The following is a 57671-nucleotide window of genomic DNA, read 5'->3' on the forward strand; positions in this document are numbered from 1 at the left end:
CCGGGCATCAGTACACCACCACCCTGTGGGTCGAGGACTGGGGCGTGCGCGATCCGGACGCTACAGATCAAAGCGACGGGGGCGGCTAGCCATGCTGAGCTACATCGTCCAGCGGCTGGTGCAGACCGCGCTCGTGCTGTTCGTCATGTCGTTCATCATCTACGCGATGATCGGTCTGATGCCGGGCGATCCGATCGACCTGATGGTGCAGGCCGATCCGGACCTGACGGCGGCGGACCAGCAGCGGCTGAAGGCGCTGTACGGCCTCGACCAGCCGTTGACCACGCGCTACTGGAACTGGCTGACCGCCGCGCTGCAAGGCGATTTCGGCTATTCCCGCCTGTTCGCGCAGCCGGTACTGGATGTCCTGTGGCCACGGCTGGGCAATACGATCGTCCTGATCGGCTGCGCCTTCCTGCTGTCGCTCGTGATCGCCCTGCCGGCCGGGATCGCCGCGGCGACACGCCCGCGCAGCCTGCTCGACAACGCGGTCAACCTGGGCGCCTTCGCCGGCATCTCGGTGCCGCCCTTCTGGCTCGCGATCCTGCTCATCATCCTGTTCGCGGTCACGCTGGAGTGGTTTCCCGCCGGCGGCATGACCGACCCCGGGGAAGGCGGCCTGCTGGACCAGTTGCACCACCTGGCGCTGCCGGTGATCGCGCTGACGCTGGCGCGCGTGGGCGGGATCATCCGCTACGTCCGCGCCGCGATGATGGAAGCGTTGCGGCAGGACTACATCCGCACCGCCCGGGCGAAGGGACTGAGCCGCCGGCGCGTGCTGATCTCCCACGCCCTGCGCAACGCGATGATCCCGGTGGTGACGATTCTGGCACTCGACATGGGCATGCTGGTCTCGGGCGCGCTGATCACCGAGACGATCTTCGGCTGGCTCGGCATGGGCAAGACGGTCTACGACGCCGTGCTTGGCAACGACTACAATCTGGCGCTGATGGGCCTGCTGTTCGCCACCGCACTCACCCTGCTCGCCAACCTGGCAGCCGACCTGGCCTACGCCTGGCTGGACCCGAGGATCAGCTATGACTGAGCGCGACCCGGCCATAACGCCGCCTGGCGAGCTGCGCGCCGGGGCGGCCCGGGCGCTGGAAGCCTCGGCCACGCCCACACAGCTGTTGTGGCGTCGCTTCAAGGGGCATCGCCTGGCACTTGGCAGCCTGCTGGTGCTGCTGCTGCTCGCGCTGCTGTCCTTCGCCGCGCCGCTGGTCGAGGCATGGAGCGGCCTGTCGGCTACCCGCGTCGACCTGATGGCGCGCAATGCCGCCCCCTCGCTCGGCAACCCGCTAGGCACCGACGAGCTGGGCCGCGACCTGCTGATCCGGCTGCTCTACGGCGGTCGGGTCTCGCTGACGGTCGGGCTGGCCGCGGCCGCGATCTCGGCGGTGATCGGCACGGTGGTCGGGATCGCCGCCGGCTACTACGGCGGCCGGTTCGACGCCGCGCTGATGCGCTTCACCGACGGCGTGATCTCCCTGCCGCTGCTGCCGCTCTTGATCGTGCTGGCGGCGGTCGACTTCACCAAGCTGGGCCTGCCCGAAGGGCTGATGACCTCCGAAAGCGCCAGCCTCTACCGCATGATCCTGCTGGTCTCTCTGGTCGGCTGGACGACCGTCGCGCGGCTGGTGCGCGGGGCGACACTGTCGCTGAAGAGCCGCGAGTTCGTGACCGCCGCCCAGGCGCTGGGCGCCAGCAATGCGCGGGTGATGTGGGTGCACCTGCTGCCCAACGTCGCCTCGCCGATCATCGTCTCGACCACCCTGTCGATCGGCAACATCATCCTGCTGGAAAGCGTACTGTCCTTCCTGGGTCTGGGGATCCAGCCGCCGATGGCGAGCTGGGGCAACATGCTGACCAACGCCCAGGAACTGATCTATTCCAACCCGATGCTGGCGGTCTGGCCGGGCCTGCTGATCTTCATCACCGTGATCGCCTTCAACTTCCTGGGCGACGGCCTGCAGGACGCGCTCGACCCGCGCAGCGGGCTGCAGCGGTAGGCCAGCCTTACAGGATCGCCCAGGTCGTGATCAGCACGCCCCACAGGACGATCCCGAACACATGTTGGAACAATGCAATATATCGCACGACGTTGTTCGCGGGATAAAAGCGATTGTAGGCATGGAGGTTGAAGATCGGAACGATCGCGTCCAGCGAGTACTGAAGGGCTAGCACCCGGGTTGGCCTCAGGTCTTTGTCCACACTGAGGAACCCCGGATAGTTCGACATGTCCTTGGGTTCGAAGTCGGCGTACCAGAAGCTGGAGCTTGACGGCTTTCCGGCGGTTTCTCCCCACCCATAGCGACGTTGGTACAATGAGGAATAGGCCGCATAGATAATGGCCCCAACGAGCCACAAAACAAGCAGGGAAAAGAGGGCCCGTTCCGGTTTGGCGCCATAGCCACCGAACCAAAGCACCGCCGCAAGGGTTTGTTTCGAGATAGAACCAAAGGCCCATGCCTGATAGTCGGCGTGCTTGGCCTCCTGAAGCTTGTCTCTCGACGCCGCATGATAGCCCTGCTCACGCAAGTAGCCGGCCAGAAAGGTGAGCGGGTCAACCAGCTCGCCGGTCGGCTGCTCCGCTTCGTCTTCGGCGTGCCACAACGCGTCGGCCCATTCTTCAACGTGCCGCATGCGCTCGCGAGGGTCTAATGGACCGCGACGATTCCGATCAGACCCAGATGAGTTCTCCGGATCATTATAGGCATCCCTAGGTTCCGGATCGAACAGCGCGTAGCGGAAGCCGCGCCCGTGCCAGCGCATGCTGCAGTCTTTCGCTTGTTTCCAGTTGATGACGCGGACTTGCGCGGCCGTAAAGTTGAACAAGACGGTTGAATCGTCGGATCTAAAGCGCCGCGCTGCGGTTGAATCAGGCGAGCACCGCGTTGATTCTTTGATAGGACTAAAACCGAACGGTGGACGCACCCGAAGCTCGCTCTCGGACTCGACACCGGTCAAATCCACGTCGCCATGCCAGATACCATATCCTGCGGTCTGCTTTGGGTCTTCATTTATTTTGACGTCAAGGTGCGGCACCTCGATCTCGCTTCGCATGGCAAAACGATTGTAACCGAATGTGAGACCATCGACGCCACGTGATGCAGAATTACCCACGAATGTGAACGGACCAAGGACCTTATTATTGTAGACAGTGACTTTTTTTGTATCGCCGTTGAACGCCGTATAACCAATCCAGAAACGGCCCTCAACCATATTAGAATTAAAAACTGGGTTCTGGCCAAATACTGCATCCCGAATCTGTATTCCTAAAAACTCATTGTCTACAATATATGTCCCATTATTAATTTCTGCTTCATAAATACCAAACACATCAGCGCGGGTACGCCAGATTTCTATTTCTCCTTCTATATGGGACCTCCGGATAGAAAATTCCTTAAATTGGCTTTTAAAGATCTGGATACGCCCCTCCAACCGAGTTCCGTTGGCGATTATCAGCGACTCATCGAACGTTGCCCCCTCTATCAAAAGCGAGACTGCCCCCGGCCCCTCCTCCCAAAACTTCTGGTTGCCCAGAGGTTTGCGACCGATAAAGTCTTGATAGACCGGCCCAGCGCGGATGCGTGTATCAGACAGCATCACCGGAGTGGCTACCCTGATATACTCAAGAACCAGGGGCTCTGGGATCTCCGCTCCGTGGATCACAAGCCCCCCATTTACGGTCGCAGGCAGGAGATTATCCGTATTCAGCAACGCCACCAACGCCCGTGCAGGTAGATGTCCACGGGACTGCTTGGCCGCGCCGTCACCCCCACTTCCGGCGTTCTGGCCGAGGTCGACGCGGAGATAGCGTAGTTTGCTTGCCTGCTGCCCTGGACAGCGATCGTCCCGCCGACACGTTTTTTCGGACGCGACGAATGGCTTTTGCCAAACATCTATAACCCGCTCGCAGAGGGTACGGACCGCCTGCAATTTATCGCCCTGTCCGGCAGAAGACGCCGTCAATCCTACCAATTGGGTGGCCTCATCCGACATACCAGCGGTCACGGTCAGGCAGTGTTCAACACTGTCGAACGGGCCTTGGTCTTCTTCAGAGGCTGCGCCCCCTGCCGCTGCATAGGCATCACCAATCACCAAAAACAAAAAGAGCACGACCGCCGCCAGCAGGCACTCCCACGCGCAGAGCGAACCGAAGGATCTGCGTTGGACATTCGTCCCGTTATCATGAGCCATGGTATCCCCCTTCCCCCTCGCTAGATATCAGCCGAGGCAGGCTTCTGCGCCGTTCGTGGCGAGAGGTGGCTTTATTTACGCAGCCTAACGGCTTGCGACCGCCTAGCAGCCGGAGCAGCGGTCGCTGGCTTGCGCATGCCCCACCGGGTTCACTCCTTCAAGCAGGCTGCTTCGGACAGTGTCAGAGCCAAACAATGCGGCTCCGCCGATCAGCACGACCAGGGTCAGGCACGCGATTAGGGTATAGTGCGCGGGTTTCATGGTTTTCTCCCTCACCAAGCACACATCCAAATGCGGAAACATTAATTTATTCGGTCGCCGACCAATCGCAAGCACACTTCAGAGTGGTCGACACCCACTTAAGGGAGCCGAATAAGCGAAAAGAACCTGAACGGAATTCGGTCACGCGCACGCATGAAACGCGAATTACCAATAAAACCGGTATGCGCGGAGAAACTTAACACGGCCCACAGGGCCCGGACCCCGCGTCCGGCCAGGACATATCCGGGCCGGACGCGGGTCTCAAGATCGACGGCCTAGTGGCTCATCAGCACCGGCACGGTCATGTGCTCGAGCATCGTCTCGGTGACGCCGCCCACCACCAGATCACGCAGGCGGGAGTGGGCGTAGCCGCCGATCACCAGCAGGTCGCACCCCTTGTCGGAGACGCGGGAGAGCAGCGTGTCGCCAGGCTCGATATCGCGGCTTTCCAGGTGCTGGACGTTCACTTTCACGCTGTGGCGCGAGAGATGCAGGCCGATATCCGCGCCCGGCTCGTCGCCGTGCTTGCCGACCTTCTTCGGATTGACTGAGACGACGTCGACCGACTTCGCCTGCTCCAGCAACGGCAACGCGTCGTTGACCGCGCGCGTCGCCTCGCGGCCGGCGTCCCAGCCGACCATGATGTTCTGCGCAACCGACAGCACGCCCTTGGTTTCCGGGGCGCCGACGTAAGGCACGACCAGCACCGGCCGGCCACAGGAGATCACCACATGCTCGACGATCCGATCGCCGCCGACCGGCGGGTCGTTGGGATCGACCTGGCCCAGGATCACCAAGTCGGCATAGCGCCCGTGGATCGCCACCACCTCCGGCAGATCGCTGATCCGGGCGCGGGCCTGGCGCGTTTCATAGTTAATGCCGGCGCGCTTGGCCTTTTTGCCAAACTCCTCCAGCCGGGCCTTGGCACGCTTCTCCTCGCGCTCCTTTTGTTCCTTCTCCAGGGTGGATGGCATGTCCGCCCAACCGGGCAGCTTGTACTCACCGATGCAGTAGACGGCCGACAAATGCGCATCGTGCAGGCGCGCCAACTCGATCGCATAGTCCATGCGCTTGGCGCAGGCCTTAGTATCGTCGATGTGCAGCAGCAGGTTCTTGAGCGCCATCGCCTGGGTCCCCCGATCTCTGATTATGGTGTCTGTGTTGTGGCCTGGCCGCGTCCGGCGCCCGGACGGCGCCGTAAACTCTTATCCCAGGTCACACGGCAGTCATTGATGGACGTCAAGCCGAAGACGTGTGCCGTCCCGGCAGCCCGCGTCAGGCTAGCAAACGGACCGCCGCGAAACCACGGGCTGACGCTGTCGGCACGCCACCTTTCGCCTCCAGGAAAACCGCCGGGGCTTTTCTCTCACTTGCCATGGGGCCATATGCCATTTAAACGTCCTAAGAGATGTAAATTATATAAATTACGGCACGGAGACGTAGAAATGAGCCTCGTACGCCGCTGGATCGCGCCGATCGCGACGGCTGCCGCGCTCGCAATCACTGCTGGCAGCGCGCAGGCCGCCGACGACGCACAGCCGCTGGTCGATGCCGCGTGGGTGCACGCACACAAGGACGACCCGAATGTGGTCGTGCTGGACGTGCGCAACGGCATCACCGGCGATAGCCGTGAGACCTTCGAGGATGGGCATATCCCCGGCGCCGTCTACTCGAACTACAGCACGGCCGGCTGGCGCACCACGCAGGACGGCGTCCCCGGCCAGTTGCCGGAAGTCGGCGAGCTCGAGCAGCTCATCGGCAGCCTTGGCATCGACAACGACGACCATGTCGTCGTCGTGGCCGCGGGAGAGAACGCGCTCGATATGGGCAGCGCCACCCGCGTCTACTGGACCTTCAAGGTGCTGGGGCACGACCAGGTCTCGGTCTTGAACGGCGGCCACGCGGCCTACGCCCAGCAATACGCGCTGGCCGAGGGCTGGACCGCGCCGGAGCCGGCCGAGTTCGCGGGCGAATTGCAACCGCAGTTGATCGCCGACCGCAAGCAGGTAGCAAGCGCCCTGCGCAGCGGCACCGGGCTGATGGACAACCGGCCGCCGGAGCAGTACCGCGGCGAAGCCAAGCACCCCGCCTCCGCCAAGCCGGGTACCCTGCCGGGCGCGCGCAACGTGCCGCAGAGCCGCCTGACCAATGGCGGCACCTTCGCCAGCAAGGAGCAGATCGCCGAGCTGCTGAAGGAAGCCGGCCTGGAGCGCGAGGGCGCGCAGATCACTTTCTGCAACACCGGCCACTGGGCCTCGCTCGGCTGGTTCGCAAGCCACGAGATCCTCGGCAACCAGCAGGCCCGGATGTACGACGGGTCGATGACCGACTGGACCCTGAACGAGGGCGAGGTCGAAGTCGGCGCCGGGCAACGGCAATAGCCCCGCAGCCCCAAACGCCCTCCAGCAACAAAAACCGATAGGAACAATCGTCGTGAGTGCCGTCGATACCACTCCAACCGCGCCCAGCCAGACCGGCCATGGCATCCCGCGGATCAACCGCACGGTCGTGCTCGCCGCGCTCGCCGCAATGACGGCGATCGGCGCGGTCGTGCTGGATACCGCCGGCGGGCGGATGGGCGTCCTGTTCGTGCTGGGCGTGCTGCTGGGCGTCAGCCTGTATCACGCCGCCTTCGGTTTCACGGGCAGTTGGCGCAACTTCCTGGCCGAGCGGCGCGGGGCCGGCCTGCGCGCGCAGATGGTGATGCTGGGCGTCGCAACCCTGATCTTCCTGCCCCTGCTGGCGAACGGGGAGGTGCTGGGACACGGGGTGTCCGGCGCGGTGCAACCGGCCGGCATCTCGGTCATCGTGGGTGCGTTCCTGTTCGGGGTCGGCATGCAGCTCGGCGGGGCCTGCGCCTCCGGCACGCTGTTCACGCTGGGCGGCGGGTCGACTCGCATGGTGGTGACGCTCGCCTTCTTCATTGTGGGCTCCCTCGCGGGGTCGCTGCACTTCCCCTGGTGGTCCGGCACGCCCGCCCTGGGGCGGATCTCGGTGTTGAGCGAGTTTGGCCTGATCGGCGCCATCGCGGTCCAGTTCGCCGTGTTCGCCGCGATCTTCTATGCCACCCGCCGACTGGAAATTGCCCGCCACGGCGAAGCCGCCTCGATCCTGCGCGCGAAGGAGACCGGCGGCATCCGCTGGCTGCAGGGCCCCTGGCCGTTGATCTGGGGCGGCGTGGCGCTCGCCGTGCTGAACGGGCTGGTGCTCGCGGTCGGCGGTTTCCCCTGGTCGATCAGCTTCGGCTTCGCGCTGTGGGGCGCGAAGATCGCCAGCGCCCTGGGCGCCGACCTGTCGCAGACCACCTTCTGGGGCTGGTCGTGGGCGCAGGACGCGCTCAACGCGAGCGTGTTCGCGGACACGATCAGCGTGATGAATTTCGGCATCGTCCTGGGCGCGCTGCTGGCCGCGGGACTGGCGGGCAAATTCGCACCGGCGCGCCGGATTCCCTGGAAGTCCGCGCTGGCGGCCGCGCTTGGCGGGCTGTTGATGGGCTATGGCGCACGCCTCGCCTACGGCTGCAACATCGGCGCCTACTTCTCCGGCATCGCCTCGGGCTCGCTGCACGGCTGGCTCTGGCTGGTCGCCGGCTTGGCCGGCAACGCGCTCGGCGTCAAGCTGCGCCCCATCTTCGCCATGGGCCGCTAGCGGGGAATTCCGGCGGCAGTCCTGGACGTGGACCGCCGCCGGTGCGATATGCGGGCGAAAGGTTCCGTCGCTCACGCTCCCGCGAAAGTCCGCCACCATGCACGACGACGACTATCTGACCCCCGAGCAGACGCCCCCCGAGCAGGAGATCGAACAGCCGCGCGTGCGCGCGCCGGAGATCGACCGGCCGACGTTGGAGTGGTTCAACGTCGACGGTCCGCTCAAGCTGGCCGACCTGCGCGGTAAGCTGGTGATCCTGGACTTCTGGGCGGCCTGCTGCATCAACTGCATGCACGTCCTCCCGGCGCTGCGGACGGTCGAGGCGGCCTATCCGGACGAGGTGGTGGTGATCGGCGTCCACTCGCCCAAGTTCGCCGCCGAACAGCGCCCGGAAAACGTCCGCAAGGCGATCCAGCGCTACGGCATCACCCATCCGGTCGCCAACGACGTCAACTTCGAGCTATGGCAGGAATACGCCGTGCGCGCCTGGCCCACGCTGGTGTTCATCGGCCCGGAAGGGCACGTGATGGGCCAGATGTCGGGCGAGCCGGACGCCGAACGACTGCTCACGGCCGTCTCCGAACTGGTCGAGCAGTGGGACACGCAGGAGCTGCTATCCCCCTCGCCCAGCCCGGGCGCTGAGCAGCCACGGCCGGAGGGCGCGTTCGCCTTTCCGGGCAAGCTGAAACCGATCCCCGACGGCGACCAGACCTGGGCCTTGGCCGATGCCGGGCATCACCAGATCGTTGTGCTGGACGACCAGGGCCATGAGCTGCGCCGTTTCGGGACCGGACAGCCCGGCTTTGCCGACGGCGACGCGAACCGGGCCGCCTTCAACCTGCCCCAGGGCCTGTGCGCCGACGCGCAGTTCATCTACGTCGCCGATACCGGCAACCATGCGATCCGCCGGATCGAACTGGAGAGCGGCAAAACGATTACCCTCGCCGGCACGGGCGAGCGGGGCATGGTGGTCGACGACGACGAGCCGTCACTAGCCGCCGCTCTGGCCTCGCCTTGGGACATCGAGGCCGATGGCGACATCCTCTACATCGCCAACGCCGGCACACATCAGCTGTTGCGCCTGGACGTCGAGGCACGCGTGCTACGGCCACTGGCTGGCAACGGCGGCGAGGACATCGTCGACGGCGACGCGCTGGACGCCCAACTCGCCCAGCCGAGCGGCCTCGCGCTCGACCGCCGGCAGCAGCTGCTCTACTTCGCGGATTCCGAGACCTCCAGCGTGCGCGTACTGGCACTCGGCAACCGCGAGGTCGTGACCCTGGTCGGCGAAGGACTGTTCGACTACGGCTGGGACAACGGCCCGTTCACGATGGCCAAGCTGCAGCACCCGATGGGCGTGGCGCTGGCGAGCGGCGAGGTACTGGTCGCCGATAGCTACAACCAGAAGGCGCGCGTCCTCGATCTCGCGGCCAAGCGGGTCACCGATCTGGACGACGGCTTTGACTGCGCCGACGACGCCTGCATCCCACCGGCCGAGCCCGCCGGCATCTGGGCCGATGGCCCGGACCGCGTGCTGCTGTCCGATACCAACAACCACCGCATCCTGGAATACCTGCGCACCGAACGCCTGTACCGAACCTGGGCGGGATGATCGGCCGGGATAACCGGGCGTAGCCCCGTACCAATCCCGGAACCGAGCTATCCCCAGGCGCGCGGGCATGCTATCGCGCGCGCCATGTTGAACGGGTTGATCGACTCCGCCTTCCCGATCGCCGCTGCGATGGCGATCGTCGCGGGCCTCGTGCGCGGTTTTGCCGGCTTCGGTTCGGCGATGCTGCTGGTGCCCTCGCTCTCGGCGCTGTACGGACCACAGGTGGCGATCCCGATGCTGGGGGTCATGGAACTGGCGGTCGGCGGGCAGTTGCTACCGAAAGCCGCCAAAAGCGCGGAGCCGCATACCGTCGGCTACCTGTCGGCTGGCGCGCTGCTGGGCATCCCGCTGGGCGCCGTGCTGCTGGTGCTGGTCCCGGCGGAACCGATGCGCTGGGCGATCTCCACGTTGATCCTGGTCGCGGTGGGGCTGCTGGTGTTCGGCGTCGGGCGCAAGGGGCCGGCGCGACGCAACGGCACCGTACTGACCGGCGGACTATCGGGCCTAACCGCCGGAGCGACTGGCATGGGTGGGCCGCCCGTGGTGATCTACTTCCTGGCCGGCACCGATGCCGCCGCGTCGATCCGGGCGACCCTGATCTGTTTCTTCCTGTTCACCACCGTCTGGCAAGGCACGGTCTATATCGCCAACGACCTGCTGACCTGGGAGATCGCGGCCAGGGGCGCCCTGCTCTATCCCGGCTTCGCGCTCGGCGCGGTGGCCGGATCGCGACTGTTCACCGGCTCCAAGGAACAGACCTACCGCCGGGTCGCCCTGGTCCTGGTCGCGGCAGTCGCCGTGGTCAGCGTGCTGGTCTAACGAGTCCCCCACAGGACGTGACACCCGGCCGACAGATCGGTTAGAGGGGCGAGCTTGCATCTCACCCGGTCCGTTAGCCAAAGGCATGCACAACAACCCTTACCTGTCCGTCGTAAGCGTCATCCTGGCCACCGCGCTGACCGCGCTTGGCAACGGCATGATGGCCACTTTCGTGCCGGTGCGCCTGAACGCCGAAGGCGTCGGCCAGGATCAGGTCGGCATGGTGGTGACGGCCTATGCCGTCGGCATGCTACTGGGCTGCGTCTATTCCGGCCGCTTCATCCGGCGGGTTGGGCACATCCGGGCGTTCACGGCGTTTGCCGCGATCGGCACGATCACCGCGCTGCTGATGCCGACCTACATTGGCGCGTTCAGTTGGACGCTGTTCCGCGTGGCCAGCGGCTTCTGCACCACCGCGATGTTTATGACCGCGCAGTCCTGGCTGAACGAGGTCACCTGGTCGGAGCGGCGCGGGCGGATCATGTCGCTGTTCTACCTCAGCTACACGGTCGCGCTCGGCCTGGGCGCGCTGATCATGAACCGGGTGGATGCCGGCTCCTCGGTGCCGCTGATGATCCTGGCCGGCCTGTACGCCGCCGCGGTGGTGCCGGTCGCGCTCACCCGGCTGGAGACGCCGCCCCCGCCCGAGCGGATCTCGGTCAAGCTGGTCGAGGTCTACCGCGTCTCCCCAGTCGGGCTGGTCGGCGCCTACGTCTCCGGCTCGCTTGGCATGACCATGCTGGGCGTGGGGCCGATGTACGGCAACGCGATCGGCTTGGACGGCCAGGACATCGCGCTCGCCATGGCGGCGCTGCAGCTCGGCAACCTCGCCATCCAATGGCCGCTCGGCTGGCTGTCCGACCGCACCGACCGGCGTCTGGTGATCGCCGGCGCCACGGCCGCGATCGTGCTGGTCTCCGCCGTGTTGCTGTCCGCGGGCTCGGCGGTGACGCTGCTCGCCCTGATCGGCCTGTTCGCCGTCTGGGGCGGTCTGGCGGAGAGCATCTACGCCGTCTCCACCGCCCACGCCAACGACCGCACGCAGGCCGGCGATTACGTCGTCGTCTCCTCGACCATCCTGGTGACCTGGGCGACCGGCAGCACCGTGGGGCCGATCGTGGCCACCGCGATGCTGCGTGCCTTCGGGCCGGACGGGCTGTGGCTGTTCTTCGTCGCGGTCGGCGCGGTGTTCGCCTTCTTCGTCGTCTGGCGCGCGCTTAAGCGCGAGCAGCCGGACGAGAGCCTGCAGGAAAGCTTCCACGCGCTGCCCGCCTCGCCGCGCCCGCCCGAGTGGTCGCCGAGCGAGCGGGCGGAGGTCGAAGCGGGTTCGGACGCCTACGACGTCATGGAAGGCGCGCAGGATCGAGGGTGAGCCGAAGGATTCACCACCAAGACACGAAGGCACCAAGACGACGTGCCGCCGGATGTCTCTGCGCCTCTGTGGTTCGCCCTTGTTTTGGCCCGCTTGGTGACTTGGTGTCTTGGTGGTGAGCTACCTCACGTCTTCCCGTAACCGCCACCCCCAGGCGTTTCGATCACGAACACGTCGCCTTCGGCCATTTCCACGCGGTCGGTGCCGGACAAGTCCTCGACCGCGCCGTCCTTGCGCTCGACCCAGTTGCGCCCCAGTGCGCCCGGTTCGCCGCCGTCCAGGCCGAAGGGGGCCACCTTGCGGTGGTTGGACAGGATCGCGGCCGTCATCGCCTCGCGGAACTGTAGCCGGCGGTGGGTGCCGTCGCCGCCCACGTGCTTGCCCTTGCCGCCGGAGCCACGGCGGATGTGGAAATCTTCCAGCAGCACCGGGAAGCGCCACTCCAGCACCTCCGGATCGGTCAGGCGGGAGTTGGTCATGTGGGTGTGCACCGCGCTGGTGCCGTCGAAGTCCGGACCGGCGCCGGAACCGCCGCAGATCGTCTCGTAGTACTGATAGCGATCGTTGCCGAAGGTGAAGTTGTTCATCGTCCCCTGTGCGGCCGCCATCACGCCGGTGGCGCCATAGAGCGTGTCGGTGATGGTCTGACTGACCTCGACGTTGCCGGCAACGACCGCCCCCGGGTACTTGGGATTCAGCATCGAGCCCTCGGGGATCACGATCTCCAGCGGCTTGAGGCACCCCTCGTTCATCGGGATGTCGTCGGCGACCAGCGTGCGGAAGACGTAGAGCACGGCCGCGCGCGCCACCGCCTTGGGCGCGTTGAAGTTGTCCGGCCGCTGTGCGCTGGTCCGCGAAAAGTCGATCTTGGCCGTTCGGGCTTTCTTATCGATCGTGACGTCGACCGAGACTTCGGAGCCGTTGTCGAGCGGATAGGTGAAGGACCCGTCCTTCAGCGCGTCCAGCACGCGGCGAACCTGCTCCTCGGCGTTGTCCTGCACATGGCCCATGTAGGCGTGCACGACTTCCAGGCCGAAGGTCTCGACCATCCGGCCAATCTCGCGCACGCCCTTCTCGTTGGCGGCGATCTGGGCCTGCAGGTCGCCGATATTCTGGGTGACGTTGCGCACGGGATAGTCGCCGCTTTCCAGCAGCTCACGCAGCGCCTGCTCCCGGAACTCGCCCTGGTCGACCAGCTTGAAGTTGTCGATCAGCACGCCCTCTTCCTCCACGCGGGTGGAGTTAGGCGGCATCGAGCCCGGCGTGATCCCGCCGACGTCGGCGTGGTGGCCGCGACTGGCGACGTAGAACAGGATCGTCTCGCCGGCCTGGTCGAACACCGGGGTGATCACCGTGATGTCCGGCAGGTGCGTGCCCCCGTTGTAGGGGTCGTTCAGCATGTAGACGTCGCCCTTGCGCAGCTTACCCGCGTTCTCGCGGATCACGGTGCGCACGCTCTCCCCCATCGAGCCGAGGTGGACCGGCATGTGCGGGGCATTGGCGACCAGGTTGCCCTCGGGATCGAACACCGCGCAGGAAAAGTCGAGGCGCTCCTTGATGTTCACCGAATAGGCGGTGTTCTCCAGCGTCGAGCCCATCTGCTCGGCAACCGACATGAAGAGGTTGTTGAACACCTCCAGCATTACGGGATCGACTTGCGTGCCCACCGCGTGCTCGCGGCTCTTGGCCTCCACCCGGTTGAGCACGAGGTGGTTGCGCTCGGTCAGTTCGGCGCGCCAGCCGGGCTCGATCGTGGTGGTCGAATTCGGCTCGATCACGATCGCGGGTCCATCGATCGTCTCGCCCGGCAGCAGGTCGGCGCGGTCATAGACCGGTGTGTCGTGCCACTGGCCATGGGTGTAGAGGCGGACCGTCTCGACAGGCGCCAGCGGCTCGACCGACTTGTCAGGCGTCACCACCGGGTCCTCGGCCTGATCGGTATGGCCGATCACTTCCGTCGAAACAGCCTCCACGATCAAAGGCTTGTCGGGCAGGACGAAGCCGAAGCGCTGCTTGTGCGCGGCCTCGAAGCGCGCGACCAGCTCGTCGTGACGGCCATAGTCGACCACCAGCGCGCTGTCGGTGCCGTCGTAGCGCAGATGCACCCGGCGCACCGTCTCGACCCGGTTCTCGGCCACGCCCTGGCGCTGCATTTCCTGCCGCCCGTCGGCGCCGATCTCCTCCAGCGTCGCCTCGACCTCCGGCAGCACGTCGGCGGAAAAGCCTTTCTCTACCGCCTGTTCGCGCATTACCCGCAGGTCCGCCAGGCCCATGCCATAGGCCGACAGCACGCCGGCAAAGGGGTGCAGGAAAATCCGCGTCATCCCCAGCGTGTCGGCGATATCGCAGGCATGCTGTCCGCCCGCGCCGCCGAAGCAGTTCAGGGTATAGCCGGTGACGTCGTGGCCCTGTTGAATCGAGATCTTCTTGATCGCGTTGGCCATGTTTTCCACCGCGATCCGCCGGAAGCCGTCGGCGACCTCCTCCGGCGCGCGCTTGTCGCCGGTTTCGCGCGAGATCCGTTCGGCCAGTTCCCGGAACTGCGTCTGCACCGCGTCGCCATCCAGCGGCTGGTCGGCGTTCGGGCCGAACACCTTGGGGAAGAAGGCCGGCTGGATGCGCCCCAGCATCAGATTGGCATCCGTCACCGTCAGTGGCCCGCCCCGGCGATAGCAGGCCGGGCCAGGGTTGGCGCCCGCGCTGTCCGGGCCAACGCGGTAGCGGGTGCCGTCGAACTGCAGGATCGAGCCGCCGCCGGCGGCCACCGTGTGGATCTGCATCATCGGCGCGCGCATACGCACGCCCGCGACCTGCGTCTCGAACGCGCGTTCGTAGGCACCGTCGTAGTGCGCCACGTCGGTCGAAGTGCCGCCCATGTCGAAGGAGATCAGCTTGTCGATCCCCGCCATCGCGGCGGTGCGCGCCGCGCCGACGATGCCGCCGGCCGGACCGGACAGGATCGCGTCCTTGCCCTGGAAGAAGTGCGCGTCGGTAAGGCCGCCGTTCGACTGCATGAACATCAGCTGCACGTCGCCCAGCTCGCCCGCGACCTTGTCGACGTAGCGGCGCAGGATCGGCGACAGGTAGGCGTCGACCACCGTGGTGTCGCCCCGGCTGACCAGCTTCATCAGCGGGCTCACCTGGTGGGAGGTCGACACCTGGGTAAAGCCGATCTCCCGGGCGATTTCGGCCACGGTGCGCTCGTGCTCGGGGTAGCGGTAGCCGTGCAGGCAGGCGACCGCGAGCGCCCGGATGCCTTTGTCATAGACCGCCTGCAGGTCGCGCCGGATCGCGTCCGAATCGGGCGCCTTCAGCTCCTCGCCTTCGGCGGTGACGCGCGCGTCAATCTCCACGACCTCGCCGTACAGCAGTTCCGGCAAGTCGATCCGCATGGTGAACAGCTGCGGGCGGTTCTGATAGGCGATCCGCAACTGATCGCGGAATCCCTTGGTGATCGCCAGCGCCGTCGCCTCGCCCTTGCGCTCCAAAAGCGCGTTGGTGGCGACGGTCGTGCCCATCTTGACCGCCTCGATCTGATCGGCGGGGATCGCCTCGCCGGCTTTGAGGCCGAGGAAGTCGCGCACGCCCTGTAGCGCGGCATCGTCGTACTGTTCCGGGTTGTCGGACAGCAGCTTGTGGGTCTTCAGATCGCCGGCGGGCGTGCGCGCCACCACATCGGTGAAGGTGCCGCCGCGATCGACCCAGAACTGCCAGCGGCCCCCGGCCGCACTGCGCTCACTCTCCTGCCCCGGCAGGGTGCCGGCACGCTCGCTGCGCGAGGCCATGCGCACGATCTCCCTGGAAAACGCCTGAAAAGGTGGCGCTTAAGGGAGCAAGCTTTGCCGGCGCGGTCAACGGCGACCGGCTCAGCCGGTGCCGATCGGGCGCGCATCGAGCGGGGTCCACTGGTCGAAGGCGGCCCCGAGAAAGCCGCCACCATGGATCGCGTGCTCCTGGGCCACGGACCAGGCGCTCGGATGCGGCAGGTCGATCGCCAGCTCGGTTTCCTGGCCGTGCGATAGCACGTAGCCGCCCAGCTTCCGGGCAATCCGCTGCATCGGCACGTTGTCGGCGACGCACATCACGATCACCTGACGCATGTGCCGGTTGGTGGCGATCGTGAACGCCCGACGGGTCAATTCGGTACCCAGGCCCTGGCCGCGCCACGACGGCTCGACGGACAAACCGAGTTCGCCGATCTTGCCGGAAGCCCCGGCGGGCACGACCTCCGCCACGCCGCGCACGGCGCCGCCATCGATCCGCCCGAGCAGGATCGTGTCGGCGAAATCCAAGTGCTCTGCGTGATCCGCAGCGGCCTCGGGCGTGATCGGGTAACCGAAGCGTCGACGCCGGGATTCCGGGTCGAGCCGGGCGAGGTGCGCACGGATCGCGGGCCGGTCAGCGGGGGTGAGTTTACGAATGTAGGGCATGGTTGAGACGATGCTTCCGTCAGGGTGTTTGCCGATCGCCGCGTGGCTTACGCGGCCGGCCGCCCCTCACGCACTCAGCGTCCCTCCCCAGGAACGGTGTCGGCGGATGGCGACTCCAGGCCCATCCGCGTCCGTGTCAGCTTAAATGTAGGACTTATTGTGCGCTGCACAAGTGAGCATCCTGTTAACGTGCCATGCGCGGAGCGGTCAGCGGTCTTGCCCGCCCTTGTCCGGGCGTGGAATATGGCCGCACAAGGACTTGCGCGCCGGAGTCACCTGGCGGCGCAGTTGAACCTCGACGGCATGGGCATTGCAGCATGAGTATCTGGGGCAAGATCGTAGGCGGCACCGCAGGCTTCGCGGTGGGCGGGCCGCTGGGCGCCATCCTGGGCGGCCTGGCGGGGCATGCCGTCGACCGGATGCGGGACTCCACCCGCGAACTGACCGACCAGGACACAGATCCGCAGCGTCAGGCCGGCGAGCAGCCGGAAGCCGACCAACACGCCGACGACAACACCAAGAAGATCGCCTTCACCATTGGTGTAATCGTGCTGGGCGCCAAGATGGCCAAGGCCGACGGCGTGGTCACCAAGGACGAAATCCAGGCCTTCCGGCAGGTCTTCCAGGTGCCGCCGGAGGAGGTCAACAACGTTGGCAAGGTGTTCAACCAGGCCCGGCGCGACTCCCGCGGGTTCGAGCCGTACGCCAAGCAGCTCGGGCGGATGTTCAAGGACAACCCGATGGTGCTGGAGGAGGTCCTGGACGGCCTGTTCCACATCGCCCGCGCCGACGGCCAGATCGCCCAGGCGGAACTGGAGTATCTGGAACAGGTCGCGTTCACCTTCGGGTTGGATCAGGAAAGCTGGGAGCGCATCCGCGCGGCCAACGCCGAGGGCGACGGCCACGATCCCTACGAGATTCTGGGCGTCTCCCGCGAGGCCAGCGACGACGAGATCAAGAGCGCCTACCGCCGGCTGGTCCGGGAGAACCACCCGGACACCCTGGTCAGCCAGGGCATGCCCCAGGAATTCATCGACATGGCGAACGAGAAGGTCGCCGCGATCAACGGCGCCTACGAGCAGATTCGCAAGCAGCGCGGCTTGCGGCGCTAGGCGACGGTAGATCGTCCGGAGCACTGTTGGACGCCCCCCGGCCCGATCCGCTATAAGACGCGGCGCTCAATGCCCTCTCCCCCGACATGGAGGAGACGGGGAGCGTTCGTGCCACTCATCCCCAAGAGCTCCGCTGCATGGCGACCAACCCGCCGCTGGTACAGTTCAAGGACGTCCGCCTGGCCCTCGGGCACGAGGTGCTGGCCGACCATGTCGACGTCACGCTCGCTCGCGGCGACCGGGCGTGCCTGGTCGGGCGCAACGGCAGCGGTAAGTCCACCTTGTTGCGCGCCCTGGCAGGCGAGATCGAGGTCGACCGCGGGGAACTGTTCATCCAGCCGGGCGTGCGCACCGCCTACCTGCCGCAGCAGCCCGATCTGCCGCCCGAGCAGAAGGTGCACGCCTACGTCGCCGGCGGCCTGCCGGGAGACGTCGCGCACGAGGACCACCGGGTCGACCAGGTGCTGGCGCGCCTGGACCTGGAGAGCGGACGCCGGCTGGGCACACTGTCCGGCGGCGAGGGACGGCGCGCCGCGCTGGCGCGCACGCTGGTCAGCGAGCCCGACGTGCTGCTGCTCGACGAGCCGACCAACCACCTCGACCTGCCGACGATCGAGTGGCTGGAGGGCGAGCTCAAGCGCTTCAGCGGCACGCTGATTCTGGTCAGCCACGACCGCGCCTTCCTGCGCGCAGTGTCCAACTGCACGCTGTGGCTGGACCGCGGCACCCTGCGCAAGATGGACAGCGGCTTCGAGCAGTTCGACGCCTGGGCCGAGGAGGTCCGCCAGGCCGAGGCCGAGCAGCTTTATCAGCTGAACAAGAAGATCGAGCGCGAGGCGCAGTGGGAGCACGGCGGCATTTCCGGGCGACGTAAGCGCAACCAGCGCCGTCTGGCCGAGCTGCGGGAGATGCGCCAGACCCGCGCGGAAATGTTGAAGGCCAAGCCAGGCGAGATGAGCCTGGAAGTTGCCGAGGCCGAGCGCAGCGGCAAGACGGTGATCGAGGCGGAGCAGATCGCCAAAGCGTTCACACGCGAGGACGGCCAGCGCGTCGAGATCGTGCGCGACTTCTCCACCCGCATCCGCAAGGGCGACCGGATTGGCGTGATCGGCCCCAATGGGGCGGGCAAGACCACGCTGATCAAGATGCTGACCGGCGATCTGGAGCCGGATAGCGGCCAGGTGCGCCATGGCACCAACCTGCAACCGATCTACTTCGACCAGCGCCGGGAAAGCCTGGATCCCGAGAAGACCCTCTGGCAAACGCTGGCGCCGGGCGGTGGCGATACGATCGACGTCGGCGGCAAGGCCCGGCACGTCGTCGCCTATCTGAAGGATTTCCTGTTCGAGGAAGGCCAGGCGCGCCAACCCGTCAAAGCCTTGAGCGGCGGCGAGACCAACCGCCTGCTGCTTGCCCGCCTGTTCGCCCGACGCTCCAATCTGATCGTGATGGACGAGCCGACCAACGACCTGGACGTCGAGACGCTCGACCTCCTGGTCGAGGTTCTTGGGGAATACAACGGCACGCTGCTGTTGGTCAGCCACGACCGCGATTTTCTGGACAAAACCGTGACCAGCGTCGTGGCGATGGAAGGCGACGGTCGGGTCGAGGAATTCCCCGGCGGCTACAGCGACGCGCTGAGCCAGCGTCGCGGGCCCAAGGGCGGCGCGCGCATGGGCGACAAGGCCAAGGCAGACAAGAAGGCCGGCGGCAAAGCAGACCAGAAGGCGTCCGGCAAGCGCGGCTCCGGCGGCAGCCAGGGCAAGCTGTCCTACAAGGAACAGCGCGAGCTCGACGAGCTACCGGACAAGATCGAGAAGCTGCAACAGGGCATCGACGACCTGCAGGCCAAACTCTCCGATCCCGGCTTCTTCAAACGCGACCCCGACGGTTACCAGCAAGCCACCGAGGATCTGCAACGGGCCCAGCGCGCCCTCGAGAAAGCCGAGACCCGCTGGCTGGAGCTGGAGGAACGCCGCGAGGCGCTGGCGCAGGGGACGGGTTCCTAGTCCTAGATCGCCGACGTTCTAGGACCTTTGCGCCCAACGCATCTCAGAATCGCCCGTGTCGGTTTCCGGGTACCCGCCGGTGTGGGTTAGATATCGACTAGCCCTTCCCGTGTCGCGCGCCCTGCCAGCGGCAATAACGCTAATCCTCGACCACGCGCTACCGTCATTTAACCTCTGGATCCTTCATGCGCCTTGCCGTCCGCCCGCTCGACCTGTTCGGATTCATCGCGATCATGATCGTCTGGGGCAGCAACTTTGCCGTCTCCAAGGTCGGATTGCAGGAGTTGCCGCCGATCCTGCTGGTCGGCCTGCGCTTCATGATCGTCGCCGCCCTCCTGGTGCCGTTTGTGAAGGTGCCGAAGGGCAAGCTGCTCGGTGTCTTTGCCGTTTCGGTCGTGCTCGGGTTTCTGCACTTCTCGCTGATGTTCACCGGTCTGACCGGGATCGACGCCTCCACCGCGGCGATCTCGATCCAGTTGCAGGTGCCGTTCGCTGCAATCCTGGCGGCGTTGGCGTTCGGCGAAACGGTGGGCTGGCGCCGCGCGCTCGGCATGGCGATCGCCTTCGCCGGCGTAGCCGTGATCGCAGGGGAACCACGGCTGGACGGGGCTTATGGGTCGCTTGCGCTGGTGCTCTCCGCCGCCTTGGTCTGGGCGGTGGCAAACGTGCTGGTCAAACGCCTGGACGATATCAACGGCACGCAGCTCAATGCCTATATGGCCGCCTTCGCATTCCCGCAGTTGTTCTTCGCCTCCTTCCTGCTGGAAGGCGGGCAGTGGGATGCGCTGGCCAGCGCGGACTGGCTGACTGTCGGCTTGGTGCTGGCGTACCAGTCCGTGATCGTGGTCGTCTTGGGCTATGGGCTGTGGTACGCCCTTCTGGGACGCTACGACGTTAATATCGCGATGCCGTTCACGCTCATGGTCCCCTTCTTCGGCGTGGCGAGCGGCGTAATCGCGCTCGGCGAACCGCTGACCTGGCGGCTGCTCGCCGGAGGCGCGATGACGGTGATCGGGGTCGGGATCGTCACCATCCGCCGCCCGCGCGTGACCGGCCCAACGCTGGAGCGGACTTAGCCCGGGACGCAAGGCGCACATGGCTCAGCCGGTCGATCACCCCTCCCCTAACCATGAACCGCGGCCGGACGGCGTGGCCGTCGATATCCTGCTGCTCCACTATACCGGAATGCTGACCGGCACGGCGGCGCTGGACCGGCTGTGCCAGCCGGAGGCCAAGGTTTCCGCACACTACCTTATCGAGGAAGACGGCCAGATCGTTCGCCTGGTGCCGGAAGACCGGCGCGCCTGGCACGCGGGCGTCGCCTGCTGGGCCGGCCAGACGAACATCAATGACCGATCCATCGGGATCGAGTTGGTCAATCCCGGTCACGAGTTCGGCTATCGTGCCTTCCCGGAGGCGCAGATGGCCGCGCTGATAGAGCTGTCCCAAGCCATCCGCACGCGCCATCCCATCCCGTCCCACAGAGTCCTGGGCCATAGCGACGTGGCGCCCGCCCGCAAGCAGGATCCGGGCGAGCTGTTCGACTGGCCGCGCCTCGCCGATTATGGCCTTGGGGTTTGGCCACAAGAGGTGGTGGAACCGTCCAGGCTCCCCGACCTCGAGTGGTTCTTGGCGTGCCTGGAGCGCGTCGGCTACTGCCCCAGTGCCGATCCCGCCATCCTGCTGACCGCCTTTCAGCGCCACTTCCGCCCTGAAGCGGTCACGGGCGCGCCCGACACCGCCACGGCCGCCCGCCTGACCGGCTTGCTGCAGGTTCTGGACCACGCAGGCTAGCCCGATCCGACCTGTCGTACCGTCCCATGCCATCCCATGGGACACCATGGGACGCCCCGACATGGGATTTCATGGGACGGCGTCCAAGTCCGCTTGCGCGAAGCCTCAGACTTGCTTACCTCCGGGGTCGGACCAGACGGCCGGACGGTCGCTCTTCCGCGCCTGAACGCGCGGAAGGGAGGAAAGTCCGGGCTCCACGGAAGCGCGGTGCCGGGTAACGCCCGGCGGGGGCGACCCCAGGGAAAGTGCCACAGAAAGCAAACCGCCCATGGCCCGGCGCATGGCGCCGAGTGCCCATCGGGTAAGGGTGAAAGGGTGCGGTAAGAGCGCACCGCGCCCCTGGTGACAGGGGCGGCACGGTAAACCCCACCGGGAGCAAGACCAGATAGGGGCGGCATGTCGGGGCCTTTGCGCCCCGACAGGTGAGCTTCCGCACCGCTGCCCGGGTAGGTCGCGCGAGGCGTCCGGCAACGGACGTCCCAGAGGAATGGCCGTCGCCCGCCGGTGTCACCGGCGGGTACAGAACCCGGCTTACAGGCCGTCTGGTCCGCTTTATTAGCGTCAATATTGATCGATTGTATTGCCCCTATTTGCGACGGATAGGGGTGGCGCGCGTCATATCCACAACTTGCGGGACCACAAGTCGTCTACGGCCGCCCCAGGGCGCTGTGGAAGCAATCTTCTATGAGAACATAAGAGGAACACCGTTCATGTGTCACATGAACTCGGCTGTGACCAGGTTGTGAAAGTCGCCGCCGGTCACTTGCGTCGAGTCGACCGAAAGGCATCGCAGCAAAGACCGGAAAATCCTTGATTTTAAGCTCTCCTTTACTTGGGCGGTGCATTGACACCCATATAGGCCCATGCTATCCCATGAAATCCCATGCAGGGCCATGGCAACCCAATTAAAACCCAGACCACGACGGCTGGGCCCATGGGACGCCACAAGGGGGTCGCCCGGTGCCGCAGGCATTCATTGGTTCCGCCAAGGCAAACAAAGTCGACCGGAAGGGACGCGTGTCCGTTCCGGCGGCTTTTCGTAAGGCCGTGGCGGGTCAGGAATTCCACGGCATCTACGTCTACGCCCACTACCTGCGTCCGGCACTGGTGGCGTTTGGTGAGGAGCGTATGGCGAAGTACATGAACGACCTGGAGGAACTGGACGAGTTCTCGGAGGAGTACGAGGAGCTCGCACAGGTCGTGTTCTCCGATGCCGAGCCGCTGTCGTTCGACGGCGAGGGTCGGATCATGCTGCCCAAGCACCAGATGGAACACGCCGGCATCGACGAGGCGGCGGCGTTCGTCGGCCGTGGCCTGACTTTCGAGATCTGGAACCCCGAAACCTATGCCGAGCAGCGCGAGGCCGCCCGCGAGCGCGCCGCGAAGAAGGGAATCGGGCCGAAGAAGAAGCAGAAGGTGGAGGCGGAAGCATGATGGCGCGCGCCCCCGCCGACTCTCACCTTACGCCGCAGGCGACCCAGCCGGGCGGCCATGTCCCCGTCATGCTGGCGGAGGTGCTGGACGCGCTGCAGCCAGCCGACGGCGGCATCTACCTCGACGCCACCTTCGGCCTGGGCGGCTATGCCAAGGGTATCCTGGATTCTGCCGCCTGCACCGTCTGGGGTCTCGATCGCGACCCGCAGGCGATCGCGCGCGGTCAGGCCATGACGGAGGCGGAAGACGGTCGCCTGCATCTCGCCGAAGGGCGCTTCGGCGCGCTGGACCGGGTTCTGGAAGAGCGCGGCGTGGCCCCGGTGGACGGCATCGCGTTCGACTTGGGGGTGTCCTCTCCGCAGTTGGACGTTGCCGAGCGCGGCTTCTCTTTCCGCTTCGACGGCCCGCTCGACATGCGCATGGGATCGGATGGGCCGACCGCCGCCGATGTCGTCAACGAGCTGGCGGAAGGCGATCTGGCCCGGATCGTGCGCGACTACGGCGAAGAGAAGAAGGCCCGACGAGTCGCCCGCGCGATCACCCAGGCCCGCGGCGACAAACCGATTCAACGCACCGGCGAGCTGGCCGAAATCGTGCGCGGCGCCGTCGGCCACGCCAGGGGCAAGGCGAAGGCGCACGAGATCGATCCGGCCACCCGCACCTTCCAGGCGATCCGGATTTACGTGAACGACGAGCTGGGCGAGCTAGAGCGCGGCCTTGCCGCGGCCGAACGCGCGCTTAAGCCGGGCGGCCGGCTGGCGGTAGTCTCCTTCCACTCGCTGGAGGACCGCGCGGTCAAACAGTTCCTACGCACCCGCAGCGGCGACGTCCCACGGGCATCCCGGCACAGCCCCGACCCGGACCCGGCGGACCGGCTGCCGGAGCCGACCTTTCGCGTTCTGTTCCGCCAGGCCAAGAAGCCGCGAGCAGACGAAGCCGAGACCAATCCCCGGGCACGTTCCGCCCGGCTGCGCGCCGCCGAGCGCACGGCCGCGCCGGCCTGGGCCAACTTCGAAGAGGGCCGGGCATGAGCGTCGTGCGCGTGTCACTGGTAATTTGGCTGATCGTCGCGGGCGCGGTCGCGCTCGGGCTGTATCAGGTGAAGTATGAGGTGCAGCGCCTGGAGGAGGAGTTGCATCAGGTGCGCAACGACATCCGTCAGGACCGTATGGCCCTGCATGTGCTGGAAGCGGAGTGGGCCTACCTGAACCGGCCGGAACGCCTGGAACGCCTGGCGTCGAAGCACCTCGACATGGGTCCGGGTAACGCCAAGCAGGTCGCCGCCGTGTCCGCCCTGCCCCCACGGATCACCGAGTCCGAGGAGCGCGTGCGCTATGCCGCCGCCAGCAGCGACAACGGCGAAGATGCCATGCCGTTGCCCCAGGCCAAGCCCTGGTCGCTGGAACAGCCGATCTATGCGCGTGCCGAACAACGCCAGCCACGCCGCGGCGTGAACACCCCGCTGGTGCAGGCCACCGCACAGGTCGCCGCGCGCCAGACGACCACGCCTCGCAAGAACGCCGGGAACCAAAACAACACCCGGAGCCATAACAACACGGCCGGTCAGGTCGGACAGTCGGACGAGTCCCAGCGACTCACCTCCAAGGCGTCGCCGCCGCGCTCCAGCCCACCTGTACAACGGGCCATCGCGGTCGGCGACGTTCTGATCAAGGTGGGGGTCCGCCAATGAGCCGTCGGCGCCATGCGCCCTGTGCCCCACATGACTACAGCCAACGACCGGCGGGCCCTGTCCGCCGGGCGTTGCGTTTGGATGGCACCCGCAAGGAGGTGCTGGAGACCGGGCGTACCCGACTCTTGGTCGCGGGTATCGTGTTCGCTGTTGCCTTTTCGGCGATCAGCGTCCGCGTGCTCGAACTCGCGGTCCTGAGCGGTGGCGCCGCGCGCGACCTGGCGACCCGCGCGGACGGCGCGCCCCCGGCACAGACCCGCGCGGATATCGTGGACCGCAACGGCCATGTGCTGGCGACCACCCTGCCGGTGGCCTCGCTCTATGCCGACCCGCGGGAAGTCAACGATCCGGCAAAGGTCGCCAACCTTCTGGCACCGATCCTGACCGAGTCCACCGCAGCCGAGCTGCAGGCGCTGCTCGACAGCACCAAGCATTTCGTCTGGCTGGAGCGCAAGCTGACCCCGCGCCAGCAGTACAAGATCAACCGCCTTGGTATTCCGGCGTTGCGGTTCCAGGAGAGCGAGCAGCGCTTCTACCCCTACGGCGAGCTGACCGCGCACGCGGTCGGCTACACCAACGTCGACGGCAAGGGCATTGCGGGGATCGAACAGTCGTTCAATCAGTTGCTCAAGGATTCCAACCAGCCCCTGCAACTGTCCCTCGACGTGCGCGTGCAGCACATCCTGATGGAGGAGCTGCGCGCCAAGATGGAGGAGTTTGAAGGCATCGGCGCGGCCGGTCTGGTGATGGACGTGCGCACCGGCGAGCTGCTGGCGATGGGGTCCCTGCCCACCTTCGATCCGCACGAACCTGGCCGGGCAAGCGACGACGCGACCTTCAACCGCGCCACGCTCGGCATCTACGAGATGGGCTCGACCTTCAAGATCTTCTCCATCGCCGCGGCGCTGGAAGCCCACTCGGTCAAGCTGTTCGACAAGTTCGACGTCTCCGAACCGCTGCACAAGGCCGGCTTCACGATCCGCGACTACAAGCAGAAGGATGGCAAGCTCACCGTTCCGCAGATCTTCATGTACTCGTCCAACATCGGGACGGCGAAGATCGCGATGCAAATGGGCAAGGAAGTCCAGCAGACCACGCTGCGCGACCTCGGCCTGACCCGTCCGGTCAACCTGGAACTGCCGGAGATCGGCACGCCCATGGTGCCCCATCCCTGGCGCGACATCAGCACCGTCACGGTCTCCTACGGCCATGGCATCGCGGTCAACGCGGTGCAGCTGGCCAGTGCCGTCAGCGCCACGGTAAATGGCGGCCACCGCCACTCCCCGACCCTGCTTCGGCGCGATCCCGAGGACGTCGGCGCGGGGAAGACGGTATTCTCGGCCAAGACCAGCGAGCAGATGCGCCAACTGATGCGCCTGGTGGTCGAATACGGTACCGGCAAGAACGCCGATGCCTACGGCTACCGCGTGGGCGGCAAGACCGGCACCGCCGACAAGCAGAAAAACGGCCGTTACAGCAACGCGAAGATCTCCTCCTTCGTCGGCGCCTTTCCGATGGACGATCCGCGCTATGTCGTCTTCGCCATGGTCGACGAGCCTAAAGGGCAGGAACACACCTTCGGCTATGCCACGGGCGGCTGGGTGGCCGCGCCGGTGGTCAAGAACGTGATCGAGCGCATGGGCCCGATGCTGGGCATCCAACCGCATCCGGCCAATATGCCGAAAAAGGAGAACCACCCGCTTCTGGTCAACGCAGAGGGCGAGGACGAGCGGGTTGCATCTAACTGATCTGATCGACCGCACGGCAGGTACGCACATGGCGTCCGGGACGACGCGACAGATCGATATTACCGGCCTGACCGCGGACAGTCGCGCGGTCCGGGAGGGGTATCTGTTCGCGGCAATCCCCGGCACGCGCGCCGACGGCCGGCAATTCATCGCCGATGCCGTCGCGAACGGTGCGCGTGCCGTGCTCGCGCCCGAGGACACGCAGCTCGATGCGGGCGTGAACGCCACGCTGGTCGAGGCGACGGACGTGCGCAGCGCCTTCGCCCGCATGGCCGCCGCCTTCTACGGCCGGCAACCCGCCTTCATCGCGGCCGTCACCGGAACCAACGGCAAGACCAGCGTCGCCACCTTCGCCCGGCAGCTATGGACGCGCGCCGGCGAACAGGCGGCCAGCGTCGGCACGCTGGGACTCGTTCCGGAAATCGCCGACAGTCCGGGCAAACTGACCACACCGGATCCGGAGGCCCTGCACCGCTGCCTTGCGCAGCTGGCCGACCAGGGCGTTCACCGCTTGGCGATCGAGGCGTCCAGCCATGGCCTGGATCAGGCGCGCCTCGACGGACTCCAGGTCTCCGCCGCGGCGTTCACCAACCTGACCCAGGATCATCTGGACTACCACGGCACGCTGGACGCCTATCTCGCGGCCAAGCTGCGGCTGTTCAGCCATCTGCTGCAGGACGGTGGCACGGCCGTGGTCAACGCCGATTCCCAGCACGCCGGCGCCGTGCTGGAAGCGTGCCGGACGCGCAACCTAACGGTGTGGACCTACGGCGAGGCCAAGACGAGCGACATCCGCCTGGCGGCCCGACAGCCGACCCTGGCGGGCCAGCACCTCGAGCTGGACCTGTTCGGCGATAGTGCGCGCGTGCAGCTGCCGCTGGTCGGCAAGTTCCAGGCGATGAACGCGCTCGCGGCCCTGGGGCTGGTGTTGGCAAGCGGCCTGGACCGTGACGCCGCGCTCGCCGGGATGGCGGCGCTGGAAGGCGTCCCGGGGCGCCTGCAGCGGGTCGCGGAAACACCGTCAGGCGGACAGGTGTTCGTCGACTATGCCCACACCCCGGACGCGCTGGAGACGGTGCTGCAGGCGCTGCGCCCGCACGTCGGCCGGCGGCTGATCTGCATCTTCGGCTGCGGCGGCGACCGCGACCGCGGCAAACGCCCGATCATGGGCGAGATCGCCGCCCGCCTTGCCGAGGAAGCGATCGTCACCGACGACAACCCGCGCAGCGAGGATCCGGCTGCGATTCGCCAGGAGATCCTGGCCGCCGCACCGGACTCGCGAGAGGTCGACGACCGCGCCCGCGCGATCCGCGAGGCGATCGCCGAGATGGACGACGGCGATCTCCTTTTGATTGCCGGAAAGGGTCATGAAACCGGCCAAATCGTTGGCGATCAAACCCTGCCGTTCGACGACGCGGAGGTCGCGCGAGCGGCCATCGCGCAACTGAAGGCAGGACACCCATGACCGAACCGCTCTGGACGGCCCAGAACGCCGCCAAAGCCACCCGCGGCACCGCGACCGGCGACTGGCACGCCACCGGCATGTCAATCGACACCCGCACGATTCAGCCAGGCGATCTGTTCGTCGCGCTCCGCGGTCCGTCGTTCGACGGCCACCGCTTCGCCGCCGACGCGCTGTCGAAGGGCGCGGCTGCGGTGATGATCGACCACGTCCCGGACAACCTGCCGGCCGATGCCAAGACATTGCGGGTGACGGACACGCAAGCCGGGCTGGAAGCCCTGGGTGCCGCCGGCCGGGCTCGGGCACGCGCCAAAGTGCTGGCGATCACCGGCAGCGTCGGCAAGACCGGCACGAAGGAAGCGCTACGCCACGCGCTGAGCACACAAGGCAAGACGCACGCATCGTCCGCCAGCTTCAACAACCACTGGGGCGTGCCGCTGTCGCTGGCGCGCCTGCCGCAGGACGCCGCCTATGCCGTGTTCGAACTGGGCATGAACCATCCAGGCGAGATCGGCGCACTGGTCCGTCAGGTCCGTCCACACGCCGCGCTGATCACCACGGTCGTCGCCGCCCACCTCGGCAACTTCGATTCCGAAGAAGCGATCGCCGACGCCAAGGCGGAGATTCTGGAGGGCCTGCTCAACGGCGGCACCGCCGTGCTGAACCGCGACAACGTACATTTCGCGCGGCTCGAACGGGCGGCACGGGAGCAGCAGATCAGCCACGTCGCCACCTTCGGCGAAGCTGGCGAGGCGGACGTCCGGCTGCTGAGTGCGGACTGCCACGCCAACGCGAGCGATGTCCACGCGGTGGTGCACGGTTTGGAACTGCACTTCCGGGTTGCCCTGCCCGGCCGTCATTGGGTGACCAACACGCTCGGCGTGCTCGCCATGGTGCACGCGGTGGACGGGGACGTCCGCCAGGCAGCCGACAGTTTCGCCACCTTGACCTCGGCCACCGGTCGCGGCGCCCGCCGGCACATCCAGCTGGCCGCCGGGACATTCGAGCTGATCGACGACAGCTACAACGCCAACCCAACCTCGATGGCCGCGGCGTTCGACGTTCTGGGGCGCGCGGAGTTGGGACCGGACGGCCGGCGGATCGCCGCGCTGGGCGACATGCTGGAACTGGGCCTGCACAGCGCGGAGCTGCACGCCGGTCTCGCCGCGCCGATCGAGCAGGCGGGCATCCACCTCGTCTTCACCTGCGGGGCCGAAATGGCCGCGCTCGAAGCCGCGCTGCCGGCGCCGCTGTGCGGCGGGCACGCCGAGGACTCCGAAGCTTTGGGCGCGCTTGTCGCCGCCAACGTGCGCGCGGGCGATGTCGTGCTGGTGAAGGGATCGGCCGGGGCGAAAATGGGCCGGGTCATACGCGCGCTCGACGCGCTGGACCAGACGAACGGCAGCCAGGAGGGCAGCCATGCTTCATAACCTTCTGACCCCGCTGTCGGACGAGTTCATCTTCTTCAACCTGTTCCGCTACCTGACCTTCCGGTCGGGCGCGGCGGTGCTGACGGCGCTGGTCGTCTCGTTCGTGCTGGGTCCGGCGGTGATCCGCTGGTTGAAGAAGAAGCAGCGCGAGGGTCAGCCAATCCGCGACGACGGCCCCGAGAGCCACCTCGTCACCAAACAGGGCACGCCGACCATGGGCGGCGTCTTGATCCTACTGGCGGTGGCGATCTCGACCCTGCTGTGGGCAGACCTGAGGAACGGCTACGTCTGGGTGATCCTGTTCATCACCACCGGTTTCGGGCTGGTCGGCTTCGCCGACGACTACCTGAAGCTCACCCGGCGCAGCCACAAGGGCGTCTCGAGCCGAATCCGCCTGGCCGTGGAAATCGCGATCAGCCTGATCGCGGCCGTCTGGGTGATCCACCTGACCGGCGCGCAGCTCGATACCGCGCTCGCGGTTCCGCTGTTCAAGGACGTGCTGTTCGATTTGGGCTGGTTCTTCGTCGCCCTGATGGTGTTCGTCGTCGTCGGGGCCTCAAACGCGGTCAACCTGACCGACGGCTTGGACGGCTTGGCGATCGTGCCGGTGATGATCGCCGCCGGCTGCTTCGCCCTGATCAGCTATCTGGTCGGCAATGCCGTGTTCGCCGACTATCTGCAGCTACACTTTGTCGAGGGCACGGGCGAGCTGGCGGTCTTCTGCGCTGCGCTGGTCGGCGCCAGCCTTGGGTTCCTGTGGTTCAACGCCCCGCCGGCGATGGTGTTCATGGGCGACACCGGCTCGCTGTCGGTCGGCAGTGCGCTGGGCGGCATCGCAGTGATCACCAAGCACGAACTGGTGCTGGCGGTCATCGGCGGACTGTTCGTTCTGGAGACCGTGTCGGTGATCGTGCAGGTCGCCAGCTACAAGCTGTTCGGCAAGCGCGTCTTCCGGATGGCTCCGCTGCATCACCACTTCGAGAAGAAGGGGTGGCGCGAGGAGACCATCGTCGTCCGCTTCTGGATCATCGCCGCGATCCTGGCGCTGATCGGCCTGTCCACACTGAAGCTGCGGTAGGGAGGCGCTTGGTATGATTCCCCTTCCCTACATGGCCGGCTTCCCCGTCGCGGTGCTCGGGCTCGGGCGCTCCGGCCTGCAGGCCGCCAAGGCTTTGCAGCGCTCGGATGCCGAGGTCTGGGCCTGGGACGACAATGCGAGCACGCGTGCCCGCGCCGAAGCGGAAGGCGTCAACCTCAAGAACCTGTACGAGATCGACTGGCGCGAGCCGGTCACGCTGGTCCTGTCCCCCGGCATCCCGGACCGCCTGCCGCAACCACACCCGCTCGCGGCCAAGGCGCACGCGGCCGGCTGCGAGATCGTCTCCGACATCGAGCTGTTGGGTCGGGCGGTGCCGGACGCGAGCTACATCGGCATCACCGGCACCAACGGCAAGTCGACCACCACGGCGTTGATCGGCCACGTGCTGAACACCAGCGGCAAGGATGCGCAGGTCGGCGGCAACCTGGGCCCCTCGGTGCTCGACTTCGCGCCGGTGGAGCCGGGGGGCTACTACGTGCTGGAGATGTCCAGCTACCAGCTGGAACGCACCGCCTCGATCACCTTCGACGTTGCGGTGTGGCTCAACATCTCCGCCGACCATCTGGACCGGCACGGCGATATGGCGGGCTACATCGCCGCGAAGAAGAACATCTTCCGCCGGCAGACAAGCCCGCGCGCGGCCGTCGTCGGTGTCGACGACGACGCCAGCCGCGAGGTCTACGCGGGGCTGCAGGCGGCTGGCGACCAGGTTTTGATTCCGATCTCCGGCACGCAAGCGGTGGCCGGCGGCGTCGGGGTCGCGGAGGGCGCGCTGGTCGATGACATCGACGGCCAGCAGGCGCACGTCCTGGACCTAGCGCAGATGGCCAGCCTGCCCGGCCAGCACAACTGGCAGAACGCGGCCGCCGCCTACGCCGCCTGCCGGCAGATCGGCGTGCAGAGCCACGTGATCGCCGCGTGCCTGCAATCGTTCCCCGGCCTGCCTCACCGGCAGGAACCGGCGGCGACGATCGATGGCGTCGCCTTCGTCAACGACAGCAAGGCCACCAATGCCGACGCCGCCAGCCGCGCGCTGGCCTGCTACCGCGCGATCTACTGGATCGCCGGCGGCCGAGCGAAAGAAGGCGGGCTTGCCGGCACGGAAAGCTACTGGCCGCGCGTACGCCGCGCCTACCTGATCGGGGAAGCGGAAAACGACTTCGCTCAGACCCTGCAGGGCAAGGTGACCGCGCAGGTCTGCGGCACGCTGGACACCGCCGTGGCGCGCGCCTTCGCCGACGCCAAGGCGGACGGCGAGACCGGCGCGGTCGTGCTGTTGTCGCCGGCGTGCGCCAGCTTCGATCAGTTCCAGAGCTTCGAGGCGCGCGGCGACCACTTCAAGGATCTGGTCGGCCAGTTGAACGGCACGCGCGAAGAGATCGATCGGCGCCATCTGAGCGCGGATGCGGGAGGGTCGGCATGATCACCGTATCCCGCACCGACACAAGCACGCTGGGCGCCTGGTGGTGGACCGTCGACCGCTGGTCGCTGGTCGCCCTGGGGCTGATCATGGGCTTCGGCGCGGTTTTGATCCTGGCCGCCTCCCCGGCTGCCGGGGAGCGGATCGGTCTGGGCGGCTTCTATTTCGCCACCCGCCAGATGGTCTATCTGACCATGGCCGCAGGCGTGACCGTCGGGGTCTCGCTGTTGAGCCCGCTGTGGATCCGGCGGCTGGGCGTGGTTGGCTTCTTGGGCAGCCTGTTCCTGCTGATCTTAACCCTGCTGATCGGTCCGGAGATCAACGGCGCCCACCGCTGGATTCAGCTCCCCGGCATCTCGATCCAGCCAAGCGAGTTCGTGAAGCCCTGCTTCGCCGTCACGATTGCCTGGATGTTCGCCGCCCAGCGCGAGCGCACCGGCATTCCGGGCGACGCCATAGCGGTGGCGCTGCTGGTCGTCGTCGCCAGCCTGTTGCTGCTGCAGCCGGACCTGGGACAGACGTTCGTGGTAGCGGCGATCTGGGGCGTGCAGTTCTTCGTCGCCGGTCTGCCGATGATCTGGGTGATCGTACTCGCTGTCGGCGCGGTGATGCTGGTGGTCGGCGCGTATTTCACGATGCCGCACGTCTCCGAGCGGATCGATGGCTTCCTCAGCCCACAAAACGGCAACCCCTATCAGGTTGAACGCTCGCTCGAGGCCTTCGAGCGCGGCGGTCTGCTGGGCCAGGGCCCGGGCGAAGGGACCGTCAAGCAGACGCTGCCGGACGCGCACTCCGACTTCATCTTCGCCGTCGCGGGCGAGGAGTTGGGCGCGATCGCCTGCCTGATCATCATTGCCCTGTTCGCCTTCATCGTGCTGCGCGGTTTCTCCCGCGTGTTGCAGGAGGACAGCCTGTTTGTCCTGCTGGCGGCGACCGGCCTGCTCACGCAGTTCGGGCTGCAAGCGATGATCAACATGGCCTCCAGCCTGCACCTGATCCCGACCAAGGGCATGACGCTGCCGTTCATCAGCTACGGCGGCTCCTCGCTGCTCGCGCTCGCCCTTGGCATGGGCATGGTGCTGGCGCTCACGCGCCGGCGGGTAAACCGGGGAGACGCGGTATGACCAAGCGCACGCCGACCCGAGTCCTGCTGGCCGCCGGCGGCACCGGCGGGCACATGTTCCCCGCCGCGGCGCTGGCGCGCGAGTTGCTGTCGCGGGGCCTCCAACCGGTGCTGGTCACCGACCAGCGCGCCGGCGGCTTCGGTCCGGAGCTAGCCGAGCAGGTGGAGACCCATCATATCAAGGCGGCTGGCTTTGCGGGGGGCGACCTGTTCGCCAAGCTGCGCAGCATCGCCCAACTCGCCATCGGCTACCTGCAGGCGCGCCGGATCGTGGCACGGACCAATCCGGCCGTGACCGTGGCCTTCGGTGGCTACGCCGCCCTGCCGACCGGGCTGGCGGCCGGACACAAGGGCGTGCGACTGGTGCTGCACGAGCAGAATGCCGTGCTCGGCCGCGCCAACCGCATGCTGGCCTCCCGGGCCGACGCGATCGCCACCTCCTTCCCCGAGGTGCAGGGGATCGGCGAAGAGGTGCAGAGCCGCGTCGTCCTGACCGGCAATCCGGTGCGTGAGACGATCCAGGCGATCGGCCGCAAGCCTGCCGTGGTGGCCGACGACAACGGCCCGCTGCGCCTGCTCGTCACCGGCGGCAGCCAGGGCGCGCGGGTGTTCAACGAGCTGGTGCCCGACGCCGTCGCCCGCCTGCCGGAGAGCACCCGCAAACGCCTGCGGATCACCCAGCAGGTCCGCGGCAGCGACACCAGCGACGTGCGCGCGGCTTATGAGGCCGCAGGGGTGACGGCGGAGCTCAAAACCTTCTTCGACGACCTGCCCGAGCGGCTGGCGAAGGCGCATCTGCTGATCTGCCGATCCGGCGCGTCGACCACGACCGAACTGGCGGCCGCCGGCCGTCCGGCGATCCTGGTGCCCTACCCGTTCGCCGCCGACGACCACCAGACCGCCAACGCCCAGGCGCTGGCGCAGGCCGGCGGTGGCTGGCTGATGCCGCAGAACACCCTGACCCCGGAAGCGCTGGCCGAGCGGTTGCAGTCGCTGTTCGAGACGCCGGCGCTGCTGACCCGCGCGGCTGCCGGCGCGCTCTCGTTCGCACAGACGGATTCCGCCAAGCGCCTGGCCGACCTCGCGCTCGACGGCCGCAGCGACGACGCGACCGGGCCGACGACCACCGGCAAGAAGGAGGCCGCCGCATGAGGGCCATGCCACTCGATATCGGCCTCATCCACTTCGTCGGAATCGGCGGGATCGGCATGTCCGGAATCGCCGAGATCCTGCATAACCTGGGCTACCAGGTGCAGGGCTCCGATATCGCCGAGAGCGCCAACGTCAAGCGCCTGCGCGAGCTTGGGATCGAGGTGCACATCGGCCACGCCGCAGAGAACGTGGCGCACGCCAAGGTCGTGGTGATCTCCTCCGCCGTGAAAGCCGACAACCCAGAGGTTCGCGCCGCGCGCGAGCGGTTCGTGCCGGTCGTCCGACGGGCGGAGATGCTGGGCGAGTTGATGCGGCTCAAGTGGTCGATCGCGGTCGGCGGCACCCACGGCAAGACGACCACGACCTCGATGATGGCCTCCTTCCTGGAAGCTGCGGACCAGGACCCGACCGTCATCAACGGCGGCATCATCAACGCCTATGGCACCAACGCGCGCCTGGGCGGCGGCGAGTGGATGGTGGTCGAGGCGGACGAGAGCGACGGCACCTTCACCAAGCTGCCCTCGACAATCGCCATCGTCACCAACATCGACCCCGAACACCTGGACTTCTACGGAGACGTCGAGACGCTGCACGCCGCCTTCGAGACGTTCGTCGAGAACATCCCCTTCTACGGCTTCGCCGTGCTGTGCATCGACCACCCGGCGGTGCAGACCCTGATCGGACGGATCCGCGACCGGCGGATCGTCACCTATGGCGTCAGCCCCCAGGCCGACGTGCGCCTGAGCGACCTGTCGCAAGCGCCGGACGGCGCGACCTTCACGGTCGAGGTCGACGGCCGCGGCGAACGTCCTTCCGTGCGGATGGAAGACCTGCACCTGCCGATGGTGGGTCAGCACAACGTGCTCAACGCCCTGGCCGCGATCGCGGTGTCGCAGGAAATGGGCATGACGGAAGCCCAGGTCCGCCAGGCCCTGTCTTCCTTCGCCGGGGTCAAGCGCCGCTTCACCAAGACCGGCGAGGTCGACGGGGTCACGATCATCGACGACTACGGCCACCACCCGGTCGAAATCGCGGCGGTGCTGAAGGCCGCGCGCTGGGCCAGCCGGGGCAAGGTGATCGCGGTCGTGCAACCGCACCGCTATTCCCGCCTCGCCAAGCTGTTCGAGGATTTCTGCACCTGCTTCAACGACGCCGATCAGGTGGTCGTCGCCGATGTCTACCCTGCCGGCGAGGACCCGATCGACGGCGTGAACCGGGACGCTCTGGCCGAAGGCTTGCGCGCCCACGGCCACCGGCAGGTGCTGACGCTCGAGGGGCCGGAACAGCTGGCCCGTATGGTGCGCGAGAACGCGGAATCCGGCGATCTCGTTGTCTGCCTCGGGGCCGGCAGCATCACCAACTGGGCCCAGGCACTGCCGCAACAGCTGGAAGACCTGAAGTCGGATGGAGGCACGGCATGATGGCGGCCGAGCGCATCCAGCCCACGTCCGTGTTCCAGCCCGGCCTGATCGACCGCCTGCCAGCCGTGCGCGGCCGCCTTCGCGCTAACGCGCCCCTCAAGGACGTTACCTGGTTCCGCGTGGGTGGCCCGGCGGAGGTGCTGTTCCGTCCGGCCGACCGCGACGACCTGATCGATTTCCTGAAGGCCCGACCGGCCGACGTGCCGGTCACCGTGCTGGGCGTGGCCTCCAACCTGCTGGTGCGCGATGGCGGCGTTCCGGGCGTGGTAATCCGCCTGTTGCGCGGCTTCGTCGACATGCAGGCCGATGGCAACGATGTGCTGGCGGGGGCTGGTGCGCTCGACCTCAACGTCGCGAAGACGGCGCAGCAGGCCGGCGTCGCCGGTCTGGAGTTCCTGTGCGGCGTGCCGGGCGCAATCGGCGGCGCCTTGCGAATGAACGCCGGCGCCTACGGCACCGAGATCAAGGACGTCCTGGTCGAGGCGGAGGCGGTGCATGCCGAAACCGGCGAGATCCGGACCTTCGGCGTCGACGAGCTGGGCTATAGCTACCGCCAGTCCAGCCTGCCCGCCGAGTGGATCTTCTTGTCCGCCCGCCTACGCGGCCACGCCGGCGATCCCGAGGCGATCGGCCAGCGCATGTTGGAGATCCAGGGCCAACGCGGCGACAGCCAGCCGATCAAGACGGCAACCAGCGGCTCCACCTTCAAGAACCCCGAAGGCCACAAAGCCTGGCAATTGATCGACCAGGCCGGCTGTCGCGGCCTAACCATGGGCGGCGCCCAGGTCTCGGAAAAGCACACCAATTTCCTGATCAACACCGGCGCGGCGACCGCCGCCGACCTGGAAGCGCTGGGCGAGGAAGTCCGCCGGCGGGTCTTTGAGACCAGCGGCATCCAGCTCGACTGGGAAATCCGCCGGATCGGCATCGCCGCAGGCGAAGGAGGTGCGGCATGACGCGGGTCGCGGTGCTCTACGGCGGCGTTTCGGCCGAGCGCGAGGTGTCGCTCAATTCCGGCAAGGGGGTCGCCGCGGCACTCTACGAGCGCGGTTTCGAGGTGCGCCTGATCGACGTCAGCCGCGACGTCGGCCAGCTGGTCAGCGACCTGACGCCGCCGCCGGAAGTCGTGTTCAACGCGCTGCACGGCCAGTTCGGCGAGGACGGCCGGGTGCAGGGCGTGCTCGACCTGATGGGCATCAAATACACCCATTCGGGCGTCCTCGCGTCGGCCCTGGCGATGGACAAGGCGATGGCGCGCAAGACCTTTGCCGCCGCCGGTCTGCCTGTATGCGAAGGCATGACGGTGAGCCGCGAGGCGATGCTCGCCAACGTCGACCCGATGCCCCGCCCCTACGTCGTCAAGCCGGTCGCCGAAGGCTCCAGCGTCGGCGTGCACATCGTCCAAGAAGGTGACAACAAGGCGCCGTTCGACGCCGAAGGGTGGACGTTCGGCGACCACGTCCTGGTCGAGCGCTTCATCCCGGGCCGCGAGCTGACCGTCACGGTGATGGGCGAGCGCGCGCTGGCGGTGACCGAGATCCGCATCAAGCAGGGCTTCTACGACTACCGCAACAAGTACACCGCCGGGCAGAGCGAGCACGTCCTGCCGGCGCCGGTTCCGGACGACGTCTACCAGCGCTGCCTGGACCTGTCGGTGCAAGCGCACGCGGCACTCGGCTGCCGCGGGGTCAGCCGGGCGGACTTCCGCTATGACGACACGCCCGGCGGCACCGGCGAACTGATCCTGCTGGAGGTCAACACCCAGCCGGGCATGACCGAGCTGTCGCTGGTTCCCGAGCAGGCGCAGTACGTCGGTATCTCGTTCGGCGAACTGGTCGAATGGTGCGTGGAGGAGGCGGCATGCGACGGCTGACCCTGCCCCTTCCCGGCCTGTCCAACCGGTCCGGCAAGGCCGCCGACGCCCGCGCCGAACGTAAGCGGCGCGCCCGGCGCAAGGCATTGCTGCGGTTCGGCGCCCGCGCGGGCATTCCCGCGGCGGTGATCGCGGCGATCGTGGGCAGCGGCGTCTGGGCCTGGCAGACCGGCTGGCTCGCCCGCCAAGGGCAGCAGTTCGCCCACGCCGCCGTGGGCGCTGCGGCCAACGCCGGCCTAACCCTGGATCAAGTGATCGTCACCGGGCGTGAGCGCACCCAACCGGACTCAATCCTGGCCGCGCTCGGCATCCGGCAAGGCGGCCCGATCCTGGGCTTCGACCCGGCCCAGGCGAAGCGTCGGCTGGAAAACCTGCCCTGGGTGAAGGCGGCGACGGTCGAACGCCGGCTGCCCGGCACCGTGCGCATCGCGCTCACCGAACGCACGCCGCTCGCGCTGTGGCAGTTGGACGGCCGGCTGTCGGTGATCGACCACGAAGGCCACCGGATCGACCGCACCGCCCCGGAAGCCCACACGAACCTGCCGCTCGTGGTCGGTCCCGGGGCCCCGGAGCATGCGGAAAAGCTGCTCGCCCTGCTGGCCAGCGAGCCGGAGATGAACGCCCGCGTGCAGGCCGCCGTGCGGGTCCGCGATCGGCGCTGGAACATCGTCCTGCGCAACGGCGTGGAGGTGCAGCTGCCGGCGCAGACACCGGCACGCGCCTGGTCCCGCCTGGCCGCGGTCGAGCGCAAGCACGGCGTGCTGCAGCGCGACGTACGCATGATCGACCTGCGCCTGCCCGACCGGATGGTCGTGCGCATGTCGCCCGGCTCCAAGCCGATGAGCGAACCGCCCGGGATGGGTGAAAGCACCTGACCCGCCAACCGCCACCACCGACCCAACGCAACCACCACACTTCTCGCGACACGGATCGCCAGCCACGATGAGACGGGTTCTCGCCAGCGCCAAAACCGGCACGATCGCCGCCCTCGACATCGGATCGAGCAAGATCTGCTGCTTCATCGCCCGCGTGGACGAACACAACCGTCCACGCATCGTCGGCATCGGCCAGCAGGCCAGCCGCGGCGTTAAGGCAGGGGCCGTGGTCGACATGGAAGCCGCGGAAATGGCGATCCGCAGCGCGGTCGACGCCGCCGAGCGGATGGCCGGGGAGACGCTGGAACAGGTCGTGGTCAACCTGTCGGGCGGCAATCCGGCCTCGAACACCGTCGGCATCGAGGTGTCGATCAACGGCCACGCCATCCACGACGCGGACCTGCAGCGCGCACTGGAGCCGCACCGCCTGACCCACGCGCTGAACGGCCACGCCGGCCACGGGCGCGAAATCGTGCATTCGATCGCCACCGGCTACGCCGTCGACGGCACCCGCGGCATTCAGGACCCGCGCGGCATGTACGGCGAGCAGCTAGGGGTCAACATGCACGTCGTCACCGCCGCCAGCGGGCCGATGAAGAACCTGATGCACTGCATCGAGCGCTGCCACCTGGACGTCGCCGCAGTGGTGGTCAGCCCCTATGCCGCCGGCCTCGCCGCGCTGGTCGAGGACGAGACCGACCTGGGCGTCACGCTGATCGACATGGGCGGCGGCACCACCACGATCGCCGTCTTCGGCGAGGGCGAGGTGCTGCACACCGACGTCGTTCCGGTCGGCGGCCAGCACGTCACCAACGACATCGCGCGCGGCCTGTCGACCAGCCGCGTGCACGCCGAACGCATGAAAACCCTATACGGCCACGCCGTCGCCGCCGCAGCGGACGAGCGCGAGACCATCGAGGTCCCCCAGGTCGGCGAGGAGGACAGCGGCGCCACCCAACAGGTGCCGCGCTCGCTCCTGACCGGGATCATCCAGCCCCGGCTGGAAGAGACCTTCGAACTGGTGCGCTCGCGCCTGGAGGCGAGCGGGGCCGAACGAATCGCCGGCAGGCGCGTGGTCCTGACCGGCGGTGCCAGCCAGCTTCCCGGGATCCGCGATCTCGCGTCCCTGGTGCTGGACAAGCAGGTCCGTGTCGGCCGGCCGATCCGCGTCAGCGGTCTGGCCGAGGCGACGGGCGGGCCGGCGTATGCCACCTGCGCCGGTCTGCTGACCTACGCAATCGAGGCGGAAACGGCCGCACCGCGACCTTCGCGGCCGGAAGCAAGGGAGCCGGGCAACGTCCTCGGACGGCTCGGTCATTGGTTACGTGAGCACTTCTGACCCGAACGACCGCAACAACACCACCCGGGCGGACGCCGGGTCGGGGCACGACCACCCGCGCCGGCCACACCAGCCGCCCGAAACCACCCCAGAGGCGCACCAACAACACGTCCCCCCGGAATACGCGACAGGGCCGCAAGCGATGCAGCCGTCGCACGACACGCAGCAACCGCAGCAGCACGAAATGGATCGACCGGACCAGGACGGCCCGGCCCCCACGGAAACGGCGCCAACTACGCAAGGCCCAACGGAGGCGAAGATGACCTTGAACCTGCACGCTCCGACGACCGAGGAGCAGCTTCAGCCGCGGATCACCGTCGTCGGCACCGGTGGTGCCGGCGGCAACGCCGTCAACAACATGATCACCTCCAACCTCGAAGGGGTGGAGTTCCTGGTCTGCAACACCGACGCCCAGGCGCTCGCCGGCTCGCAGTGCCCGCAGCGCCTGCAGCTCGGCCGCAACATCACTCAAGGCCTGGGCGCAGGCTCCCGCCCCGACGTCGGCCGCGCGGCCGCCGAGGAAGCGATCGACGACCTGATGGCTCACCTCGACGGCTCCAACATGGTGTTCATCACCGCCGGCATGGGCGGCGGCACCGGTACCGGCGCGGCGCCGGTGATCGCGCGCGCGGCGCGTGAGAAAGGCATCCTGACGGTCGGCGTGGTGACCAAGCCCTTCCACTTCGAGGGCGTGCACCGCATGCGCCTGGCCGAGCAGGGCATCCAGGAACTGCAGGAGTACGTCGATACCCTGATCATCATCCCGAACCAGAACCTGTTCCGGGTGGCCAACGAGAAGACGACCTTCGCGGACGCCTTCAAGATGGCCGACGACGTCCTCTACTCCGGTGTCCGCGGGGTCACCGACCTGATGGTGATGCCCGGCCTGATCAACTTGGACTTCGCCGACATCCGCTCGGTGATGACCGAGATGGGCAAGGCGATGATGGGTACCGGCGAGGCCGACGACGAGAACCGGGCGATCTCCGCCGCCGAAGCCGCGATTTCCAACCCGCTGCTCGACGACGTGTCGATGAAGGGCGCACGCGGCGTGCTGATCAACATCACCGGCGGCTCCGACATGACCCTGTTCGAGGTCGACGAGGCGGCCAACCGGATCCGCGACGAAGTCGATCCGGACGCGAACATCATCTTCGGTTCCACCTTCGACCAGTCGATGGACGGCACCATGCGCGTCAGCGTGGTCGCCACCGGCATCGACGCCGAAGAGGCCGAACGGCCGAAGCCGGTCACCTTGTCGGTGGTATCCGGCAGCGACAAGCAGCAGGCCGCACAGCCGCGCCAGGAAACCCGCCAGGCGCCCCAGCACGCCGCCCAGGCGGTGGCCGAGGACCCCCGTCCACAGCCGGCCAGCACCATGGCCAGCGGCCAGCAGGCCACTGAGATGCCGGCGATGGCCGCCACCGGCACCGACGGCGGCTACGCCGAGGCCCGCGAGGCCCCGCAGCAAACCGCAACGGCGGCCGCGCAACCGGCGTATGCCCCGGCGGAAGAGCCAGCGGAGCCCGAAGCCGCCCGCGAGGACGCCTTCATCGCCCCGGCGCCCGCGCAGGCCCCGCGGCAACCCAAGGCCCGGCAGGCCGATTATCCTGCTGATCAGCGGGCCCAGCCGGCGGACGAGCGCGCCAGCGACGCCGGCATCAAGCGCAAGGGCCGCAGCCTGTTCGCCCGCGTCACCGGTGCCGCGCGCTCGGCGGGCCAGGGTCCGGAGCGCGAGCAGCCGGCCGCCCCGCGCCGTGCGGAAGAGCCGACGCTGGCAACCGGCCGGCCGGCCGAGCCGCAGGGTCGCCCGAGCGAGCCAGCCCGCCAGCCGGAACCAGCAGCCGCCGGCGAGACGCGTGCGCAGGCCCGTCCGCAGCAAGCCGACCCCCAGCGGGCCCAGCAGCCGCACCGCGAGACCAGTCAGCCGCGCCTGTCCGGTCTCGATCCGGCGGACCGTCACGAACCCGCGCAGGAAGACGACCAATTGGACATTCCAGCCTTCCTGCGCCGGCAGGCTAACTAGACGCCCCTAGAGACCCGGGCCGTGGCGCGCCGTCACGGCCCGGGCCCCAGCCCCGATCCAAGCACACGATGGTGGGGCTCTCTCGCATGGCTCGAAGGCACCTGTTGCAAAGCTGGCGCCATTGTTCACGTGTGTCTTATAAGATATTGATTTTAAAACCTTTTTTCTGAAACACGCTGTAACAAAGAGTGATTTGAGGCGACTTACGCCGACGCCTACATTCATACGCAAGATTTATCCTAAATCGGGACGTACAATCCCGAAAGCGAGGCGGCCTCGCGTAACGACGACCGATACGGCTCAGGTCAAACGACCCGAGTGGCCCGCGAGGCGGCCCAGAGCGCACACGAGCAACCGCACGAGACGCAACGCCGACCAACGCCGAAGACCAAAAAGCCGCCGCCGGGCCAACGGGGCCCAGTCAGAACGACCTGACACGCAAGCGGCGGATACAAAGAATGACGACGACGGGGGAGCGCGGCACCGCGAAAGCAGATCGAAGATCGCTTCGGCGGACCGTTGAACGGCAATCGGACGAGACCTGTTACTGTTGGGGGATCCCTTATGGGGACACTTCGCGGACTACATTCACTGGACACCGAGAGCGCGCGCCGCGCCTCCACCGCGCGCGTCAGCGACCCGGTGATCGGCGGTGACAGCGGCTACCAGCACACGATCAAAAACGAGATTCACTGCTCGGGCGTCGGCCTGCACTCCGGTGCCAAGATCGCCATGACCCTGAAACCGGGTGCCCCGGACAGTGGGATCGTTTTCCGGCGCAAGGACTTGGCCGGCGCGCCCAGTGTGCGCGCGCTGCATAAGTACGGCCAGGAAACGCCGCTGTGCACGACGGTCGCAAACAACGAGGCCAAGGTTGCGACGATCGAGCATCTGATGAGTGCGCTTGCCGCCTGTGGCATCGACAACGCCGAAATCGACCTGGATGGCGCCGAGGTGCCGATCATGGACGGCAGCGCGGCCCCGTTCGTGTTCCTGGTCGAATGTGCCGGCATCCTGGTTCAGGAGGCCCCGCGCAAGGCGATCCGAATTCTCAAGACCGTCGAGATCGACGACGGCGACCGGCACGCCAGCCTGGCGCCGGCGCGCAGCTTCTGGATCGACTTCGAGATCGACTTCAACAGCGACGTGGTATCCCGCCAGACCTGGTCGGGCGGCATCAACCGCCAGCAGTTCAAATCCGACCTCGCCCGCGCGCGCACCTTCGGCTTCCTGCAGGAAGTCGACCAATTGCGCCAACACGGCCTGGCCCGCGGCGGCTCGCTCGACAACGCTGTGGTGATCGACGGCAACGGCGTGATGAACGAGGGCGGCCTGCGCTTCGAGGATGAATTCGTGCGCCACAAGGTGCTCGACTCGATCGGCGATCTCTATCTGGCCGGCGCGCCGATTCTGGGCCGGTTCACCGGAAAAAAGACCGGGCACGCCATGAACCTGCGCCTGCTGCGCGCGCTGTTCGCCGACGACAGTGCCTGGTGCTGGGTCGACATGGCGCGCGCGGACTTGGCGCCGGGCGCCAGCGTCCCGCCAGCCCGCGCCGTGGCGGCACGCGCATAGCGGAATCTGCCGGTTCGGGCGTGGTCTGCCCCGCGCGCACACCTGCGGCGGCGACCGCCCAAGATCGGGGGGAGTGGGGAAGCCCCGTGCGCCGCTTGAGGCGCGCGGGGCTTCTTCTTATAGTCCTGCCGCGTGGCGCCCGCTGACCAGGGCCGCTTCGTGTCCGTGTGTGCTGCGCGCGGGCCGTTCCACGACAGCAAGGCGATAGTTACCCCGTGTTCCAACGTTTTCGGTTCAGCGCCTCCGACAGCCGCTTCGCACAGCCTACGCGTCGCCGCCCGTCCAACCAGCGCCGGACTGCGGTCGTCGTGCGCGGCCTCGTTCTCACCTTGGCAGTCGCCCTGCCCGTCGGACTCGCCGGGTGTGCCAGCGATGAGCAGCCGGAATACGTCGAGCGACCGGTCGGCGAGCTGTACAATCAGGCAATGGACCAACTGCTCGACGAACAGTACGACACCGCCGCCGAGACCTTCGATGAGGTGGAACGTCAGCACCCCTACTCCACCTGGGCGTCGAAGGCACAGCTGATGGCGGCCTACGCCCACTACCTGAACGACAACTACACCGAGGCGGTGAACGCCCTGGACCGCTTCATCGAGCTGCACCCGGGCAACCGCGACATCGCCTACGCCTATTATCTCAAGGCGCTCAGCTACTACGAGCAGATTGCCGACGTCCGCCGCGATCAGAAGATGACCCGACAGGCGCGCAACGTGCTGCAGGAGGTCGTCGACCGTTTTCCGGGCACGAAGTATGCGCGCGATGCACGCCTGAAACTCGATCTGACGGAAGATCACCTTGCCGGCGCGGAGATGGTGGTCGGTCGCTATTATCTGGAGAAGGGCCACTATCTGGCGGCGATCAAGCGCTTCCGCCGCGTCGTGGAGGACTATCAGACAACCACGCACGTCCCCGAAGCCCTGCACCGTCTGGTAGAGGCCTATATGGCGCTCGGCGTGGTCGACGAGGCGAAGGCGACGGCCGCCGTTCTCGGGCACAACTATCCAAGCAGCGACTGGTACGCCGACAGCTACCAGCTTCTCACCGGCCGCGACATGAACCCGGAACGCGACGAGGATTCCTGGATCTCGCGCGTCTGGGGCACGGTCAGTTAAACGCACGCGCATGCTCCGCAGTCTGGCGATCCGTGACGTCGTTCTGATCCACCGGCTCGAGCTCGAGTTTACGCCAGGCTTGTGCGCCCTGACCGGCGAGACCGGCGCCGGCAAATCGATTCTGCTGGATTCCCTGGGTCTCGCACTTGGCAACCGGGCCGATAGCGGCCTGCTACGTCCTGGCGCGGAGCAGGCCAGGGTCACGGCCGCTTTCGATCTCGCCAACGGCCATCCGGTACGCGACGTGCTCGCAGAGCACGACATTGAGATCGACGACGACCAGCTGGTGATGCGCCGCGTGTTGTCGAAGGACGGGCGTGGCCGGGCATACGTCAACGATCAGCCTGTCTCGGTCACGTTGCTGCGCCGCCTGGCCGATCACCTGGTCGAGATCCAGGGCCAGTTCGAGCAACGCGGGCTGCTCAACGCCGCCAACCACCGCAGTCTGCTCGACGCCTATGGCGGCTTGCGTGAGCGCGCCCAGCAGGTCGCCGCCCGCTACGAGGACTGGCGCCAGGCGCTGGACACCTATCGCACCGCGCAGGCGGAGCTGGAACAGGCACGCCAGGACGAAGCCTACCTGCGTCACGAGGTCGACGAACTGGACCAGCTACAGCCGCAGCCCGGCGAAGAGCAGCAGCTCGCCGATCAGCGCAACCGCCTGATGAACGCGGAAAAGCTGGTCGACGCTTTCAACGCCGCGGAAGCGGAACTGACCGGCGGCGAGCAGGGACGCGGTGCGGAGGACAGCTTGGCGAGCGCCCGGCGCGCGCTGGAGCGGATTGCCGATCAAGCCGGCGACGATATCCAAGCCGCCCTGGAAGCCCTCGACCGCGCGATGTCGGAGACGGAGGATGCCCTCGCCCGCCTGCGGTCCCTCTCCTCCGAGATCGAGCTCGACAGCGGCCGGCAACAGGAGATCGAAGAGCGCTACTTCGCGCTCAAGGACCTCTCTCGTAAACACGGTTGCGAGGTCGACGAACTGCCGGATGTCCATGCCCGCCTGCAGGAACGCCTGAACGCGATCGACAGCGGCGGCGCCCACCTGCAGGCGCTGTCGGACGCCGCCGATCAGGCCCGCCAGGCCTTCCACGAAGAGGCCCAGGCGCTGTCCGAGGCGCGCGGCGAAGCCGCCGGCCGGCTGGACGCGGCGATCAATGCCGAGCTGCCGCCGCTCAAACTGGAAAAGGCGACCTTCAAGACCCGCCTGCAGCCGTTGGAAGAGGACGACTGGGGCCCGAACGGCATCGAGCGGGTGTCCTTCGAAGTGGCCACCAACCCCGGCGCCCATCCAGGGCCGCTGAACAAGATCGCCTCCGGCGGCGAGCTGTCGCGGTTCCTGCTGGCACTCAAGGTGGTGCTCGCCCAGGTCAGCCCGGAACGCAGCCTGGTGTTCGACGAGGTCGACAGCGGCATCGGCGGCGCCGCCGCGGCGGCGGTCGGCGACCGGCTTGCCCGCCTGTCCGAGGGACGCCAACTCCTGGTGGTCACGCACTCGCCGCAGGTCGCCGCACGCGCCGACCACCACTTCCGCGTCGCCAAGGCAAGCGACGGCGAAGCCACCGTGACCGACGTATCGCAGCTCAGCGAAGACCAGCGCCGCGAGGAGATCGCCCGCATGCTCTCCGGCACGCACGTGACCGACGAAGCCCGGGCCGCCGCGGCCAAGCTGATGGGGGCCGCGTAACACGCCGATGGCCGAGGAAAGCGCGCACAACCAGCGTCCGGAACAGCGCAGCGAAGCCGAGATTCCCGTCGATCCCGCGCAGATCCCAGCGGGCCATCCGGACGTGCCGGTGGAAGAGTTGAGCGACTTCCAGGCGCGCGACGAGCTGGCCCGGCTGGCGCCGCTGATCGCCTACCACGACGCCCGTTATCACCGCGACGACGCGCCGGAGATATCCGACGCGGATTACGACACGCTGCGCCGGCGCAACGAGGCGATCGAGCGCCGCTTCCCCCAGCACATCCGCGCGGACAGCCCCTCGCGCAAGGTCGGCGCGCCGCCAGCAAGCGGTTTCGCCAAGGTCCGCCACGCCGTGCCCATGCTCTCGCTCGGCAACGCGTTCGAGGACGATGAGGTCCGCGAGTTCTTCGACCGCATCCGCCGCTTCCTGGGGCTGGGCGCCGACGATCCCGTTCAAGTGATGGCGGAGCCCAAGATCGACGGCCTGTCCTGCGCCCTGCGCTACGAACGGGGCCGGCTGGTGCAGGCCGCCACCCGCGGCGACGGCACCGAGGGCGAGGACATCACCCGTAACGTGCTGACCATCGACGACGTTCCTGATCGGTTGCCCGGCGATGACTGGCCCCAGGTGGTGGAGGTGCGCGGCGAGATCTATATGGACCGGCAGGCGTTCAAGGACCTGAACGAGCGCCAGCGGGAAGCCGGCAAGCAGCTGTTCGCCAACCCCCGCAACGCGGCCGCCGGCGCGGTCCGTCAGATCGACCCCAAAATCACCCGGTCCCGCCCACTGTCCTTCCTTGCCTATGCCTGGGGGGAGATCAGCCAGCCGCTTGGGAAGACGATGGAGGAGGTGCGCCAGCGCTTCCACGACTGGGGCTTCAAGTTGAACGAGCCGGCGGCCAAGTGCGGCGGCGTCGAGGAGGTACTCGCCTACTACCGCAAGCTGGAGAGCGAACGCGCCGAGCTGGCCTTCGAGATCGACGGCATCGTCTACAAGGTCAACGACATCGCCTTGCAGGAGCGACTCGGCTATGTCTCCCGCGCGCCGCGCTGGGCGATCGCGCACAAGTTCCCGCCGGAACAGGCGCAGACCATCCTGAACCGGATCACCATCCAGGTGGGCCGTACCGGCGCGTTGACGCCGGTCGCCAACCTGGAGCCGATCACGGTCGGCGGTGTCGTCGTTTCCCGCGCGACCCTGCACAATCCCGACGAGATCGCCCGCAAGGACGTGCGCGAGGGCGATACCGTGATCGTCCAGCGCGCCGGCGATGTGATCCCGCAGGTGCTGGGCGTCGTGCAGGACAAGCGCCCGGCGGATTCACAGCCTTTCGACTTCCCCGACGTCTGTCCGTGCGAGCTGCGGACCGCCGTCGTGCGCCCGGACGGCGAGGTTGTGCCCCGCTGCTCCGGCGAGCTCGCCTGCCCCTACCAGCAGGTCGAGCGGCTGAAGCATTTCGTCTCCCGCGAAGCGTTCGATATCGAGGGGCTGGGCACCAAGAACATCGAAGCGTTCTGGCAGAACGACCTGGTCAAGACGCCGCCCGATATCTTCAGGTTGCACCAATTCCGCGACACGCTGCTGAAGTGGGACGGCTGGGGCCAGCAGTCGGTCGAGAACCTGATGAAAGCGATCGAGGCACGCCGGACGATCCCGCTCGACCGCTTCATCTATGCCCTCGGCATCCAGGAGGTCGGCAGCACCACCGGCCGCCTGTTGGCGCGTAGCTACGGTACGCTGCAGGCCTGGGATCAGGCGATGTCCAAGGCGGCCGAGGAACGCGCGGCGACCCCGGACGAGGCCAAGAAACCCGAGCGCGTGGGCGAGGCCTATGCGGAGCTGTGCGGGATCGAGAGCATCGGTATGACGGTCGCGGATGCAATCTGCGAGTTCTTCCAAGAGCCGCATAACCGCGAGATTCTGGAAGCGCTGGAGGACGAAGTCAGGGTTGAGGAGTTCGTCGATACCCGCGCCTCTAACACGCCTGTGTCGGGCAAGACGATCGTCTTCACCGGGACCATGCAGAAGATGACCCGCAACGAGGCCAAGGCGCGCGCGGAGGCGATGGGCGCCAAGGTCTCGGGCTCGGTCTCCAAGAAAACCGACTATGTGGTCGCCGGCGCGGATTCCGGCTCGAAGGCGACCAAGGCACGCGATCTGGGCGTCACGCTGTTGAGCGAAGACGACTGGCTGAACTTGATCGGGGAGTCCTAGTCCCATGAGCGGCGACACGGAAGACAAGGAAGCCCCAGGCGTCTACCTGCTCGACCCCGAGGACCGCTGGCGCCTGATCCACGAGGACCGCGGCGGCGACTATCACCTGCACGACATCAAGGAAGCCTTTGCACTCGGCACCCGGGCGCAGGGGGAAGACGGCCTGCCCCTGCTCGCCCTGTCGCGCGCGGAGGCCCGCCAGCTCAAGGCGCTGGCGGATGCGCAGGCCTTCGACCACGAGGAAGGCCTCGTGGCGCTCGCCGCCGATATCGCCCAGATCGCCCGTGAACTGCCCAGAACGATGACGCAGTTGCAGCTTCGGCAGGTGTTTTAGGAGCTTGCCGGGCTACTGCCGGCCCCCGGCGGCGCGCTGCTGGCCACGGCCCTTGTTGGCGGGCACGAGGGATTCCTCGTCGAACAGGTCGGCCAGCCGTTCCAGCATGGTGCCGCCCAGTTGCTCGGCATCGACGATCGTCACCGCGCGGCGGTAGTAGCGGGTGACGTCGTGGCCGATGCCGATCGCGGTCAGCTCGACCGGGCTCTTGCGCTCGATGAAATCGATCACCTCGCGCAGGTGCTTTTCCAGGTAGTTGCCCGGGTTCACCGACAGGGTGGAATCATCCACCGGCGCGCCGTCGGAGATCACCATCAGGATACGGCGCTGCTCGGGGCGGCCGACCAGGCGGTTGTGCGCCCACATCAGCGCCTCGCCGTCGATGTTCTCCTTCAGGATGCCCTCGCGCAGCATCAGGCCCAGCTTGCGCCGCGCCCGGCGCCAGGGCGTATCGGCGGCCTTGTAGATGATGTGGCGCAGGTCGTTCAGACGCCCCGGGTTGGCGGGCTTACCGTTGGCGATCCAGCGCTCGCGCGACTGGCCACCCTTCCACATCCGGGTGGTGAAGCCCAGGATCTCGACCTTCACGCCGCAGCGTTCCAGTGTGCGCGCCAGGATGTCGGCGCTCATCGCCGCCACGGTAATCGGCCGGCCGCGCATCGACCCGGAGTTGTCGATCAACAGCGTCACCACCGTGTCGCGGAACCGGCTGTCGCTTTCCTGCTTGTAAGACAGCGGGAATTCCGGATTGGCGATGATCCGGGCCAGCCGCGCGGTGTCGAGGTAGCCTTCCTCCAGGTTGAACTGCCAGGCACGCGTCTGCTTGGCGAGCAGGCGGCGCTGCAGACGGTTCGCCAGGCGCGAGACCACCGACTGCATGTGCGCCAGCTGCTGGTCCAGCATCTGCCGCAACCGGGCCAGCTCGTCCGGATCGCACAGCTCGCTGGCGTCGGTGATCTCGTCGAATTCCTGGGTATAAGGCGCGTAAGGCAGGTCTTCGGTCGAGTTGCGCCGGTCCTGGTGGCGCGGCTGCGTGCCCGGACGGCCCGGCTCCTCCGAACTGGCGCCGGAGGTCATCTGGCCTTCGCTGTCGCTTTCCTGCTCCTCGACGCCGGAGCCCTCGCCGTCATCGGCAGTATCGCCATCCATCGAACTGCCGGAGTCGGCGTTGTCCTGCTCGCCGCCTTGCGCCTCACCGTCACCGCTATCGTCCTCGGACTGCTCGGCGTCGGCCTGCTCGTCCTCGTCACTGGAGGCCTCCTCCTCGTCCGAGGCGGTATCCAGATCGAGATGGCGCAACAGCTTGCGCACCTGCCGGGCATAGTCGTCCTGATGCGTGACGTGCTGGCCCAGTTGCTCCAGCTCGCGCAAGACCTCCGCGTCCAGCGTCGGGCGCCAGGCGTCGATCATCGCCTTGGCCGCGGGCGGCGGCGCCTGCCCGGTCATCGACTCGCGCGCCATGACGCGCATGACCTCGGACAGCGGCACATCCTCGCGGTGCTCGATGTTGGTGTAGCCCCGCGCCTTGTAGCGCTCGTTCATCGCGGCATCGAGGTTGCTTGCGACCCCGGCCATGCCCTGGGCGCCAAGCGCCTCGCAGCGCGCCTGTTCGACCGCGTCGAACACCTCGCGCGCGACCTGGTTCTGCGGCCGGTTCTGGGTGTGCACCTTGCTGTCGTGGTAGCGCAGGCGCAGCGCCTCCGCGTCCGCCTCGCCGCGCACCCGGCTGGCCTCTTCATGCGTCAGGTCGCGGCCAGGCTGGGACAGGCGCATCTCGCTGCCCGACAGGCCCTGCGCGTTGGAGGAGAAGGTCACGTGCAGGTCGTCCCGCCGGGCCATGGCGCGCATGGTCGCGCCCTGTGTGCGCCGGAAGCGCTCCAACGGGCTCTCGTTGTCGTCCTTCATCCTCTCAGACCCACTTCTGTACCAAGCTCGCAGACGGCCAGCATGCCGCGCGCGTCAGGCGTTACACCAGCGTTGCCTGCACCCCCGTCTCCGGCAGCTCGGTGCCGAAGCAGCGCTGGTAGTATTCCGCCACCACCGGCCGCTCGAGCTCGTCGCACTTGTTCAGGAAGCTCAGGCGGAAGGCGAATCCCACGTCGTTGAAGATCGCCGCGTTCTCCGCCCAGGTGAGCACCGTCCGCGGGCTCATCACGGTGGAGATGTCGCCGTTGACGAAGCCGCTGCGGGTCAGATCCGCGCAGTGCACCATCGCGGAGACCTGCTCACGGCCTTCCTGGGTGTCGAACTGCGGCATTTTCTGTAGGACGATGTTGGTTTCCTCGTCATGCGGCAGATAGTTCAGGGTCGCCACGATGTTCCAGCGATCCATCTGGCCCTGGTTGATCTGCTGGGTGCCGTGATAGAGCCCGGTGGTATCGCCCAGGCCAACCGTGTTCGCGGTCGCGAACAGACGGAAGGCGTTGTGCGGGTGAATCACCTTGTTCTGGTCGAGCAGGGTCAGCTTACCCTCGACCTCCAGAACGCGCTGGATCACGAACATCACGTCCGGCCGGCCGGCGTCGTACTCGTCAAACACCAGCGCGGTCGGGTTCTGCAGCGCCCAAGGCAGCAGGCCCTCTCGGAACTCGGTCACCTGCTGGCCATCACGCAGGACGATCGCATCCTTGCCGATCAGGTCGATCCGCGAGATGTGGCTGTCCAGGTTGATCCGGATGCACGGCCAATTCAGCCGCGCGGCGACCTGCTCGATGTGCGTCGACTTCCCGGTACCGTGATAGCCCTGCACCATGACCCGGCGGTTGTAGGCAAAGCCGGCCAGGATGGCGAGCGTGGTGTCCCGGTCGAAGCGATAGGTATCGTCCTGCTCCGGAACGTACTCGCTGGGCTCGGAGAAGGCCGGCACCTGCATGTCGACGTCCAGACCGAACGTCTGGGCAACCGAGATTTTCATATCCGGGCCCGACGCGGGCAGTTGAGTGTCGGCGTTCGCGGTCTGACTAGCCATCGATGTCCTTTCCGTCCGTTGTGACCCATACGGCGCCCCCAAGTCCGGCCGGAGCCGGCGTGGCGCTAGCGGATCGGGACGTGGTCTTGCGCGGGTATTGGTGGGTCTGTCCGGCCTCTCATTTAAGGCCTTTGGCGCGCTTTGGGTACCCCCGCAACGCAGTCTGTCGCAGGCCGGGGTGCAGAAGCCCTTGGCCAATCAACGTCTTGCGCGCGTCAAAGTTTTCGCGCTGCGGGAGGTTTCGGCGGGGCGAGCGCCTAGCGGTAGGCCTTGCGCAGGGTGGCATAGGCCTGGTTGACCATCTTCAGCCGGTCCTCGTTGGTCCGGTCGCCGCCGTTGGCGTCGGGGTGGAAACGCTTCACCAGCTCCTTGTAGCGCACCTTGATCGCCGCGAACGTGACCGGTGGGTCCAGGCCCAGCTCGGCAAGCGCGCGGTCGGTCTCGCCGGCATGGGTGGTGCCGGCGCCCTTCCCGGTGCCGTCGTGAGCGTTCTGCCAAGACCGGTGGCGGTTCTCCTCCCACTGCCGGCGGGCGCCTTCCTGGTCCTGCTGCTCCTCGTGGAAGAAGCCGAAGTCGTCACGCCAGCGCGGGCCGTGCCCAATCGAGCCGAACGGCCAGCTGGGCCGATGCCAGCAGCTGTCGCGCCGGCGCTCCTGCTCGATCTGCGCCTCCGACATACCGGCGTAGTAGTTCCAGGCGCGATTGTACTCCCGTACGTGCTCCAGGCAGAAGTAGTAGTACTCGTTCAGCCGATCGCGGCTGCGCGGCGCCCGGTAGTGGCCGGTTTCGCGACAGCCCGGGCGGTCACAGGTGCGCACCTCCGTCTCCTGACGGAAGAAGCGCCGCATGCGCTCGAACGGTTTCTGCAGGGCCTCGGAATCGGTGCGCGCCATGATACCTGAAGTATGGGCGGCGCTCCGGGGTGAGGCAAGCTGTCCACCGGACTACCTCGCACCAGCCCGTCGCGTTCTGGCTCAGCGACCTGGCTCAGCGACGCCGTCGTGCCCGCAGGTCCGCCAGGTTGACGAGCGCCATGCCGCCCACGATCAGCGCCAGGCCGCCCAGGCGGGTAGCCGACAGCGTCTCGCCCAGGAACAGCGTGCTCATGATCACGCCGGCCGTCGGCACGCCGAGCAGGCCGAGCGAGGTGGAGATCGCCGGCAAGCTGCGTTGCACCGTCACGACCGCCCAGAACCCAAACGCGGTGGCGAGCGGCCCGTTGAAGACCAGGATCGCGATCAGTTCGCTTGACCAGGTGACCTGCGCATCCCCCTCGAAAACGAAGGCGAACGCCAGAAGCACCGGCAAGGCGGTCAGCATCTGCCAGGGCGCCAGCTGCAGCGGGCTGGAGGTCCAGGTGTGGCGTCGGGTGTGCAGGATGGCGATGGCCCAACCGAGCGCGGCCAACATCAGGAAGGCGTTGCCCGCCACCACATCCGGGTTCGACCAATCGAATCCCAGCGGGTTGAACAGGACCGCCACGCCGGTCAGCCCCAGGATCAGACCGGCCCCTTTGCGCGCGCTCAGCCGTTCGCCCAGCAGAAAGACGGCCACCGGCGTGACCCACAGCGGCGTGGTGTAGGCCAGAATCGCCGAACGGCCGGCATCGACGGTCAGCAGCGCCAGGTTCACCAGCGACAGGAAGCTCGCCATCTGCAACAGCGCGACCGTGATCACGATCGGCATGTCGGCACGCCTCGGCAGGCGCAAGCGGCCGGTCGCCGCGAGGACGCCGAACAGCGTCACAGCCCCCATCGCCATGCGCGCCGCAGCGAACCAGAACGGCGTGATCGACTGCAGGCCGAGCTTCATCACCGGCCAGTTGGCGCCCCACAGCAGGATCACCGCCGCCAGCAGCAGATAGGCGCCCTTGGTCCCCGGATGGTGACCGCTGCCCGCGCTTGCGCGAGAGGGGGCGGTGTTCTGGACGGAATCGGCAGCCGGTTCGCTGTCGGCGCGCGCGCTCATCAGACCTCTGGCAACGGTTGGGATAAGAAACCTCGGATCGCGCCGCGAACGCGACGGCACCATACACGCTATCACCCACCTACCACGCTGCAAGCGCGGGCGGTCGGGATGCTGCGTCCCGCCCAACGCACGGCTGCCCTGTCCACCTGCTTGACAGCGCCCCCACCCCCGCGATGCTGTCGCGCGCGTCGGCCACCACCCACCCCGTTCAACACAGGACAACCTTGCCATGCAGTTCGCCCAACGGATCGACCACCAGCTGCGCCAGACCTTCGAGATCGAGCGCCTGGAGATCATCGACGATTCGGCCAAGCACGCTGGCCACGCCGGCGCCCATCCCGAGGGCGAGACACACTTCCGGGTGGTCGTCGTCTCGCTCGACTTCGATGGCGTCAGCCGGGTTGCGCGTCAGCGCATGGTCTACGACGCGCTCAAAGCCGAAATGGGCGAACGCGTACATGCCCTGCAACTGTCCTGCCGCACGCCGGACGAGGACGCCAAGCTGACGAGCTGACTTCGCCCATCGTCCGGATACACGCTTTCGTTAGAACAGTCGGAATATACAAAATCTATAGTTGCATTTCTGGTGCGCTGGCATACGCTCGCCTGACACCCTTATTCCGTGCAATTCTCCGAGGGGCGGGCAACGGATAGATGAGTGCGAACGGGGCGGACAGTGAACTGGTGGCATCGGGGTTGATCAACCGCAATGTCACGGTAAACGGGCGGCGGACCAGCCTACGCCTGGAACCGGAAATGTGGGATGCGCTGGAAGAGATCGCCAAACGCGAAGGCGTGCGTGTGGGCGATGTGGTCTCCCGGATCGACCGCAGTCCGCGCGGCCGCGGCGCCGGCCTGACCGCACGGGTGCGGGTCTTCGCGATGGGTTACTTCCGCGCCGCCGCGACGGAGAGCGGCCACATGAACGCCGGCCACGGTCTGTTTTATGGCCGGGCGGCGCGCCGCTGAAAGTGGGCGTCCCGTCTCAGTCGCCGGTGTAGTGTTCGGGCCATTCGCGCTTGGCCACCGACCCATCGCTGCGGAAGGCATGACAGCTGTCGAGCAGCGGCGGCCGGCTGCCCTGGATCGACCGGATTTTTCCCTCCTTCTGCAAGACCGGATAAATCGTCTGGAAGGCGGGTGTGGCCATCGCGCCCAGGAGCTCGGTGATGTGGGTGCACCCTTCGGTACCGGCGAACAGCTCCTTTAACGTCTTGCGCCAGCCGGTCGCGATCCGCTTGCCCACCAGCTTCTCATAGTTTGCCGCGATCGCCGGGCAGATGCCGAACGGCCCGGCGTTGGTGCAGACCTCCACATCGCGGACGATGAAGCGGTCGTCCACTGTGAGGCGCACCTCCATGTCGTGCAGTGGCTCGCCCGGCTGGATCTCGCCGCGTTCGGTGTTGGTGAAGGGATAGCCCTTGGTGTCGACGATCCGGCCCTCGATGTCCCACAGGCCATCCGACCGGCGGAAGCCATCGAACGCGTAGGTGCGGGTGTGCAGATGTGCACGCTCGGCGGGGGCGGAGAGAGGCATCGGGGCCATCCTTCGTCTGTAACGGACGGTATCCTAGCGGCCGGGGCTAGATACGAAAACGGCCGCCTCGCGGATTAACGCGCGGCGGCCGTCTCGGGCGCCCGTGCGAAAAAGCACAGCGCCTATCCTGGAGAGCGGGCGAGGCTTACTCCTCGTCCTCCATCTCGTACTCCTGCTCGGCCGTCGGGCCGGAGTCCGCGCCCTTCCAGTTGGGGTCGCGGTCGACCAGCTCGATCACCGCCATGGGCGCGCAGTCGCCCTGCCGGAAGCCGGCCTTGAGCACGCGGGTGTAGCCGCCCGGACGGTCCTTGTAGCGCGGGCCGAGTTCGTCGAAGAGCTTCTTCGTCATGCGCTCGTCGCGCAGCTGAGACGCGGCGCGGCGACGGGAATGCAGGTCGCCCTTCTTGCCCATCGTAATCAGCTTGTCGGTCACGCGCCGCAGCTCCTTGGCCTTCGGCAGCGTGGTCACGATCTGCTCGTGCTTGATCAGCGAGGTCGCCATGTTGGCGAACAGCGCCTTGCGGTGGCTTTGCGTGCGGTTGAGCTTCCGCCCGCTCTTCATGTGGCGCATGGAGATCTCTCCTAGACTCGTGCCCGGGCGCGGCGTATCCGCCCGGTCGGGTGTTCCCGCATCCTCCGTGAACTCGCCGGATCTCGCGGTACGAGACCGATTGCGTGACTCCGACGCCGCGGCGACTGTCGTTTCAACCGCCGGGTACGCCGGCTGCGCCCTCGCCATCTCCCCCGGGCGCCCAGGGAAAGCCCGCCGCAGGCCAAGCCCGCGGCGGGCAGTCTCTCAGCAGGCCTGCAACGTCGCTGGCAGCCGTTAGTACGGCTCCTCCAGCTTACGGGCCAGCTCCTCGATATTCTCCGGCGGCCAGCCCGGCACATCCATGCCGAGCGCCAAGCCCATCTGCTGCAGCACTTCCTTGATCTCGTTCAGCGACTTGCGGCCGAAGTTCGGCGTCCGGAGCATCTCCGCCTCGGTCTTCTGGACGAGGTCGCCGATGTAGACGATGTTGTCGTTCTTCAGGCAATTCGCCGAGCGGACCGACAGCTCCAGCTCGTCGACCTTGCGCAGCAGGTTCGGGTTGAACGGCAGTTCGCTGGAACTCTCCTGCTCGCCACGCTGGCTCGGCTCCTCGAAGTTGATGAAGAGCTGCAGCTGGTCCTGCAGGATGCGCGCCGCGAGCGCCACCGCGTCTTCCGGGCTGACCGCGCCGTTCGTCTCGACGTCCATGGTCAGCTTGTCGTAGTCGGTCACCTGGCCGACACGGGTGTTCTCGACCCGGTAAGCCACCTTGACCACCGGCGAGTAGACCGCGTCCACCGGGATCAAGCCGATCGGCGCGTCTTCCGGGCGGTTCTGGGTCGACGGCACGTAGCCCTTCCCGGACTCGACCGTCATTTCCATGTCGATCCGCGCGCCGTCGTCCAGCGTGCAGATCACGAGGTTCGGGTTCATCACGTCGATGTCGTGGCCGGTCTCGATCTGACCCGCCTTGACCTCACCCGGGCCCTCGCCGCGCAGGCGAATGCGCTTCGGCCCCTCGCCGTGCATCTTCAGGCCAAGCGCCTTGACGTTCAGGACGACGTCGGTGACGTCCTCACGCACGCCGGCGATCGACGAGAACTCGTGCAGCACACCATCGATCTGGATCGAGGTGACGGCCGCACCCTGGAGCGAGGACAGCAGGATCCGACGCAGGGCGTTGCCCAGCGTCAGCCCGAAGCCGCGCTCCAACGGCTCCGCGACAACCTGGGCGAAGCACTTGGGATCGCTCCCGCCCTGGATGTCGAGCTTGTTCGGCTTGATAAGTTCAGTCCAGTTCTTCTGCAGCACGGCTGGTGCCCCATGCTCGTTCGAAAGTGTCGCTTATCGGGCCGGTATCGAGCGCGTCTGCGGTCGATGGCCCTGAAACGCACGGATGCCGGCCGGGCATAAACCCGGCCGGCGGTCCGGAGTTCCGTGATCGGCGTCGATCCGCGGCCGGTTCAAGACCACGGCAGACGCCGTTAGACGCGCCGGCGCTTCGGCGGCCGGCAGCCGTTATGCGGGATCGGCGTCACGTCGCGGATCGCGGTGATCGTGAAGCCACAGGCCTGCAGCGCACGCAGCGCCGACTCGCGCCCCGAGCCTGGGCCCTTCACGTTCACGTCCAGCGTCTTCATCCCGTGTTCCTGCGCCTTGCGGCCGGCTGTGTCGGCGGCAAGCTGGGCGGCGTAGGGCGTCGACTTACGCGAGCCCTTGAAGCCCATTTGGCCGGCGCTGGCCCAGGAAATCGCGTTGCCCTGGACATCCGAGATGGTGATCGTGGTGTTGTTGAAGGTCGCCGTCACATGCGCGATGCCCGAGGTAATATTCTTTTTCTCGCGCTTGCGCAGGCGCCCCTGGGTAGCCTTTGCCATGCCGTTTCGCCGTCCTTGACTGGTCTATCGCGCTCGGTGCTCGACGCGTCGAACGATCTGCGCCGGCAGCGCACCGGCCGAACCTTCCGACCGGGCACCGCCCACGGGTGTTACTTGCGGCCCTTCTTGCCGGCGATCGCCTTCGCCGGCCCCTTGCGGGTACGGGCGTTGGTGTGGGTACGCTGACCACGCACCGGCAGCCCCTTGCGGTGCCGCAGGCCGCGGTAGCAGCCCAGGTCCATCAGGCGCTTGATGTTCACCGCCGTCTCGCGGCGCAGATCGCCCTCGACCGTGTAGTTGTTGTCGATGGTTTCGCGCACGCGGACCAACTCATCCTCGGTCAGGTCGTTGACCCGCCGCTCTTCCGGAATGCCGACCGACTCGCAGATCTTGTGCGCCTGCGTGTGGCCGATCCCGTGGATGTAGGTCAGCGCGATGTGGACCTTCTTCTGCGTCGGAATGTTGACGCCAGCAATGCGTGCCACGTGGCCGTCTCCTTAGAACTCCGCCGTCT

The 57671-nt window shown here is 67.1% G+C and carries 48 protein-coding genes and 1 other RNA gene (1 of these 49 cut by a window edge); 36 read left to right on the forward strand and 13 right to left on the reverse strand.

Annotated elements, in window-relative coordinates; translation table 11 throughout:
• The 3 genes in view from RHOSA_RS22870 to RHOSA_RS0115190 are tightly spaced (at most 2 nt apart) and all read left to right on the forward strand, a layout consistent with a single transcriptional unit that may run on beyond the window.
• Positions 1–89, forward strand: partial view of a peptide ABC transporter substrate-binding protein gene (locus RHOSA_RS22870; RefSeq protein ID WP_215905010.1) — the 3' portion only. It extends 1483 nt beyond the left edge of the window; the window shows 89 of its 1572 coding nt (coding positions 1484–1572); its start codon lies beyond the left edge, outside the window; its stop codon occupies positions 87–89.
• Between the two features lie 2 nt (positions 90–91).
• Complete coding sequence (locus tag RHOSA_RS0115185) at positions 92–1045, forward strand: ABC transporter permease (protein ID WP_027289343.1); 954 nt, start codon at positions 92–94, stop codon at positions 1043–1045.
• A complete protein-coding gene (locus RHOSA_RS0115190; RefSeq protein ID WP_081728757.1) occupies positions 1038–2009 on the forward strand; it encodes an ABC transporter permease in 972 nt (323 codons plus the stop codon). The genes RHOSA_RS0115185 and RHOSA_RS0115190 overlap by 8 nt, the downstream gene beginning before the upstream one ends.
• 7 nt (positions 2010–2016) lie before the next feature.
• Here RHOSA_RS0115190 and RHOSA_RS0115195 read toward each other — a convergent pair whose 3' ends face one another.
• Together RHOSA_RS0115195 and RHOSA_RS0115205 are read right to left on the reverse strand one after the other, a co-directional pair.
• The gene (locus tag RHOSA_RS0115195; protein ID WP_027289345.1) at positions 2017–4200 is read right to left on the reverse strand and encodes a hypothetical protein; all 2184 of its coding nucleotides are present in this window, start codon (positions 4198–4200) and stop codon (positions 2017–2019) included.
• 536 nt (positions 4201–4736) lie between these two features.
• Positions 4737–5585: a universal stress protein gene (locus RHOSA_RS0115205; protein ID WP_027289347.1), complete on the reverse strand. Its 849-nt coding sequence runs from the start codon at positions 5583–5585 to the stop codon at positions 4737–4739.
• Positions 5586–5906: 321 nt separating this feature from the next.
• On the opposite strand from RHOSA_RS0115205, the gene RHOSA_RS25220 reads away from it, so the two are divergent.
• The 5 genes from RHOSA_RS25220 (at position 5907) to RHOSA_RS22880 (ending at position 11912) form a co-directional block, all read left to right on the forward strand.
• The gene (locus RHOSA_RS25220) at positions 5907–6842 is read left to right on the forward strand and encodes a sulfurtransferase (RefSeq protein ID WP_037256464.1); all 936 of its coding nucleotides are present in this window, start codon (positions 5907–5909) and stop codon (positions 6840–6842) included.
• A 52-nt stretch (positions 6843–6894) separates the two neighbouring features.
• Entirely contained in the window at positions 6895–8109 is a 1215-nt protein-coding gene (locus tag RHOSA_RS0115215; RefSeq protein ID WP_244880657.1) for a YeeE/YedE family protein, read from the forward strand.
• Between the two features lie 97 nt (positions 8110–8206).
• The gene (locus RHOSA_RS22875) at positions 8207–9721 is read left to right on the forward strand and encodes a thioredoxin-like domain-containing protein (protein ID WP_081728759.1); all 1515 of its coding nucleotides are present in this window, start codon (positions 8207–8209) and stop codon (positions 9719–9721) included.
• 84 nt (positions 9722–9805) lie between these two features.
• Entirely contained in the window at positions 9806–10540 is a 735-nt protein-coding gene (locus tag RHOSA_RS0115225) for a sulfite exporter TauE/SafE family protein (RefSeq protein WP_027289350.1), read from the forward strand.
• A gap of 85 nt (positions 10541–10625) precedes the next feature.
• Positions 10626–11912 carry an MFS transporter gene (locus RHOSA_RS22880; RefSeq protein ID WP_037256466.1) on the forward strand — a complete coding sequence of 429 codons (1287 nt, stop codon included), beginning with the start codon at positions 10626–10628 and terminating at the stop codon, positions 11910–11912.
• A gap of 125 nt (positions 11913–12037) precedes the next feature.
• Here RHOSA_RS22880 and RHOSA_RS0115235 read toward each other — a convergent pair whose 3' ends face one another.
• Together RHOSA_RS0115235 and RHOSA_RS22885 are read right to left on the reverse strand one after the other, a co-directional pair.
• The gene (locus RHOSA_RS0115235; protein WP_037256468.1) at positions 12038–15697 is read right to left on the reverse strand and encodes a hydantoinase B/oxoprolinase family protein; all 3660 of its coding nucleotides are present in this window, start codon (positions 15695–15697) and stop codon (positions 12038–12040) included.
• Between the two features lie 81 nt (positions 15698–15778).
• Positions 15779–16342: a GNAT family N-acetyltransferase gene (locus RHOSA_RS22885; RefSeq protein ID WP_051432196.1), complete on the reverse strand. Its 564-nt coding sequence runs from the start codon at positions 16340–16342 to the stop codon at positions 15779–15781.
• Between the two features lie 317 nt (positions 16343–16659).
• On the opposite strand from RHOSA_RS22885, the gene RHOSA_RS25905 reads away from it, so the two are divergent.
• The 26 genes from RHOSA_RS25905 (at position 16660) to RHOSA_RS0115380 (ending at position 48275) form a co-directional block, all read left to right on the forward strand.
• Positions 16660–17454, forward strand: a complete 795-nt coding sequence (locus tag RHOSA_RS25905; protein ID WP_027289352.1) for a TerB family tellurite resistance protein — start codon at positions 16660–16662, stop codon at positions 17452–17454.
• Positions 17455–17591: 137 nt separating this feature from the next.
• On the forward strand, positions 17592–19463 hold the full coding sequence (locus tag RHOSA_RS0115250; protein WP_027289353.1) for an ATP-binding cassette domain-containing protein: 1872 nt from the start codon (positions 17592–17594) through the stop codon (positions 19461–19463).
• Between the two features lie 185 nt (positions 19464–19648).
• Entirely contained in the window at positions 19649–20539 is an 891-nt protein-coding gene (locus RHOSA_RS0115255) for a DMT family transporter (RefSeq protein WP_027289354.1), read from the forward strand.
• Positions 20540–20558: 19 nt separating this feature from the next.
• Positions 20559–21257, forward strand: coding sequence for an N-acetylmuramoyl-L-alanine amidase (locus tag RHOSA_RS0115260; RefSeq protein WP_027289355.1), 699 nt, complete (start codon positions 20559–20561; stop codon positions 21255–21257).
• A 132-nt stretch (positions 21258–21389) separates the two neighbouring features.
• Positions 21390–21807, forward strand: an RNA gene (rnpB, locus tag RHOSA_RS24535) — RNase P RNA component class A.
• 467 nt (positions 21808–22274) lie between these two features.
• The gene (locus RHOSA_RS22890; protein WP_156092758.1) at positions 22275–22691 is read left to right on the forward strand and encodes a division/cell wall cluster transcriptional repressor MraZ; all 417 of its coding nucleotides are present in this window, start codon (positions 22275–22277) and stop codon (positions 22689–22691) included.
• The gene (gene rsmH / locus RHOSA_RS0115275; RefSeq protein ID WP_051432198.1) at positions 22688–23722 is read left to right on the forward strand and encodes a 16S rRNA (cytosine(1402)-N(4))-methyltransferase RsmH; all 1035 of its coding nucleotides are present in this window, start codon (positions 22688–22690) and stop codon (positions 23720–23722) included. Before RHOSA_RS22890 ends, rsmH begins: the two co-directional genes overlap by 4 nt.
• Complete coding sequence (gene ftsL, locus RHOSA_RS24415; protein ID WP_051432199.1) at positions 23719–24381, forward strand: cell division protein FtsL; 663 nt, start codon at positions 23719–23721, stop codon at positions 24379–24381. Before rsmH ends, ftsL begins: the two co-directional genes overlap by 4 nt.
• A gap of 77 nt (positions 24382–24458) precedes the next feature.
• The gene (locus RHOSA_RS22900; protein WP_200371969.1) at positions 24459–26129 is read left to right on the forward strand and encodes a peptidoglycan D,D-transpeptidase FtsI family protein; all 1671 of its coding nucleotides are present in this window, start codon (positions 24459–24461) and stop codon (positions 26127–26129) included.
• Positions 26116–27594 carry a UDP-N-acetylmuramoyl-L-alanyl-D-glutamate--2,6-diaminopimelate ligase gene (locus RHOSA_RS0115300; RefSeq protein ID WP_027289359.1) on the forward strand — a complete coding sequence of 493 codons (1479 nt, stop codon included), beginning with the start codon at positions 26116–26118 and terminating at the stop codon, positions 27592–27594. The genes RHOSA_RS22900 and RHOSA_RS0115300 overlap by 14 nt, the downstream gene beginning before the upstream one ends.
• Positions 27591–29021, forward strand: coding sequence for a UDP-N-acetylmuramoylalanyl-D-glutamyl-2,6-diaminopimelate--D-alanyl-D-alanine ligase (locus RHOSA_RS22905; protein ID WP_037256472.1), 1431 nt, complete (start codon positions 27591–27593; stop codon positions 29019–29021). Before RHOSA_RS0115300 ends, RHOSA_RS22905 begins: the two co-directional genes overlap by 4 nt.
• Positions 29011–30099 (forward strand): phospho-N-acetylmuramoyl-pentapeptide-transferase, encoded by a 1089-nt coding sequence (gene mraY, locus RHOSA_RS0115310; protein ID WP_027289360.1) that lies wholly within the window; start codon positions 29011–29013, stop codon positions 30097–30099. The genes RHOSA_RS22905 and mraY overlap by 11 nt, the downstream gene beginning before the upstream one ends.
• Positions 30100–30112: 13 nt before the next feature.
• Entirely contained in the window at positions 30113–31543 is a 1431-nt protein-coding gene (gene murD, locus RHOSA_RS22910; RefSeq protein ID WP_051432201.1) for a UDP-N-acetylmuramoyl-L-alanine--D-glutamate ligase, read from the forward strand.
• Positions 31540–32664 (forward strand): putative lipid II flippase FtsW, encoded by a 1125-nt coding sequence (ftsW, locus tag RHOSA_RS0115320; RefSeq protein ID WP_027289361.1) that lies wholly within the window; start codon positions 31540–31542, stop codon positions 32662–32664. Before murD ends, ftsW begins: the two co-directional genes overlap by 4 nt.
• Positions 32661–33815 (forward strand): undecaprenyldiphospho-muramoylpentapeptide beta-N-acetylglucosaminyltransferase, encoded by a 1155-nt coding sequence (murG, locus tag RHOSA_RS22915; protein ID WP_051432202.1) that lies wholly within the window; start codon positions 32661–32663, stop codon positions 33813–33815. Before ftsW ends, murG begins: the two co-directional genes overlap by 4 nt.
• On the forward strand, positions 33812–35236 hold the full coding sequence (gene murC / locus RHOSA_RS0115330) for a UDP-N-acetylmuramate--L-alanine ligase (protein ID WP_027289362.1): 1425 nt from the start codon (positions 33812–33814) through the stop codon (positions 35234–35236). The genes murG and murC overlap by 4 nt, the downstream gene beginning before the upstream one ends.
• Entirely contained in the window at positions 35233–36192 is a 960-nt protein-coding gene (gene murB / locus RHOSA_RS0115335) for a UDP-N-acetylmuramate dehydrogenase (protein WP_051432203.1), read from the forward strand. Before murC ends, murB begins: the two co-directional genes overlap by 4 nt.
• Positions 36189–37109 carry a D-alanine--D-alanine ligase gene (locus RHOSA_RS0115340; protein ID WP_027289364.1) on the forward strand — a complete coding sequence of 307 codons (921 nt, stop codon included), beginning with the start codon at positions 36189–36191 and terminating at the stop codon, positions 37107–37109. The genes murB and RHOSA_RS0115340 overlap by 4 nt, the downstream gene beginning before the upstream one ends.
• Entirely contained in the window at positions 37097–37984 is an 888-nt protein-coding gene (locus tag RHOSA_RS22920; protein ID WP_051432204.1) for a cell division protein FtsQ/DivIB, read from the forward strand. Before RHOSA_RS0115340 ends, RHOSA_RS22920 begins: the two co-directional genes overlap by 13 nt.
• A 67-nt stretch (positions 37985–38051) precedes the next feature.
• Positions 38052–39323, forward strand: a complete 1272-nt coding sequence (ftsA, locus tag RHOSA_RS0115350) for a cell division protein FtsA (RefSeq protein ID WP_027289365.1) — start codon at positions 38052–38054, stop codon at positions 39321–39323.
• Positions 39324–39582: 259 nt separating this feature from the next.
• Positions 39583–41349: a cell division protein FtsZ gene (ftsZ, locus tag RHOSA_RS0115355; RefSeq protein WP_027289366.1), complete on the forward strand. Its 1767-nt coding sequence runs from the start codon at positions 39583–39585 to the stop codon at positions 41347–41349.
• Positions 41350–41913: 564 nt separating this feature from the next.
• Positions 41914–42924 (forward strand): UDP-3-O-acyl-N-acetylglucosamine deacetylase, encoded by a 1011-nt coding sequence (gene lpxC, locus RHOSA_RS22925; protein WP_081728761.1) that lies wholly within the window; start codon positions 41914–41916, stop codon positions 42922–42924.
• Between the two features lie 308 nt (positions 42925–43232).
• On the forward strand, positions 43233–44039 hold the full coding sequence (locus RHOSA_RS0115365) for an outer membrane protein assembly factor BamD (RefSeq protein ID WP_027289367.1): 807 nt from the start codon (positions 43233–43235) through the stop codon (positions 44037–44039).
• Between the two features lie 10 nt (positions 44040–44049).
• Positions 44050–45726, forward strand: coding sequence for a DNA repair protein RecN (recN, locus tag RHOSA_RS0115370; RefSeq protein ID WP_027289368.1), 1677 nt, complete (start codon positions 44050–44052; stop codon positions 45724–45726).
• A gap of 7 nt (positions 45727–45733) precedes the next feature.
• The gene (gene ligA / locus RHOSA_RS0115375) at positions 45734–47941 is read left to right on the forward strand and encodes an NAD-dependent DNA ligase LigA (protein WP_081728762.1); all 2208 of its coding nucleotides are present in this window, start codon (positions 45734–45736) and stop codon (positions 47939–47941) included.
• Positions 47942–47945: 4 nt separating this feature from the next.
• Positions 47946–48275 carry a hypothetical protein gene (locus RHOSA_RS0115380; RefSeq protein WP_027289370.1) on the forward strand — a complete coding sequence of 110 codons (330 nt, stop codon included), beginning with the start codon at positions 47946–47948 and terminating at the stop codon, positions 48273–48275.
• 12 nt (positions 48276–48287) lie between these two features.
• Here the strand turns inward: RHOSA_RS0115380 and cobT are convergent, their stop codons facing one another.
• The 4 genes from cobT to RHOSA_RS0115400 form a co-directional block, all read right to left on the reverse strand.
• Positions 48288–50180, reverse strand: a complete 1893-nt coding sequence (gene cobT / locus RHOSA_RS0115385) for a cobaltochelatase subunit CobT (RefSeq protein WP_027289371.1) — start codon at positions 50178–50180, stop codon at positions 48288–48290.
• Positions 50181–50241: 61 nt separating this feature from the next.
• On the reverse strand, positions 50242–51243 hold the full coding sequence (gene cobS / locus RHOSA_RS0115390) for a cobaltochelatase subunit CobS (RefSeq protein WP_027289372.1): 1002 nt from the start codon (positions 51241–51243) through the stop codon (positions 50242–50244).
• A 257-nt stretch (positions 51244–51500) separates the two neighbouring features.
• Complete coding sequence (locus tag RHOSA_RS0115395) at positions 51501–52136, reverse strand: J domain-containing protein (RefSeq protein WP_081728763.1); 636 nt, start codon at positions 52134–52136, stop codon at positions 51501–51503.
• Between the two features lie 94 nt (positions 52137–52230).
• Positions 52231–53211, reverse strand: coding sequence for a DMT family transporter (locus RHOSA_RS0115400; RefSeq protein WP_081728764.1), 981 nt, complete (start codon positions 53209–53211; stop codon positions 52231–52233).
• A 229-nt stretch (positions 53212–53440) separates the two neighbouring features.
• On the opposite strand from RHOSA_RS0115400, the gene RHOSA_RS0115405 reads away from it, so the two are divergent.
• Both RHOSA_RS0115405 and RHOSA_RS22930 read left to right on the forward strand, forming a co-directional pair.
• Positions 53441–53725: a BolA family protein gene (locus RHOSA_RS0115405; RefSeq protein WP_027289375.1), complete on the forward strand. Its 285-nt coding sequence runs from the start codon at positions 53441–53443 to the stop codon at positions 53723–53725.
• A gap of 140 nt (positions 53726–53865) precedes the next feature.
• Positions 53866–54180, forward strand: coding sequence for a ribbon-helix-helix domain-containing protein (locus RHOSA_RS22930; protein ID WP_051432205.1), 315 nt, complete (start codon positions 53866–53868; stop codon positions 54178–54180).
• A gap of 16 nt (positions 54181–54196) precedes the next feature.
• Here the strand turns inward: RHOSA_RS22930 and RHOSA_RS0115415 are convergent, their stop codons facing one another.
• The 5 genes from RHOSA_RS0115415 to rpsM form a co-directional block, all read right to left on the reverse strand.
• Positions 54197–54748, reverse strand: coding sequence for a DUF2889 domain-containing protein (locus RHOSA_RS0115415; protein WP_027289376.1), 552 nt, complete (start codon positions 54746–54748; stop codon positions 54197–54199).
• A gap of 145 nt (positions 54749–54893) precedes the next feature.
• Positions 54894–55319, reverse strand: a complete 426-nt coding sequence (gene rplQ / locus RHOSA_RS0115420) for a 50S ribosomal protein L17 (RefSeq protein WP_027289377.1) — start codon at positions 55317–55319, stop codon at positions 54894–54896.
• A gap of 255 nt (positions 55320–55574) precedes the next feature.
• On the reverse strand, positions 55575–56591 hold the full coding sequence (locus tag RHOSA_RS0115425) for a DNA-directed RNA polymerase subunit alpha (protein WP_027289378.1): 1017 nt from the start codon (positions 56589–56591) through the stop codon (positions 55575–55577).
• A 173-nt stretch (positions 56592–56764) separates the two neighbouring features.
• On the reverse strand, positions 56765–57157 hold the full coding sequence (gene rpsK / locus RHOSA_RS0115430) for a 30S ribosomal protein S11 (protein WP_027289379.1): 393 nt from the start codon (positions 57155–57157) through the stop codon (positions 56765–56767).
• Positions 57158–57267: 110 nt separating this feature from the next.
• Positions 57268–57642 carry a 30S ribosomal protein S13 gene (rpsM, locus tag RHOSA_RS0115435; protein ID WP_027289380.1) on the reverse strand — a complete coding sequence of 125 codons (375 nt, stop codon included), beginning with the start codon at positions 57640–57642 and terminating at the stop codon, positions 57268–57270.
• Between the last annotated feature and the right edge of the window lie 29 nt (positions 57643–57671).

The sequence above is a fragment of the Rhodovibrio salinarum DSM 9154 genome (genome assembly GCF_000515255.1).
In the GTDB taxonomy this organism is placed as follows: domain Bacteria; phylum Pseudomonadota; class Alphaproteobacteria; order Kiloniellales; family Rhodovibrionaceae; genus Rhodovibrio; species Rhodovibrio salinarum.

Coding starts and splice junctions, on each gene's coding strand:
- RHOSA_RS0115185 (WP_027289343.1), top strand. CDS start 92: ATGCTGAGCTACATCGTCCAGCGGCTGGTGCAGACCGCGCTCGTGCTG.
- RHOSA_RS0115190 (WP_081728757.1), top strand. CDS start 1,038: ATGACTGAGCGCGACCCGGCCATAACGCCGCCTGGCGAGCTGCGCGCC.
- RHOSA_RS0115195 (WP_027289345.1), bottom strand. CDS start 4,200: ATGGCTCATGATAACGGGACGAATGTCCAACGCAGATCCTTCGGTTCG.
- RHOSA_RS0115205 (WP_027289347.1), bottom strand. CDS start 5,585: ATGGCGCTCAAGAACCTGCTGCTGCACATCGACGATACTAAGGCCTGC.
- RHOSA_RS25220 (WP_037256464.1), top strand. CDS start 5,907: ATGAGCCTCGTACGCCGCTGGATCGCGCCGATCGCGACGGCTGCCGCG.
- RHOSA_RS22875 (WP_081728759.1), top strand. CDS start 8,207: ATGCACGACGACGACTATCTGACCCCCGAGCAGACGCCCCCCGAGCAG.
- RHOSA_RS0115225 (WP_027289350.1), top strand. CDS start 9,806: ATGTTGAACGGGTTGATCGACTCCGCCTTCCCGATCGCCGCTGCGATG.
- RHOSA_RS22880 (WP_037256466.1), top strand. CDS start 10,626: ATGCACAACAACCCTTACCTGTCCGTCGTAAGCGTCATCCTGGCCACC.
- RHOSA_RS0115235 (WP_037256468.1), bottom strand. CDS start 15,697: ATGGCCTCGCGCAGCGAGCGTGCCGGCACCCTGCCGGGGCAGGAGAGT.
- RHOSA_RS22885 (WP_051432196.1), bottom strand. CDS start 16,342: ATGCCCTACATTCGTAAACTCACCCCCGCTGACCGGCCCGCGATCCGT.
- RHOSA_RS25905 (WP_027289352.1), top strand. CDS start 16,660: ATGAGTATCTGGGGCAAGATCGTAGGCGGCACCGCAGGCTTCGCGGTG.
- RHOSA_RS0115250 (WP_027289353.1), top strand. CDS start 17,592: ATGGCGACCAACCCGCCGCTGGTACAGTTCAAGGACGTCCGCCTGGCC.
- RHOSA_RS0115255 (WP_027289354.1), top strand. CDS start 19,649: ATGCGCCTTGCCGTCCGCCCGCTCGACCTGTTCGGATTCATCGCGATC.
- RHOSA_RS0115260 (WP_027289355.1), top strand. CDS start 20,559: ATGGCTCAGCCGGTCGATCACCCCTCCCCTAACCATGAACCGCGGCCG.
- rsmH (WP_051432198.1), top strand. CDS start 22,688: ATGATGGCGCGCGCCCCCGCCGACTCTCACCTTACGCCGCAGGCGACC.
- ftsL (WP_051432199.1), top strand. CDS start 23,719: ATGAGCGTCGTGCGCGTGTCACTGGTAATTTGGCTGATCGTCGCGGGC.
- RHOSA_RS22905 (WP_037256472.1), top strand. CDS start 27,591: ATGACCGAACCGCTCTGGACGGCCCAGAACGCCGCCAAAGCCACCCGC.
- mraY (WP_027289360.1), top strand. CDS start 29,011: ATGCTTCATAACCTTCTGACCCCGCTGTCGGACGAGTTCATCTTCTTC.
- murD (WP_051432201.1), top strand. CDS start 30,113: ATGATTCCCCTTCCCTACATGGCCGGCTTCCCCGTCGCGGTGCTCGGG.
- ftsW (WP_027289361.1), top strand. CDS start 31,540: ATGATCACCGTATCCCGCACCGACACAAGCACGCTGGGCGCCTGGTGG.
- murG (WP_051432202.1), top strand. CDS start 32,661: ATGACCAAGCGCACGCCGACCCGAGTCCTGCTGGCCGCCGGCGGCACC.
- murC (WP_027289362.1), top strand. CDS start 33,812: ATGAGGGCCATGCCACTCGATATCGGCCTCATCCACTTCGTCGGAATC.
- murB (WP_051432203.1), top strand. CDS start 35,233: ATGATGGCGGCCGAGCGCATCCAGCCCACGTCCGTGTTCCAGCCCGGC.
- RHOSA_RS0115340 (WP_027289364.1), top strand. CDS start 36,189: ATGACGCGGGTCGCGGTGCTCTACGGCGGCGTTTCGGCCGAGCGCGAG.
- RHOSA_RS22920 (WP_051432204.1), top strand. CDS start 37,097: ATGCGACGGCTGACCCTGCCCCTTCCCGGCCTGTCCAACCGGTCCGGC.
- ftsA (WP_027289365.1), top strand. CDS start 38,052: ATGAGACGGGTTCTCGCCAGCGCCAAAACCGGCACGATCGCCGCCCTC.
- ftsZ (WP_027289366.1), top strand. CDS start 39,583: ATGACCTTGAACCTGCACGCTCCGACGACCGAGGAGCAGCTTCAGCCG.
- lpxC (WP_081728761.1), top strand. CDS start 41,914: ATGGGGACACTTCGCGGACTACATTCACTGGACACCGAGAGCGCGCGC.
- recN (WP_027289368.1), top strand. CDS start 44,050: ATGCTCCGCAGTCTGGCGATCCGTGACGTCGTTCTGATCCACCGGCTC.
- ligA (WP_081728762.1), top strand. CDS start 45,734: ATGGCCGAGGAAAGCGCGCACAACCAGCGTCCGGAACAGCGCAGCGAA.
- RHOSA_RS0115380 (WP_027289370.1), top strand. CDS start 47,946: ATGAGCGGCGACACGGAAGACAAGGAAGCCCCAGGCGTCTACCTGCTC.
- cobT (WP_027289371.1), bottom strand. CDS start 50,180: ATGAAGGACGACAACGAGAGCCCGTTGGAGCGCTTCCGGCGCACACAG.
- cobS (WP_027289372.1), bottom strand. CDS start 51,243: ATGGCTAGTCAGACCGCGAACGCCGACACTCAACTGCCCGCGTCGGGC.
- RHOSA_RS0115395 (WP_081728763.1), bottom strand. CDS start 52,136: ATGGCGCGCACCGATTCCGAGGCCCTGCAGAAACCGTTCGAGCGCATG.
- RHOSA_RS0115400 (WP_081728764.1), bottom strand. CDS start 53,211: ATGAGCGCGCGCGCCGACAGCGAACCGGCTGCCGATTCCGTCCAGAAC.
- RHOSA_RS0115405 (WP_027289375.1), top strand. CDS start 53,441: ATGCAGTTCGCCCAACGGATCGACCACCAGCTGCGCCAGACCTTCGAG.
- RHOSA_RS22930 (WP_051432205.1), top strand. CDS start 53,866: ATGAGTGCGAACGGGGCGGACAGTGAACTGGTGGCATCGGGGTTGATC.
- RHOSA_RS0115415 (WP_027289376.1), bottom strand. CDS start 54,748: ATGCCTCTCTCCGCCCCCGCCGAGCGTGCACATCTGCACACCCGCACC.
- rplQ (WP_027289377.1), bottom strand. CDS start 55,319: ATGCGCCACATGAAGAGCGGGCGGAAGCTCAACCGCACGCAAAGCCAC.
- rpsK (WP_027289379.1), bottom strand. CDS start 57,157: ATGGCAAAGGCTACCCAGGGGCGCCTGCGCAAGCGCGAGAAAAAGAAT.